The 56,254-nt window shown below is 47.1% G+C and carries 67 protein-coding genes (1 of these 67 cut by a window edge); 51 read left to right on the top strand and 16 right to left on the bottom strand.

Going from position 1 to position 56,254, the window contains the following annotated elements; all coding sequences use genetic code 11:
* From DW896_RS20025 to DW896_RS19925, 21 genes are all read left to right on the top strand, one after another.
* On the top strand, positions 1–1,381 hold the 3' portion of the coding sequence (locus tag DW896_RS20025) for a tetratricopeptide repeat protein (RefSeq protein WP_005826860.1). The gene continues 50 nt to the left of window position 1, outside the view; the window shows 1,381 of its 1,431 coding nt (coding positions 51–1,431); its start codon lies off the left edge, out of view; it ends in the stop codon at positions 1,379–1,381.
* A gap of 8 nt (positions 1,382–1,389) precedes the next feature.
* A complete protein-coding gene (locus DW896_RS20020) occupies positions 1,390–1,860 on the top strand; it encodes an NfeD family protein (protein WP_005826862.1) in 471 nt (156 codons plus the stop codon).
* A 51-nt stretch (positions 1,861–1,911) separates the two neighbouring features.
* The gene (floA, locus tag DW896_RS20015) at positions 1,912–2,913 is read left to right on the top strand and encodes a flotillin-like protein FloA (protein ID WP_005826863.1); all 1,002 of its coding nucleotides are present in this window, start codon (positions 1,912–1,914) and stop codon (positions 2,911–2,913) included.
* A gap of 93 nt (positions 2,914–3,006) precedes the next feature.
* A complete protein-coding gene (locus tag DW896_RS20010; protein WP_009036776.1) occupies positions 3,007–3,885 on the top strand; it encodes a nucleoside phosphorylase in 879 nt (292 codons plus the stop codon).
* Positions 3,886–4,166: 281 nt separating this feature from the next.
* Positions 4,167–5,561 (top strand): tRNA uridine-5-carboxymethylaminomethyl(34) synthesis GTPase MnmE, encoded by a 1,395-nt coding sequence (mnmE, locus tag DW896_RS20005; protein ID WP_009036775.1) that lies wholly within the window; start codon positions 4,167–4,169, stop codon positions 5,559–5,561.
* Between the two features lie 261 nt (positions 5,562–5,822).
* Positions 5,823–6,701, top strand: a complete 879-nt coding sequence (locus tag DW896_RS20000) for a helix-turn-helix domain-containing protein (protein ID WP_119993733.1) — start codon at positions 5,823–5,825, stop codon at positions 6,699–6,701.
* 115 nt (positions 6,702–6,816) lie between these two features.
* The gene (locus DW896_RS19995) at positions 6,817–7,932 is read left to right on the top strand and encodes a site-specific integrase (protein ID WP_119993731.1); all 1,116 of its coding nucleotides are present in this window, start codon (positions 6,817–6,819) and stop codon (positions 7,930–7,932) included.
* Positions 7,933–8,101: 169 nt separating this feature from the next.
* On the top strand, positions 8,102–8,947 hold the full coding sequence (locus DW896_RS19990; RefSeq protein WP_119993729.1) for a hypothetical protein: 846 nt from the start codon (positions 8,102–8,104) through the stop codon (positions 8,945–8,947).
* Positions 8,948–9,046: 99 nt separating this feature from the next.
* Positions 9,047–9,421 carry a helix-turn-helix domain-containing protein gene (locus tag DW896_RS19985; protein WP_119993727.1) on the top strand — a complete coding sequence of 125 codons (375 nt, stop codon included), beginning with the start codon at positions 9,047–9,049 and terminating at the stop codon, positions 9,419–9,421.
* Between the two features lie 2 nt (positions 9,422–9,423).
* Positions 9,424–10,494: an AAA family ATPase gene (locus DW896_RS19980; protein WP_087375736.1), complete on the top strand. Its 1,071-nt coding sequence runs from the start codon at positions 9,424–9,426 to the stop codon at positions 10,492–10,494.
* 313 nt (positions 10,495–10,807) lie between these two features.
* Positions 10,808–11,227, top strand: a complete 420-nt coding sequence (locus tag DW896_RS19975) for a hypothetical protein (RefSeq protein WP_060385806.1) — start codon at positions 10,808–10,810, stop codon at positions 11,225–11,227.
* The gene (locus DW896_RS19970; protein ID WP_119993725.1) at positions 11,224–12,435 is read left to right on the top strand and encodes a relaxase/mobilization nuclease domain-containing protein; all 1,212 of its coding nucleotides are present in this window, start codon (positions 11,224–11,226) and stop codon (positions 12,433–12,435) included. The genes DW896_RS19975 and DW896_RS19970 overlap by 4 nt, the downstream gene beginning before the upstream one ends.
* Before the next feature lie 4 nt (positions 12,436–12,439).
* Entirely contained in the window at positions 12,440–12,652 is a 213-nt protein-coding gene (locus DW896_RS19965; RefSeq protein WP_119993723.1) for a hypothetical protein, read from the top strand.
* A gap of 700 nt (positions 12,653–13,352) precedes the next feature.
* Positions 13,353–13,646: a hypothetical protein gene (locus DW896_RS19960; RefSeq protein ID WP_005807229.1), complete on the top strand. Its 294-nt coding sequence runs from the start codon at positions 13,353–13,355 to the stop codon at positions 13,644–13,646.
* A gap of 5 nt (positions 13,647–13,651) precedes the next feature.
* Positions 13,652–13,834, top strand: coding sequence for a hypothetical protein (locus tag DW896_RS19955; protein WP_005807227.1), 183 nt, complete (start codon positions 13,652–13,654; stop codon positions 13,832–13,834).
* Between the two features lie 5 nt (positions 13,835–13,839).
* Positions 13,840–14,172 carry a hypothetical protein gene (locus DW896_RS19950; protein WP_005807225.1) on the top strand — a complete coding sequence of 111 codons (333 nt, stop codon included), beginning with the start codon at positions 13,840–13,842 and terminating at the stop codon, positions 14,170–14,172.
* A gap of 12 nt (positions 14,173–14,184) precedes the next feature.
* Positions 14,185–14,487 carry a hypothetical protein gene (locus DW896_RS19945; protein ID WP_005807223.1) on the top strand — a complete coding sequence of 101 codons (303 nt, stop codon included), beginning with the start codon at positions 14,185–14,187 and terminating at the stop codon, positions 14,485–14,487.
* Positions 14,471–14,728, top strand: coding sequence for a hypothetical protein (locus tag DW896_RS19940; protein ID WP_005807221.1), 258 nt, complete (start codon positions 14,471–14,473; stop codon positions 14,726–14,728). Before DW896_RS19945 ends, DW896_RS19940 begins: the two co-directional genes overlap by 17 nt.
* 788 nt (positions 14,729–15,516) lie before the next feature.
* Positions 15,517–15,900: a single-stranded DNA-binding protein gene (locus tag DW896_RS19935; protein ID WP_005807219.1), complete on the top strand. Its 384-nt coding sequence runs from the start codon at positions 15,517–15,519 to the stop codon at positions 15,898–15,900.
* Between the two features lie 355 nt (positions 15,901–16,255).
* The gene (locus DW896_RS19930; RefSeq protein ID WP_005807217.1) at positions 16,256–16,570 is read left to right on the top strand and encodes a hypothetical protein; all 315 of its coding nucleotides are present in this window, start codon (positions 16,256–16,258) and stop codon (positions 16,568–16,570) included.
* Positions 16,571–16,598: 28 nt separating this feature from the next.
* Complete coding sequence (locus tag DW896_RS19925; RefSeq protein WP_005807216.1) at positions 16,599–16,880, top strand: LPD11 domain-containing protein; 282 nt, start codon at positions 16,599–16,601, stop codon at positions 16,878–16,880.
* A 357-nt stretch (positions 16,881–17,237) separates the two neighbouring features.
* On the opposite strand, the gene DW896_RS19920 is transcribed toward DW896_RS19925, so the two are convergent.
* Complete coding sequence (locus DW896_RS19920; protein ID WP_008781633.1) at positions 17,238–17,852, bottom strand: recombinase family protein; 615 nt, start codon at positions 17,850–17,852, stop codon at positions 17,238–17,240.
* A gap of 238 nt (positions 17,853–18,090) precedes the next feature.
* Here DW896_RS19920 and DW896_RS19910 point away from each other — a divergent pair, with 238 nt between their 5' ends.
* The 13 genes from DW896_RS19910 to DW896_RS19840 all read left to right on the top strand — a co-directional run bounded on the left by DW896_RS19910 (position 18,091) and on the right by DW896_RS19840 (position 26,432).
* On the top strand, positions 18,091–19,131 hold the full coding sequence (locus DW896_RS19910; RefSeq protein ID WP_005807214.1) for a hypothetical protein: 1,041 nt from the start codon (positions 18,091–18,093) through the stop codon (positions 19,129–19,131).
* Positions 19,132–19,149: 18 nt separating this feature from the next.
* Positions 19,150–19,596 carry a hypothetical protein gene (locus DW896_RS19905; protein WP_005815981.1) on the top strand — a complete coding sequence of 149 codons (447 nt, stop codon included), beginning with the start codon at positions 19,150–19,152 and terminating at the stop codon, positions 19,594–19,596.
* A 13-nt stretch (positions 19,597–19,609) separates the two neighbouring features.
* Positions 19,610–20,011, top strand: a complete 402-nt coding sequence (locus DW896_RS19900) for a hypothetical protein (protein WP_005807212.1) — start codon at positions 19,610–19,612, stop codon at positions 20,009–20,011.
* A gap of 74 nt (positions 20,012–20,085) precedes the next feature.
* Positions 20,086–20,580, top strand: coding sequence for a hypothetical protein (locus tag DW896_RS19895; RefSeq protein ID WP_225678910.1), 495 nt, complete (start codon positions 20,086–20,088; stop codon positions 20,578–20,580).
* A 1-nt stretch (position 20,581) separates the two neighbouring features.
* Positions 20,582–21,427 carry a hypothetical protein gene (locus tag DW896_RS19890; RefSeq protein ID WP_005815985.1) on the top strand — a complete coding sequence of 282 codons (846 nt, stop codon included), beginning with the start codon at positions 20,582–20,584 and terminating at the stop codon, positions 21,425–21,427.
* Positions 21,428–21,772: 345 nt separating this feature from the next.
* The gene (locus DW896_RS19885; RefSeq protein ID WP_057256614.1) at positions 21,773–23,170 is read left to right on the top strand and encodes an ATP-binding protein; all 1,398 of its coding nucleotides are present in this window, start codon (positions 21,773–21,775) and stop codon (positions 23,168–23,170) included.
* A gap of 840 nt (positions 23,171–24,010) precedes the next feature.
* Positions 24,011–24,307: a hypothetical protein gene (locus DW896_RS19875; RefSeq protein WP_007571905.1), complete on the top strand. Its 297-nt coding sequence runs from the start codon at positions 24,011–24,013 to the stop codon at positions 24,305–24,307.
* 18 nt (positions 24,308–24,325) lie between these two features.
* The gene (locus DW896_RS19870; protein ID WP_007571908.1) at positions 24,326–24,502 is read left to right on the top strand and encodes a hypothetical protein; all 177 of its coding nucleotides are present in this window, start codon (positions 24,326–24,328) and stop codon (positions 24,500–24,502) included.
* Between the two features lie 14 nt (positions 24,503–24,516).
* Positions 24,517–24,849 carry a hypothetical protein gene (locus DW896_RS19865; protein ID WP_007571909.1) on the top strand — a complete coding sequence of 111 codons (333 nt, stop codon included), beginning with the start codon at positions 24,517–24,519 and terminating at the stop codon, positions 24,847–24,849.
* A gap of 12 nt (positions 24,850–24,861) precedes the next feature.
* Complete coding sequence (locus DW896_RS19860; RefSeq protein WP_007571910.1) at positions 24,862–25,158, top strand: hypothetical protein; 297 nt, start codon at positions 24,862–24,864, stop codon at positions 25,156–25,158.
* A gap of 4 nt (positions 25,159–25,162) precedes the next feature.
* Complete coding sequence (locus DW896_RS19855; RefSeq protein WP_007571911.1) at positions 25,163–25,420, top strand: hypothetical protein; 258 nt, start codon at positions 25,163–25,165, stop codon at positions 25,418–25,420.
* Between the two features lie 472 nt (positions 25,421–25,892).
* Entirely contained in the window at positions 25,893–26,180 is a 288-nt protein-coding gene (locus DW896_RS19845; RefSeq protein WP_007571918.1) for an LPD11 domain-containing protein, read from the top strand.
* A 36-nt stretch (positions 26,181–26,216) separates the two neighbouring features.
* Positions 26,217–26,432, top strand: a complete 216-nt coding sequence (locus tag DW896_RS19840) for a hypothetical protein (protein ID WP_007571920.1) — start codon at positions 26,217–26,219, stop codon at positions 26,430–26,432.
* A gap of 349 nt (positions 26,433–26,781) precedes the next feature.
* Here DW896_RS19840 and DW896_RS19835 read toward each other — a convergent pair whose 3' ends face one another.
* A complete protein-coding gene (locus DW896_RS19835) occupies positions 26,782–26,976 on the bottom strand; it encodes a hypothetical protein (RefSeq protein ID WP_080715528.1) in 195 nt (64 codons plus the stop codon).
* 213 nt (positions 26,977–27,189) lie between these two features.
* On the opposite strand from DW896_RS19835, the gene DW896_RS19830 reads away from it, so the two are divergent.
* The 4 genes from DW896_RS19830 (at position 27,190) to DW896_RS19810 (ending at position 30,381) form a co-directional block, all read left to right on the top strand.
* Positions 27,190–27,573 carry a single-stranded DNA-binding protein gene (locus DW896_RS19830; protein ID WP_007571923.1) on the top strand — a complete coding sequence of 128 codons (384 nt, stop codon included), beginning with the start codon at positions 27,190–27,192 and terminating at the stop codon, positions 27,571–27,573.
* A 380-nt stretch (positions 27,574–27,953) separates the two neighbouring features.
* On the top strand, positions 27,954–28,481 hold the full coding sequence (locus tag DW896_RS19825; RefSeq protein WP_007571928.1) for a hypothetical protein: 528 nt from the start codon (positions 27,954–27,956) through the stop codon (positions 28,479–28,481).
* A 426-nt stretch (positions 28,482–28,907) separates the two neighbouring features.
* On the top strand, positions 28,908–29,597 hold the full coding sequence (locus DW896_RS19820; RefSeq protein ID WP_007571930.1) for a hypothetical protein: 690 nt from the start codon (positions 28,908–28,910) through the stop codon (positions 29,595–29,597).
* A gap of 469 nt (positions 29,598–30,066) precedes the next feature.
* Positions 30,067–30,381 carry a hypothetical protein gene (locus tag DW896_RS19810; protein WP_007571936.1) on the top strand — a complete coding sequence of 105 codons (315 nt, stop codon included), beginning with the start codon at positions 30,067–30,069 and terminating at the stop codon, positions 30,379–30,381.
* 59 nt (positions 30,382–30,440) lie between these two features.
* On the opposite strand, the gene DW896_RS19805 is transcribed toward DW896_RS19810, so the two are convergent.
* Both DW896_RS19805 and DW896_RS19800 read right to left on the bottom strand, forming a co-directional pair.
* Positions 30,441–30,833 carry a hypothetical protein gene (locus DW896_RS19805; RefSeq protein ID WP_007571940.1) on the bottom strand — a complete coding sequence of 131 codons (393 nt, stop codon included), beginning with the start codon at positions 30,831–30,833 and terminating at the stop codon, positions 30,441–30,443.
* 97 nt (positions 30,834–30,930) lie between these two features.
* Positions 30,931–31,212 carry an HU family DNA-binding protein gene (locus DW896_RS19800; RefSeq protein ID WP_044301949.1) on the bottom strand — a complete coding sequence of 94 codons (282 nt, stop codon included), beginning with the start codon at positions 31,210–31,212 and terminating at the stop codon, positions 30,931–30,933.
* Between the two features lie 217 nt (positions 31,213–31,429).
* Here DW896_RS19800 and DW896_RS19795 point away from each other — a divergent pair, with 217 nt between their 5' ends.
* Together DW896_RS19795 and DW896_RS19790 are read left to right on the top strand one after the other, a co-directional pair.
* Positions 31,430–32,809 (top strand): MATE family efflux transporter, encoded by a 1,380-nt coding sequence (locus DW896_RS19795; RefSeq protein ID WP_044301948.1) that lies wholly within the window; start codon positions 31,430–31,432, stop codon positions 32,807–32,809.
* Positions 32,810–33,004: 195 nt separating this feature from the next.
* Positions 33,005–33,241 carry a winged helix-turn-helix domain-containing protein gene (locus tag DW896_RS19790; protein WP_007571944.1) on the top strand — a complete coding sequence of 79 codons (237 nt, stop codon included), beginning with the start codon at positions 33,005–33,007 and terminating at the stop codon, positions 33,239–33,241.
* A gap of 100 nt (positions 33,242–33,341) precedes the next feature.
* On the opposite strand, the gene DW896_RS19785 is transcribed toward DW896_RS19790, so the two are convergent.
* On the bottom strand, positions 33,342–33,674 hold the full coding sequence (locus tag DW896_RS19785; protein ID WP_008654963.1) for a multidrug efflux SMR transporter: 333 nt from the start codon (positions 33,672–33,674) through the stop codon (positions 33,342–33,344).
* A gap of 335 nt (positions 33,675–34,009) precedes the next feature.
* Positions 34,010–34,657, bottom strand: coding sequence for a recombinase family protein (locus tag DW896_RS19780; RefSeq protein WP_044301947.1), 648 nt, complete (start codon positions 34,655–34,657; stop codon positions 34,010–34,012).
* 235 nt (positions 34,658–34,892) lie between these two features.
* On the opposite strand from DW896_RS19780, the gene DW896_RS19775 reads away from it, so the two are divergent.
* The 8 genes from DW896_RS19775 to DW896_RS19740 all read left to right on the top strand — a co-directional run bounded on the left by DW896_RS19775 (position 34,893) and on the right by DW896_RS19740 (position 42,695).
* Entirely contained in the window at positions 34,893–35,942 is a 1,050-nt protein-coding gene (locus DW896_RS19775; protein WP_044301945.1) for a hypothetical protein, read from the top strand.
* A 26-nt stretch (positions 35,943–35,968) separates the two neighbouring features.
* Positions 35,969–36,421 carry a hypothetical protein gene (locus DW896_RS19770; protein WP_007571948.1) on the top strand — a complete coding sequence of 151 codons (453 nt, stop codon included), beginning with the start codon at positions 35,969–35,971 and terminating at the stop codon, positions 36,419–36,421.
* 10 nt (positions 36,422–36,431) lie between these two features.
* Positions 36,432–36,830, top strand: coding sequence for a hypothetical protein (locus DW896_RS19765; RefSeq protein ID WP_171059043.1), 399 nt, complete (start codon positions 36,432–36,434; stop codon positions 36,828–36,830).
* Complete coding sequence (locus tag DW896_RS19760) at positions 36,827–37,417, top strand: hypothetical protein (RefSeq protein ID WP_007571950.1); 591 nt, start codon at positions 36,827–36,829, stop codon at positions 37,415–37,417. Before DW896_RS19765 ends, DW896_RS19760 begins: the two co-directional genes overlap by 4 nt.
* Complete coding sequence (locus tag DW896_RS19755) at positions 37,407–38,249, top strand: hypothetical protein (RefSeq protein WP_008654966.1); 843 nt, start codon at positions 37,407–37,409, stop codon at positions 38,247–38,249. Before DW896_RS19760 ends, DW896_RS19755 begins: the two co-directional genes overlap by 11 nt.
* A 221-nt stretch (positions 38,250–38,470) precedes the next feature.
* On the top strand, positions 38,471–39,928 hold the full coding sequence (gene mobV, locus DW896_RS19750; RefSeq protein WP_007571955.1) for a MobV family relaxase: 1,458 nt from the start codon (positions 38,471–38,473) through the stop codon (positions 39,926–39,928).
* A 52-nt stretch (positions 39,929–39,980) separates the two neighbouring features.
* Positions 39,981–41,387 carry an OmpA family protein gene (locus tag DW896_RS19745; protein ID WP_044301942.1) on the top strand — a complete coding sequence of 469 codons (1,407 nt, stop codon included), beginning with the start codon at positions 39,981–39,983 and terminating at the stop codon, positions 41,385–41,387.
* Between the two features lie 177 nt (positions 41,388–41,564).
* Positions 41,565–42,695: an acyltransferase gene (locus tag DW896_RS19740; protein WP_044301941.1), complete on the top strand. Its 1,131-nt coding sequence runs from the start codon at positions 41,565–41,567 to the stop codon at positions 42,693–42,695.
* A gap of 389 nt (positions 42,696–43,084) precedes the next feature.
* Here DW896_RS19740 and DW896_RS19735 read toward each other — a convergent pair whose 3' ends face one another.
* The 7 genes from DW896_RS19735 to DW896_RS19705 form a co-directional block, all read right to left on the bottom strand.
* Positions 43,085–45,439, bottom strand: a complete 2,355-nt coding sequence (locus tag DW896_RS19735) for a DUF4906 domain-containing protein (protein WP_044301940.1) — start codon at positions 45,437–45,439, stop codon at positions 43,085–43,087.
* Positions 45,440–45,464: 25 nt separating this feature from the next.
* The gene (locus tag DW896_RS19730; RefSeq protein WP_229034936.1) at positions 45,465–46,607 is read right to left on the bottom strand and encodes a fimbrillin family protein; all 1,143 of its coding nucleotides are present in this window, start codon (positions 46,605–46,607) and stop codon (positions 45,465–45,467) included.
* Positions 46,608–46,653: 46 nt separating this feature from the next.
* Positions 46,654–47,622, bottom strand: coding sequence for a fimbrillin family protein (locus DW896_RS19725; RefSeq protein WP_226790282.1), 969 nt, complete (start codon positions 47,620–47,622; stop codon positions 46,654–46,656).
* Positions 47,623–47,767: 145 nt separating this feature from the next.
* Positions 47,768–48,796: a fimbrillin family protein gene (locus DW896_RS19720; protein ID WP_044301937.1), complete on the bottom strand. Its 1,029-nt coding sequence runs from the start codon at positions 48,794–48,796 to the stop codon at positions 47,768–47,770.
* 58 nt (positions 48,797–48,854) lie between these two features.
* Positions 48,855–49,883 (bottom strand): DUF5119 domain-containing protein, encoded by a 1,029-nt coding sequence (locus DW896_RS19715; protein ID WP_007571970.1) that lies wholly within the window; start codon positions 49,881–49,883, stop codon positions 48,855–48,857.
* Complete coding sequence (locus DW896_RS19710; protein ID WP_044301936.1) at positions 49,880–51,130, bottom strand: DUF3575 domain-containing protein; 1,251 nt, start codon at positions 51,128–51,130, stop codon at positions 49,880–49,882. The genes DW896_RS19715 and DW896_RS19710 overlap by 4 nt, the downstream gene beginning before the upstream one ends.
* A gap of 322 nt (positions 51,131–51,452) precedes the next feature.
* On the bottom strand, positions 51,453–52,112 hold the full coding sequence (locus DW896_RS19705; protein ID WP_007571976.1) for a recombinase family protein: 660 nt from the start codon (positions 52,110–52,112) through the stop codon (positions 51,453–51,455).
* Positions 52,113–52,301: 189 nt separating this feature from the next.
* On the opposite strand from DW896_RS19705, the gene DW896_RS19700 reads away from it, so the two are divergent.
* Complete coding sequence (locus tag DW896_RS19700; RefSeq protein ID WP_225719305.1) at positions 52,302–52,571, top strand: hypothetical protein; 270 nt, start codon at positions 52,302–52,304, stop codon at positions 52,569–52,571.
* Positions 52,572–52,582: 11 nt separating this feature from the next.
* Here the strand turns inward: DW896_RS19700 and DW896_RS19695 are convergent, their stop codons facing one another.
* From DW896_RS19695 to DW896_RS19685, 3 genes are all read right to left on the bottom strand, one after another.
* Positions 52,583–53,002 (bottom strand): DUF4405 domain-containing protein, encoded by a 420-nt coding sequence (locus DW896_RS19695; protein WP_007571980.1) that lies wholly within the window; start codon positions 53,000–53,002, stop codon positions 52,583–52,585.
* 79 nt (positions 53,003–53,081) lie between these two features.
* The gene (locus DW896_RS19690; protein WP_007571982.1) at positions 53,082–53,636 is read right to left on the bottom strand and encodes a Crp/Fnr family transcriptional regulator; all 555 of its coding nucleotides are present in this window, start codon (positions 53,634–53,636) and stop codon (positions 53,082–53,084) included.
* Positions 53,637–53,692: 56 nt separating this feature from the next.
* A complete protein-coding gene (locus DW896_RS19685) occupies positions 53,693–54,502 on the bottom strand; it encodes a KilA-N domain-containing protein (RefSeq protein ID WP_007571983.1) in 810 nt (269 codons plus the stop codon).
* Positions 54,503–54,752: 250 nt separating this feature from the next.
* Here DW896_RS19685 and DW896_RS19680 point away from each other — a divergent pair, with 250 nt between their 5' ends.
* Both DW896_RS19680 and DW896_RS19675 read left to right on the top strand, forming a co-directional pair.
* Positions 54,753–55,364: a TetR/AcrR family transcriptional regulator gene (locus DW896_RS19680; protein ID WP_007571984.1), complete on the top strand. Its 612-nt coding sequence runs from the start codon at positions 54,753–54,755 to the stop codon at positions 55,362–55,364.
* Positions 55,365–55,496: 132 nt separating this feature from the next.
* On the top strand, positions 55,497–56,254 hold a 758-nt coding region (locus tag DW896_RS19675; protein ID WP_133303687.1), incomplete at its 3' end, for a class I SAM-dependent methyltransferase.

Genomic DNA, 56,254 nt, shown 5'->3' with positions numbered 1-56,254 from the left:
AATTTCCGCACAAAGCCTGGCAGAAGCCAAAGCCTTGTACGAGAAGGGAGAATACGAAGAAGCCAAGCCCACTTTCAAGAAACTCGTCAAGACACAACCTGGCAATGGAAATTACAACCTATGGTACGGTGTATGTTGCCTGGAAACCGGCGAACCCGCAGAAGCCTTGAAACACCTGGAAAGCGCCGTCAAGAGACGCGTCCCCAGCGGGCAACTCTATTTGGCCCGGGCATACAATGATTTATATCGGTTCGAAGAAGCCATCGAGACTTATGAGACCTACATTTCCGACCTGAGAAAGAGAAAACGCTCCACCGAAGAGGCCGAACAATTATTGGAAAAAAGCAAATCCAACTTGCGCATGCTGAAAGGCGTGGAAGAGGTCTGCTTCATCGACAGCTTTGTGGTAGACAAGGAAAAATTCCTGGATGCATACAAAATCAGCCCCGAATCGGGCAAGCTGTTCATGTACGACACCTACTTCAATGATTCCGGTAAGGAAGGCGGAACGGTATACGAAACGGAGCTGGGCAATAAGCTATATTATAGCGAAATGCAACCGGACAGCACCCTCAGTATCCTTTCGCGCAACAAGTTGCTGGACAAATGGAGTGATGGCAGCTTGTTGCCCGGAAGCATCAACGAGGCCATGAATGCAGACTATCCCTATGTACTTACGGACGGTATCACTATCTACTATGCTTCGGATGGCCCTGGCTCGATGGGAGGATATGATATTTTCGTCACCCGTTACAATACGAATACCGACTCCTATCTGATGCCGGAAAATGTGGGCATGCCGTTCAATTCGCCCTACAACGACTATATGTACGTCATCGACGAATTCAACGACTTGGGATGGTTTGCCTCCGACCGCTACCAGCCGGAAGGCAAAGTGTGCATCTATGTATTCATTCCCAACTCATCCAAGCAAGTGTACAACTACGAAGGGATGGACCCGGACAAGATGATATCATTGGCGCAACTTCACTCTATCAAGGACACATGGACGGACACCGATGCGGTAGAGGCCGCCCAAGAAAGACTTCGGACTGCTGCCAACGCAAAGCCGCAGACCACCAAGAAGCATGATTTCCAATTCATCATTGACGACCACTCCACCTACTACCAGCTGGACGATTTCCGCTCCCCGCAGGCCAAAGCCTCGTATGGCAAATACAATCAGCTGGAGCAGAGCTACAAACAACTGCAGGAGAAACTGGAAGATATGCGTTCGGAATACTCCCGAGCCAACAAGCAGGAAAAGGACAAGATGTCCGCCGCCATCCTCGACCTGGAGCAACGTGTACGGCAATTGTCCACTGAGATGGAGCAAACTGCCATTCAAGTGCGCAACCTGGAAAAACAAGCCACCAAATAAAGACAACTATGGATATACTCATTATCGCCTCATTGATTATAGGAGCAGTAATCTTGTTCTTAGTGGAATTATTCGTAATTCCGGGCATCAGCGTTGCCGGTTTTCTGGCAGGAGGTTGCATCATCTTTGCCAACTACTATGCCTTTGCCTATATGGGCACCACGGCAGGTGTCATTACGCTTATCATATCTGCCCTGGCTTGTATCGGCTCGTTGGTATGGTTCATGCGCTCCAAGACACTCGACAAAATTGCATTGAAAAAAAACATCACCTCCAAAGTAGACCGTAGTGCCGAGGAAAAAGTCAAGGTAGGCGATATAGGCGTAACCACTACCCGCCTGGCTCTTATCGGCTATGCCGAAATCAACGGAGACATCGTGGAAGTAAAGTCATCAGACGGCTTCCTGAACGAAAAGACTCCGATTATCGTAGACCGTATTGCCGACGGAGTCCTCTTAGTGGAACGGCTCAAGCAGTGAAATTTCTGAAATCAACCTATTATTTATAACTAACAATTAATATTTAATCTCATGGATCCAAGCACAATGTATTTAACCGCCTTCCTCATTATAGGAGGCATTATTTTCCTGGTACTTTTCTTCCATTATGTACCGTTCTTCTTGTGGCTGTCTGCCAAAGTATCGGGAGTAAACATCTCGCTGGTACAACTTTTCCTGATGCGCATCCGTAATGTCCCTCCTTATATCATTGTGCCCGGCATGATTGAAGCTCATAAAGCAGGATTGCAAAACATCACGCGCGACGAACTGGAAGCGCACTACCTTGCCGGAGGTCACGTAGAGCGGGTGGTACACGCACTGGTATCCGCCTCTAAAGCCAATATCGAGCTGCCGTTCCAGATGGCAACCGCCATCGACCTTGCCGGCCGTGACGTATTCGAAGCCGTACAGATGTCCGTTAACCCCAAAGTAATTGACACCCCTCCCGTGACAGCTGTTGCCAAAGACGGTATCCAGCTGATTGCCAAGGCCCGTGTAACGGTGCGCGCCAATATCCGCCAATTGGTGGGCGGTGCCGGAGAAGACACGATTCTGGCCCGTGTAGGCGAGGGTATTGTGTCTTCCATCGGTTCGTCAGAGAATCATAAGTCTGTATTGGAGAATCCGGATTCTATCTCCAAACTGGTATTGCGCAAGGGGTTGGATGCCGGAACAGCATTCGAAATTCTGTCCATTGACATTGCTGATATTGACATAGGTAAGAATATCGGTGCCGCCCTGCAGATAGACCAAGCCAATGCCGACAAGAACATTGCTCAAGCCAAGGCAGAGGAACGCCGCGCCATGGCCGTAGCCACAGAGCAGGAAATGAAGGCAAAGGCCCAGGAAGCCCGTGCCAAAGTTATCGAGGCAGAAGCGGAAGTACCCAAGGCCATGGCCGAAGCATTCCGCAACGGCAATCTGGGTATCATGGACTATTACCGGATGAAGAATATAGAAGCCGACACTTCCATGCGCGAAAACATTGCCAAACCGACGACGGGCAATACCAGCCAGCCGTTGAGTAAATAACCCGGAAAGTAACTGACGAAACGCCGGAACCGGTGAACAAGAATCGGTTCCCGGCGTTTCTATTTATAAACAAAAGATTAAAGCCTCAAGCATATGAAGAAATATTTCGCCTCTTCCGAACTGATCATCAATGAAGACGGTTCTGTATTTCATCTTCACGTAAAGCCCGAATGGCTGGCAGACAAAGTCATCTTGGTAGGCGACCCCGGACGGGTGGCACTGGTTGCCTCCCATTTCGAGAACAAGGAATGTGAAGTGGAAAGCCGCGAGTTCAAGACTATCACCGGTACTTACCAGGGGAAACGTATTACGGTGGTTTCCACCGGTATCGGATGTGACAACATCGATATCGTGATGAACGAACTGGATGCCCTGGCAAACATCGACTTCGAGACGCGCGAAGAAAAGCCCCGCCTACGTAGCCTTGAGCTGGTACGTATCGGCACCTGCGGCGGCTTGCAACCCTACACTCCGGTGGGTACATTTGTATGTTCTGAAAAGTCCATTGGTTTCGATGGGCTGCTCAACTTCTATGCCGGACGCAACTCCGTGTGCGACCTGCCCATGGAGCGTGCCTTCCTCAACCATATGGGATGGTCCGGCAACATGTGTGCCCCTGCCCCCTACGTCATTGATGCAAGCACTGAACTGATAGACCGCATCGCACAAAACGACATGGTACGTGGCGTAACGATTGCCGCCGGGGGCTTCTTCGGACCTCAAGGACGCGAGTTACGCGTGCCGCTTGCCGACCCACATCAGAATGAGAAGATTGAAAAATTTGAATACAACGGCTACCGTATTACCAACTTCGAGATGGAAAGTTCTGCCCTGGCAGGCTTGAGCCGTCTGATGGGGCACAAGGCCATGACGGTATGCATGGTCATTGCCAACCGCCTGATAAAAGAAGCTAACACGGGATACAAGAATACGATAGATACTCTTATCAAAACAGTACTCGACCGTATCTAAGTATCCTTCAAGAAATGCTCCTCCCTTTCCTTCAGCCAATCCTAGGAGTAGGGTTTAGTAATGACTTCATCACATCCTGCCTGACGTGCCCGTTGCTGGTCTGTATAGTGTAGCAATGTCCTGCTATACCCACAATGGGCACAGAGGCGGATTAGGCTTTATAAGCATCTATCCATTATCGATTTGCACAAAGTTACGATAAAAGCCCATAAGTTGAATCACCATCTCTCTTTTTTGTAAAGAAACCATTATCTTTGCTGAATAAAAATAAGCCGGATAAAATGAACCAAGATACCATTTGTGCCATAGCCACCGCCCAAGGGGGAGCCATAGGATGCATCCGTGTCTCCGGACCGGATGCCATAGAGATAACATCCCGCATATTTACCCCTGCCCGGAAGGGGAAGAAGCTGAAGGATGCCAAGCCATACACACTTACCTTCGGTCATATCCATGAAGAAGAAAACATCATAGACGAAGTACTTGTAAGCTTATTCCGTGCCCCCCACTCGTACACGGGCGAGGATAGCACGGAAATCATGTGCCACGGTTCGAGCTATATTCTTCAGAAGGTGTTGCAATTGCTCATCGGCAATGGTTGCCGCCTGGCCGCTCCCGGTGAGTACACGCAACGGGCCTTCTTGGGCGGCAAAATGGACCTAAGCCAGGCCGAAGCCGTGGCCGACCTCATCGCCTCCACCTCTGCCGCCACTCACCGCCTCGCCATGAGCCAAATGCGCGGTGGGTTCAGTAAAGAGCTGGCCTCACTACGCGACCAATTGCTGCACTTCACATCACTCATAGAACTGGAGCTGGACTTCAGCGACCACGAAGAACTGGAATTTGCCGACCGCTCCGAGCTATGTCTCCTAGCAGACGGCATAGAGCAGGTAATTTCCCGTTTAGTACAATCCTTCAGTGTAGGCAATGCCATCAAGAACGGCGTGCCCGTAGCCATCATCGGCGAAACGAACGCTGGTAAATCCACCCTGTTGAATGCACTACTAAACGAGGAACGAGCCATTGTAAGCGACATACACGGGACAACCCGCGATGTGATAGAAGACACAGTCAATCTTGGTGGGATAACTTTCCGATTTATTGATACGGCAGGCATACGCGAAACGAACGACACCATCGAGAACCTAGGAATTGAGCGAACCTTCCAGAAATTGGAGCAGGCGGAAATCGTGCTCTGGATAGTTGATGCCACGAATGCCGTCTCACAGATACCACAACTAACTACCCAGATACTTCCCCGTTGCGAAGGGAAACGGCTCATTCTCGTATTCAACAAGACCGATTTGGTGCAAGATGCCTCAACCATCCCCAACTCCAGTTTCACCGTGGCCGCTACTAATGTGCAATGCATCTCCATCTCTGCCAAAGGACGTACCAACCTCGACAAGCTTCAGCAAATGCTAATCTCTGCCGCTAACCTGCCCACGGTTACCCAAAACGATGTCATTGTCACGAATATACGCCACTACGAGGCTTTGACCCATGCCTTGGAAGCCATCCACCGGGTCCAACAAGGATTAGCAGAAAATCTATCCGGAGATTTTGTTTCACAAGATATCCGCGAATGCATTTTCCATCTAAGCGATATTGCAGGGGAAGTTACGAACGATATGGTACTTGGGAATATTTTCGAACATTTTTGTATCGGCAAGTGATAGCTTGTAAACAGCCGTAACCAACTATAATCATTTAGAATAAAGTCGCTGTGCATCAGCGACTTTTCCGTTTTAACACTTTCCTGTCCGTATTTGGAGATAACGGTTTTTATCCATATTTTTCTATCATATTTCTATCGCGACAGAAATTCACGGTTAGCCCGAATGTCACAATGACGCATTAGTTGACGTGTGTTGACAATGGTTTACATGTGTAGACAAAAAGGGAAATTAAAAAACAGAGAAAATGATATAGAAAATATGGAAGTAAAGAGAATTTGTCAATGGTGCGGCAAACCGTTCATTGCACAGAAAACAACGACCTGTTATTGTAGCCCTCAATGCTCGAAGCGAGGTTACAAACATCGTATCAAGGAGCGCAAAATGGAACTGCGCCACATTCAGGAAATGCAGGAGCTGCGCTCCAGTTTGGAGAAGCAAGAATATTTCACTTTCTCGCAGGCTGCTCGATTGATGGGCGTGAGCCGTCAGTACATTTATAAATTAGTCAAAGAGGATAAACTTAGAGCATCCCGAATTAGCGGAAGAATGGCTTTGGTAAGGCGTGCAGACATAGAGTTAATGCTCAAAAGCAAACCTTACGAACGACTGGTTGCAAAAAACGACTTCGACATCACCGAGTATTACACTGCTGAAGAAATTGCAGAGAAATATAAGGTCAACGCCAAATGGGTGTGGACTTATACACGACAGCACAAAGTCCCGAAAGTGCGCATCCGCCAATTCAACTATTACAGTAAGAAACATATCGATGCTGCTTTTGCCAAATACGAGGTGGATTCCGACCTGACCGAATGGTACACGCCCGAAGAAATTCAGGAAAAGTACGGCATGACACGTGTCGCCATCCGTTCGCAGGTGTATCGGAACAACATTCCATCCAAGAAGGAGCATGGGCAGATATTCTACTCAAAGCTCCACTTCGACCTCTCGAAGAGTTCCGAGCAGGAGAGCAAGGCGGAATACTACACCGTCAAGGAGGCGATGGAGAAATTCAAACTCTCTCGTGATTCGGTGTACGGTATTCTTCAATTCCATCAGATCAATCGAGAGAAGAACGGACGGTTCGTCAGGTTCCTGAAAGTGGAGTTTGACAAGGTAATGGGTGTCCGTAAGTAACCAATTATAGGCTTCCGTAAATTATTCCAAAATTAATCTCTACTGAAGGCTTTCTGCATGGTTACATTACAGAGTTTTGCCAGCGAATTAACAATAACCATAAAAATATATCAGTATGCATGAATGTAAAACCGTAACATTAAGGACACGTCCTTTAAAGAACAGGATGCTGTCTTTCTACTTGGATTATTATCCGGGGTATCGAGACAAAGAGACAATGAAAGTTATCCGCCATGAGTCGCTTGGTATTTACGTATATGCCAATCCGAGAAACAAGCGTGAACAGAACTTCAACGAAGTAATGACCGAGAAAGCCGAAGCCATACGTTGCCGTAGGTTTGAATCTGTGGTGAATGAACGGTATGATTTCTTCGACAGGTACAAACTCAAAGCCGATTTCTTGGAGTATTATCGCAAACAGCTCCGTAAGCATGACCAGAAATGGGAGTTCGTCTATCTCCATTTCAGAAACTTCGTACATGGCAAATGTACCTTTGAGGAAATTGACATCGACCTATGCAACAAATTTCGGGAATACTTACTGAGTGCCAAGAAGCTAAGACGTAACGGACCTATCACACGAAATTCCGCATCGGGATATTGGTCTACTTTCAGGGGATTCCTGAAAATTCTTTACCGTAATGGAATGATAAAGACCAATGTCAATGATTTCTTGGATAAGATTGAAACGGAAGATGTGGTCAAAGAGTATCTGTCTGTAGAAGAACTGTATAAACTGGCTGAAACACCGTGCAAGAAACCCATTCTGAAAATAGCATCGCTGTTTTCATGTATGACCAGTTTACGTATCAGTGATATTCTTGCCTTATGTTGGGAAGATATTGTAGACTATTCAGCCGGAGGGAAATGCGTACACATCATTACACAAAAGAACAAAGCGGAAGACATCATTCCCATCAGCGAAGAAGCATTAGGATTGATAGATTACAGTTCCGAGAAGAAAGGTTTGGTATTCAAAGGGCTTATGCGCAGTTGGACACAAGCCCCCATGAAAGAGTGGATTCGTTCTGCCGGAATTACCAAGAACATAACTTTCCACTCGTATCGGAGAACATTCGCCACGCTGCAAGCTGCGGCAGGAACGGACATCCGCACCATACAGAGCATCATGGCGCACAAGAGTATCACCACCACGCAAAGGTATATCAAGGTGGTCGATGCCAACAAACGGGAAGCCAGCAAGAAAATTACCCTGACACGGCAAGACTGACAGCTGCTTTGTCCTCGATTTCTGCGGTCAGAGTATGATTTTAGGTGAAAAATCATACTCTGACCGTGATATTTAGCATGATACGTGGTAACTATCAGTCTCTTTATTGCAACTATCTGGAATATCGATTATATCTTTAGCGCGAAACGATTCCAAATACTTGCAGACTATGACGAATAAAAAACAAATTCAGACTAAAAAGATAAGTTTTATCCTCGCACTGTCCGTTATCATTTATGCGGCCATAGATACTTATCTTTGCCTTTGCCATGACATCAATATCATGCGTATAACGACTCCAGTCATCCTTGGACTGGTAATAGCTATCATATTGTGCGGACTCCTGCACAAATTTTTCTATAACTGGCTGACAAAAAATCCTATCAACTTCTCTTTGGGCGAACCATATACCCCTATTGTAAAATCAGAGAACGCCATAGAATCTACGGATGCTACTGAAACACTGCCCATCGAGCAACCGATGGATTTGCTTGAACAGAAATGTCCTCCGTCCCAACAGTCGAATCAAGATACTGTAAACTCTGATTGTCCGCAAGATTCTCATTTGAATAAATATGATTCCATATTGGTGGAACTCAAAAAGAAAGAGATTGAAAGGCAAGCGGAAATTATGGATGCGATTCGGGAATATGTAACCGTCAAGACTGCCCCCTATCTCTCAAAAGAGGATATTGCCACCCTCATTTCCAATATAGAGTATATGGCTTACAATCAACCTGAGTCATATAAACCGATTCGTTCCAATATAGACAATCCGCTGAGGTCGCCGGGACTTCGCCATTTAGCATGGAATGTCGGTGAACGCTTGGGAGTGCCCTTAGCGAAAAGAGCCGTTTTTATCAAGAAATCATTTCCATACGAACTTGCAAACGCAACCCTTGAATATCTTAAGCTTAATTTACGGGATAATGTCTCAAGCCAGATTCCCATTGATGTACCAGATAAAGGCGACTATCGCTTCCATTTAGATGTAGATAATGATGACCCGCAATAAAAAAAGTATGCAGACGAAATAATTAATCCGGTCTGTATTGTTCTGCAAGGTTTCATTGAGTTGGTTCGCAGCATGTTAAACGATTAAAATAGTCATAATATGGAAAAAGACCAACTGACATTCAACGACCTGCCGACTGTGGTAGGCAAACTATGCGACAGAATCGCAAGTATGGAAAACCTGCTTACGGAGAAACTTTCCAAGCAGTACGAAACCAAAGAGAACACGCACGTCCCCATGACCGTACAGGAGGCTTGCAACTATCTTAAAATGCCGTTGTCGACCTTTTATTACAAGGTCAAGAATGACGATATTCCGGTTATAAAACAAGGAAAGCATCTCTACATCTACCGAGACGAACTGGATAGATGGCTGGAATCTTCCCGGAAAAATCCGGCTCCGCAAAGTTTCGAGGACGAGAATGAGTCCATGCTCTCCTCTCATCGCCGTAAACCGAACCCTAAAAGCTGGTAGTGATGGAAAAGACAGACACTATTATTCTTTCTCCGGAAGAATTGGCCGCTTACATGGCGGAGTCTACAATAAGCGTAACAAGTACATACGAACACTCCCCGGTGGTTCTGATGGTGGACGATACTGTTATCGGAACATTGGGAAACTTCAGTGCTTCCATCGGGAAAGCCAAAAGCAAGAAAACGTTCAACGTTTCAGCCATTGTCGCATCGGCATTGAGTGGCAGCACCGTTCTTCATTATCGGTCTACATTTCCCGAAAATAAGCGGAAGATTCTATACATAGACACAGAGCAGGGGCGGTATCATTGCCAACAGGTATTGAAGCGCATCTTACGTTTGGCCGACTTGCCAGAATACAAGAATCCGGATAATCTGATTATGCTGGCTCTGCGCAAGTTTTCCCCTAAACTACGTCTGGCGATAGTCGAACAGGCCATTGGCATAATACCGGATTTGGGATTGGTCATCATAGATGGCATTCGTGATTTCCTTTACGACATCAATTCCTCCAGCGAATCCACCGACATCATCTCCAAATTTATGCAGTGGACGGATGACAGGCAAATCCATATCCATACCGTCTTGCATCAGAACAAGAATGATGAACATGCCCGTGGTCACATCGGCACGGAACTCAACAACAAAGCAGAAACCATCATGCAGGTCGAAGTGGACAAAGAGGACAAGACTGTAAGCGTGGTCGAAGCCGTCCATATCCGTGACCGTGAGTTTGAGCCTTTCGCCTTCCGCATAAACGAGGAAGCCATGCCCGAACCGGTAGAGTCCTATCTGCCCAAAGAGAAGAAGACCGGACGACCAACCAAAGGACCGTTCGATCCGGACAAGGAGATTCCAAAGAATGTACATCGTCCAGCATTGGATGCCGTTTTTGCCAATGGCAACATCAACAATTACGATGATTATATAGAACGCTTGAAAGAGGGTTATGGATTACAGGGTATAAAACTCGGTTATAACAAGGCGGTAAAGGTCGCAACATTGCTCAGCGACAAACAAATGGTTATAAAAGAAGGGAAAGATTATGCCTTCAATCCAGAATACCATTATTGAGTTCAACTTTACTTTATTGTTGGGGCGTATATATAAGAATAAAGCAAAGTCGGAGGAAGACATCATGTGAGATATTCATATTCTCCCCTCTTTTAGAGGCTAGTATCATCCTATGTTTCCTATCCGAGTGCCAGTTCACTATACGCATCCGATATGGCTTGCCGTGAAGCATCAACAGGTAACTGTTGCGAGATATGCCAAGGTATAACCTCACTGCGTTACGGTTGTACATTGGCGCTCTCGCCTGCTCAGTTCCCTTGCCGGTGCGGTACTCGCAAGCTCGCACCTATTCAACCATTATAAAATGATTCAGATGAAAGAAGATATTGAAAATACATCGGACTCCTCGAAAGAAACCAGAAGTGTCTTCATCGGAGCAAAAGTCACTCCTACTCAGAAGGAGCATATAAAATCACTGGCCGGACAATGCGGCATGACTGTAAGTGACTACATATTATCACGTGCGTATAACTTCAAGCCAAAAGCAAGGCTCACGAAAGAAGAAGCGGTACTGTTACAGAATCTGGATGATTGTCGGTCAGACCTCGTAAAATACACCTCCGCCCTACACGGAATGTCCACAAAGCAGCGCATGGCAATGTTCAATCAGGTTCCGTTTATGGTGGGCTGGCTGAAAGAATTAGGTAATGTGGCTGAAAATATCTGCCAGTTCCTGAATGCTGTAAAAGAGAAGAACAAAATTCCGTCCACCCCTAAATCCGAAGAAGAATGATTGCGAAAACCAAAGCCATATCGCACGGCATAAACGACCTCCGTTACATTACCGGCGAATCACAGCATAAGAAGCATCCGGAGAAAATCTATCGGGTATTGGACAATCTGTTGTCCTCAGAACCGGATGCTATGGGGATATGGAACTCCATGCAGTTGACCCTATCCCAGCATCGACCGATAAAGAACTCCGTTATCAGAATCGAGCTGAGTCCATCACCCGAACATACCCGATTCTATGACATCGAGGACTGGCAAAAACTCTGGCACGACTTCGCAGAGGAGTTCGACAAACAAGTGATTACCGGTAAGAACGGAAAAGTCCGTTCTTGCCAAACCAATTTGGCTAATAGCAAATACTCGGTTTGGTTGCATACGGAATCCAAAGGTGAAGTCCCCCACCTCCATGCTGCGGTTTGCCGTTTGGATGAAGATGGAAATATCAACAATGACCACAATATTCATCTCCGGGCGCAACGTGCAGCAGAGCGAGTGGCAAAGAAACGTGGCTGGACGACTGCGGCACAAATCCGAAATAGCAACATCCCACAGGTGAACAAGGACTGTATGGAGGTGTTGAGAGCGATGCCGTCATGGTCATGGGATGAGTATAAGAATGCCCTTGCACAGAAAGGCTATACCGTGCATGAACGAGAGGACAAGCAAGGTATTCTCCGTGGTTATGCACTCGTGCATGGGAATACCAAATACAAGGCTTCAGAATTGGGAGTCGGCAGAAATCTTATGATCTCGAAACTTCCTACAACATGGAAGAAACTGCACCACCAGCCGACCACAACCATTAAGAACAATACTCCCCAAGTCGTCCAACAACCAGCAGAACATAAGGCTGTCCCTATTGACTACACCCAATATCGCGCAGACCGTTCAGACATGATTCCCTATACCCTTAACCATGAAGGCAAGGAATACCGATTCTATATTCCGGGAAAAGTGCTTGACTGTTTCAATGACGAGTTCGATTACAGGTTTGTTGCCAACTGTCAAGAGCTTACTGATATAGCGGTAGCTATTTTTGTTGGGCTACTTGATACGCAGAATGTTGTAACTGGAGGTGGTGGCGGAGGTTCGCAAAGCGACCTTCCGTGGAGAGACAAGGACGAAGACGATTTGCAATGGGCTCGCAGATGCGCTCGTGCCGCCAGTCGTTCGTTAGGAAAGAAACCAAAAACAGGATTAAAACGATAAGCCTATGAAGTCAAGCATGAAAAAGAAATTCGATTTTTCCGCAGAAATGAATGAAGCGGAATCCATAAAAGCCACTCCCAAGAATGAATATCTGGAAGAAGAGAAGCAACTACTTGATGTGAACGCTAAAGAACTTGCCAGCCTGAATGACAATGTGCATGAGATGAGTATAAATCTGGAAAATTTAATATACAACTATTTAACCATTTGTAAATGAGTAGTTTATGAATTTTGTTTCTGAAACAAGAAACAAATCAGGAACAAAAATGGTTTTTTAGGTAAATCCTCGTTTTTTTGTTTGCATTACTTTTCATTCCTTTCACTTGCTTGCAATCAAAGCACCAATCCAAGCTATTACTATGCTTTCTCATCCTGATTCAATATATGTTTTTTCATATATCCAGGAATTCGCAGCGAAAAGAGAAAAGTATTGTTTTCAATGATCGGTATCAATATGTGCAAAGTTAAAAATAATCATCCAAGCAATCAAATATTTGTCTATTTTTAGTTTACTTTAGTTTAGCATATATATAGGCTAATGGACTAAACTAAACTGTTTTTGCTCACTCTGCCACTCCCTTTTTAGACCGCAGAAAGTGGACTCCCTTTGACTCCATCCTTTCTCTTTTCGCTGCAATATATTCCTTTATAAGTTTACGAGTAAATATTTGTCCCTATAAGCATTCGACTTCGGGCTATTTGATGAATTGTGCCGCAAAGGTATTTGTCATGTCTTTCTTGTATGCAAGGTATCCTTGAGGTTCACAACAAAATCTCCACCTTGCTTTGCAGCGGTAGTATTTGGTCGTGAAACCTTGCATAAAGAGCCATGACACCTTATGAAGCGACATAATTAATCAAGCCTGAAGTAGTAAATGCTACATGAGGGAAAAAAAGAAAACTTAAAATAGAATTATATGGCAAATTATGCGACAAACATTTTCTACGCAAGTACGGAAAACCAAAATGACCTCAATAAGATAGAGGCTTTCTTGGATGACAATTTCAGTTGTTATGCAAACAAGTATGGTAATTCTGTTGATGCAGAATTTCCTTCCCGGTGGGAATATCCAGAAAAAGAAATGGACCAATTGGTTGCCTCACTGGAAGCAAAAGATAAAGTCTATATTAAAATTCTAACTTATGAATTTGAAAATGAATATGTGAGTTTTAGAATCTTCTCTCAAGGCAAGTGGGAAATAAAAATATAATAGTGATGAGCAACAGAACATTTGATAACGAAAGCGATATTATAGGTTTATCCTGTACTTTATCCACGGCTTATAAAGGCTACACGGAAGGTGTAATTGTGGACGACTATGGCACTACCATAGTTGTCCGCCTTGAAAGCGGCAAAGAGATTTCAGTATTCCGAGATGAAATTATTATTCATGATTAAGCAATATGGCACAGATAGCAACAAAATTCGTTCAATGGGATGTTCCGGAGCTGGCAACATTACAAGGCAGCCGAGTGTATAAGTTGCGGGAACATCTGAATAATGGCGGCAAACTCAATAGAGAAGACAAGAATTGGATTACTCGCAACGTGAGCGAAAGCACCTATTTCAAACGGGGGATTGCCTTGAGCGGTTATCATTTTGATTTTTCCGATGTTCTCAAGCGGTATTTCGTCAAACAATACGGGCATATCCAAGAATATTATGCCATAGACAAAACCGCATTACGCTCAATACTGTATGGCAGGATTGAGGATATAGTTGAAGTAGTACGTTAGAATACATGGCTTATGGGAAAATTTGAATTTTATCAAGACTGTAAAGTCAAAAGTTGGGAAAGAGACTATTTCACTGTGGAAGCCAACAGTTATGAGGAAGCAGAGGCAATCGTCCGGTCCTGGCGTTGCAAAGATGTTTCGAATATCATTGACAGCCGTCTTTCTCATGGAAGAAGTGAGGCTTTGCGTGATACTTCCGAGCTTTTGTTTCCCGAAGAAAACGATGGTTACTCGACTATTGAGATTTTCAACCAGGAAGAAGAATCTATCATGACTAATGCACTAAACGAAGACAATTATGAACGTAACGATTGAACACCCTTTTTGCCCTTACTGCAGCGAAGTGACAAATCTATATTTCAGAATTATTAACACGCTTCTTTTTTCAAAAGACGAAAACGAACTTCGCACAAGCATGGAGAGTCTAAAGAAAGAGACCCGGCTTGACGAGTATTTCACGTTCGGCTATGGGGCACACCATCTTTGGATATGCAAACGAAAACCGAGCGACAAAAACAAAATCTTTCCACACCGCATCATGATGATCCAATTCTGACATGGAGCCTCTGTACTATACGGACTGGAGTTGAATATTCAGTTCCAGCCCGTAACTTCATTTACCGCAATAACCTTTTATATCCAAAACTTCATTGAGACGCAGATGGCCATTGGCCGGACAATGATTTTTGCCGGATTATCCATTTATATTCTCTTTTGGCTGCGCCATATCCCTTTATAAAATAGAAGCTGAAACTCGCATAACGCGCCCGTTCCGCTTTGTCTCCCAATCGGGCTTCAGCCCTTTTTTCATTTTGCCTTCTTTTCCCTCATTTCTCTTGCCGGATAAAGGCTGCAACACCGATACGCCAGCACCCCTTTGCCAATTCTTCGTCTTACGGCCTTTCCCACGCCGCAGCTTATACGCTTACTGCCAGTACGGCATATCATCCTTGCCGCTTCAAATCATGAGACATGGTGCTGTTTCTCGCCAGAAGCTCTTCTTCCTATGCCAGCCGAGAGTTGAAACCAATTCGTGCCCATTGACAGCACCGTCCGTCTTTATTATTCCTTTAACCAGTTGCCAATTGTTTTTCCTCTTCTTTTTCGTGACTGCTTTCTATTGAAGTCGCCATATCGTTTTTCGTTGCAAAGTTAGTATGCAGCCGGGCGCGACCCATGGTCTTGACCAATGGCGTAACAGTACAAATCTTCCTTTATCAAGCCTCCGGTTTGGGAGAACCCCAAAATAAAGAGTATTTATACGTTATCCTTGGTGCATCCCTTTACTGCACCTACTTTTTATGCACCGTAAAACTGATTTATTAACTTCAAAAAGCAATCGAAATGAAAAAGTACGAGAACAATTTCGCAGTAACCGGTTATGTCGCAAAAGACGCCGAGGTTTATCAATTCACTAACACAAGTGTTGCACGTTTCCCTCTGGCTGTTGCCCGCCAGGAGAAGATCGGCGAAGAAACCAAGCGCATATCCGCTTTCATGAACATTGAAGCGTGGCGCAAGAATGAAAATTCCGGGTCGTTTGACCAGCTTACCAAAGGTACGCTGCTGACCGTAGAAGGCTACTTCAAGCCTGAAGAATGGACTGACAAAGATGGAGTGCAGCACAACCGCATCGTGACGGTTGCAGTCAAATTCTATCCGGCTGTCGAGAAGGAGGAAGAAGTTCCTTCGAAACCGGCAAAAGAAGCGAAAAAGGGCAAGAAGTAATCCCTGTTTTCCTGACAAAGCGGCTTTCGGGCCGCTTTTGTTTTGCTCGAAGCCTTCCGTAATATAGCCTTTTGTATTTCACGTTTTCCCCTTTTATTGCAATGCCTGAAATTCCCTACACGCCTATTTCGAAAGCCCGGTTATTTCTTCTGCAAAGTTTGATTGCCGGTTGTTTGTCCTGTCAAGGAACGCTTATGCTTGCTGCTGAAAAATCTTCCTTTCCGACATGTCGGAAAGAGTATTTTTCGCATCCTCCTTGCCTGACAGACCGCCAATCTTGTGGGCAGAAAAATAATCAACCTTCCGATACAGGATGTATCAGAGGGAAATAAAAACAACTAAAAATTTTAATGATATGACATTCAGAGCATTTATGGCAGAGAACGGGTATAACGTACAGACTACTTTTTGGGAAGATTTTTCAGCGGCCGACATTTTCGGGTTATCGGCTATTCAGGACACTTTCAACCGTGCCTTTGAAGAGTGGAAAGGCAACTGCAAGTACCTTACGGAATTGGTGTTGGTATTGAATCACAAGATATGGCAGCACTATAAAACGAAACCGAATGTGGCGGCGTTGTATGATGCACTCTGGAGACAGGCAGACCAGTATGCGGTTGAGAATCTGAAGGACGAAGAGTTAAGCTATTATTATGACGTAACGGACTGATTGTATAACAAGTTAATGTAAATTGAGTATGAACACGAATAACAAGCCAAGCACAGCAGGAAGGACAACGGCTGATGATATATTGCAACGAGACGCACGGTTCAGATATATGCTGTTAGCCAGGATGCAGTCAGATTGTGAGTATTATTTGGATTACGGAGGCAGAGACCCCAAACGCCTGTGGGCAGGTGATGAAGAACGGCAAATCGATTTAATGATAAAGTTGCACGACAGCTTCAAGGAAGGAGAAAAGCCGCAGTGGCTGACAATGGACAAGATTTTGGAATACAAAAAGGAAATGAATAAATGACACCAAGCCCCCTAAAAGTCAAGCAAAACCTTTGGGGGGGCTTATATTGATATAACGAGGATGCTATTCATGACGCAGTTTTCCTCTTTTAGTTTTCCTTTTTTACTGTTCCCTTGCGTGAACAGTTGGCAGCAATGATTATTTATCATGACGGAAGCAGCTTTTGCTGAATCCGCCAAATATGCCCTTCACGATTTTGCAAAAGACATAAAGTACCAATACTACGACTATAATTTCTCCCATATCCTTTTTTATATTTAGCGTTACAAATTTCCAATAAGGGTCAGAGGCTTCCCTAAATATACTTAAACTGACAGGCAAATCCGTCACTAATATGGCATCGGTTGCCTTGACTTCCTATTTCCTATTTCCAGGTACGCGGCCAGGTTTCCTGCTGAGTGCCACATTGTACTTGCCTAAAATTTGGTACACAGTACTTTTGCTCTTGACATTGCAATGCGCCATGATTTCATTGACTGAATACCCGTTGTTGTACATGTCCACAGCTATTTTATCCCGCTCGGTCTTGCTCAACATTTTGCTCGTCTTCACCGGTACACTGATACTCTGTTGCAGGCGTATCACCCGGTCAGATGACTTGCGTAATACAGCCACTTCTTCCGGAAGAGATCCGAACATGGTCAGCACCTCCGCCGCCGTCGTGTCCGGAAACAATTCACCACGGGAGTCAATCTTGTCATGGATGGAAATAATGCGGACCACTTTGATCCGGCATAACTCTATCAATGCGGCCAACTCCCTCAAACCGCGCACGGCGTTACTGAATTTCGAGACAACCAGTTCGTCCCCTCTCTCAAGATTTGTCATGAGCTGTTTCCAGCGAGGTCTGAGCGTCTCGTGCTGGACTGATTCCTCTATCACTTGTACACAACCGTACTGGCACATCCATTCCTTGTCCGCATCATATTCATCATACGAATTTGCCTTAAATATATAACCAACTTTTGCCATGTCAATATCCAATACAAATGATAACAAGTGCAAATATACAAGTTTTATTTGAGTGGCCAAATCAAACCATTATAAAAATCGAACTATTTATTTTTTCGTCCTTTTTCCTTTCACTTGTTTTCATTGATAATCATACTATTAAGTACGATATTGAAAAATACACAAAATACAGTTCCAATGGTATTAAGTATAGAAAATTATATATAGTTTTGCGTGAAATAGTACGAAAACATATAGTATGAAAATTCAAAAAACGAACCTTAAAGCATCAAGTTTTTTACACATGATAGCTGCCGCTTCAATCACGGTATGCATGTTCACATCATGTAATGGCGGATTGACTGAACAGTCCGAAAGCGATCCTGCCGGTACATACAGAAATTATCTGCTCGAAGTAAGGAAGATGAAATCTATTTCATTTGAAGAGCTGTCAGAAAACCTTTGCCAATGGCAAGCCATAAGAGATTCCGTTTTTAACCATGTCCGGCAGGACACGGTTGGGATCCATGGTCAAGACCTTCGTAAGACATGCGAAGGCATACATGATTCCCTACGCCTGGAGTTCTCGCGTCTGGCTTTGTCAAGGCCACGTTCCTATCAGGAGTTATTCCTATTGAAAAGAAAACTTTCATCTAATGACAAAGACAATGGATTAATCCGGACCGTGGAAAAGATCCGTCCATTCTTTGAGTCATTAGATAAACGCCCAATCCATAAGGGAGACAGGAAGCAAATCATTTCGGATTATCGTACTTTGCTGGCCAACACTCTCCGAAATGGCATACACGGGACAGATGACATGACAGAGTTCATCGGAAAAGAGGATGCTATTTTTCGGGCGTTCTTGCCATATCTGTGCAGCATTGGTGATGAAGACATTTCCGATATAACGCGTGATACGGAAAAATGCTGTTTGCAGATTTTGTTTGCCGCCGAACGTAAAGAGATACCTCACCAGGATGCCCTCGTTTACCTGGCCATGCGAACCAATCGCAGACTGATACTTAATACCGGAACCTGCATCAATGACATTCATAATCAAAAGGTCCAAACAAAAGCACAAGCCTACGCATATATCTGGATGCTTATGCGCCCATACGTTTCTATGGACAGTTTCCACCTGTCGATGCTTTCTTCCAAAGACCAGGAACAGCTTGAACGGTTTGCCGTACAGACTCCGGCCATATTTGAGACTTTGTGCCGAATCTTGAACTCGGGAGACAACCGCCTGGATGAATTACCCGGAATGCTTATGGAGATTTACATTCACACGCTATAAACATAAAATCAAATGAATATGCTACGACACTTTCTGAAAGACTTTATGACGTTTGTCCCCCTTCAGTTGCCACAGCTGCTCGATGTAACCACTATGGAGGAGCCGCAGTTTTACGGGGACTATGTCCTGCTGACTTTTCCATTGCATGATCCTTATGACCTGGAAGAAGTGATGGATATGCTGGAGGATGATATGGAACTGATTGTGCTTTATCATCACATTCCTATGCAAGACGAACCGTTCGGCCATAGTACATGCGCTTACTCCAATCCATCTTTCGGCCAAATGTTCAAGGTGAACGCTAAGACTGATTCCGATGGCAAGGTCCATACCGTCCTTGTAACCATATATGATTCACTTGAACAAATGTACGGGGATCTCTGCCTTGACTTGCAACTCCATTCTAAAAGCGGAAAGCTGAAATACCAGAAGAACAAGGAGGACATACTTATTGACTTTTTATAAAAACAACATCATCATGAGAAATACATTATACAGGCAGATGGTCTATTGGATCAATGCCCACCGAACATGGATAGAGGTCGCAGACGACAACCTCTATAAAGAACATATCATCTCAAGAAGTGACAGGACGGACTACCTTGTCTCCCGAACTTTGGTCCTGCGGGCGTTCAAGACAAACGGAACATACCTCGAAGGTACCACATGGGCCATCCCTGAACATGAACTGAACAAAGCTTTGGCTATCTATCGCAAACAGGACCGGTCATTCAAGCAGCGAATCAAAAAAGCTGCAATGAACCTCACGGCCGTGGATGCCGAAACCATTATCCGCTTGGCAACTTATGATATTGTCCACTTGGAACTCAGAGCAACACCTATACACGTACCCGAAAAACCATATTACTTATGTTACTGAAAATATTGCAACTCATCTTTTGCGTGACCCCTCTTGTACTGTCATTGATATTGTACAAAAAGCCATACCGGTTTATGGCAAAGTTTCACGCTTCCATGAAACAAAACATCAGAGCCCGCAAACTTTATACACGGGTGATTCTGTTCCTGCTACTGCTTTTCCACTATGTCTATGCAAGTGGACATGCTGGTGAATTCGGCATCCTGGTATCAACCGTTATCTGTGCCGCTATGTTCTCGTTCAAGCTGGCGGACAGGTGTCTGAGCCGTTTGCATGATTCCATGGGTCTGTTTGCCGGCATCAGTGCTATAACATTGGTCAGCTGCTTTGAACCGTATCTGTACACTACTACCGTAACTGCGTACTATATTCTTTTGGCAGCCCTGTTCTATCCCTCTGCTCCGGTCACAGCCGAATGCGATGATGAAGAAAAGGCTGAAGGAACGACAACGCATCCTGAAACGATATCCGAAAAGAAACACGATAATCATCACGCGATGGTGTCTTTGAAGCGGACAAAGGCAGCATTTCAGAAACTCCGCACTGTAATAATCATTAAAACAAAGTAAAATGGAAAATAGTCAAGAGAATACGACCTTTATATTGGCAGATGTCAAGGTGTTCGATTTCCTGAAGGAGAAAGCCGGAGACCGTAAAACGAAGACGGAAGCGTATTGGGACTTGCTGGACAGATCAATGGCAGGTTTTGTTTCTCCATTTGTAAGAAAATTGGAGCGAAAACTTCTTCCCAACCAATGTCATGTGACAATCTCCGATCTTGCAGAATTCTGGCATTGGCATCGTGCCACTGTCCGAACCTTTCTGGATGCTCTGGAATCTTTCGGGCTACTTGAACGCACAAAACTTAATAAAAGCGTCATTATCACCATGACCGTGCAGTCTGGAAAAAATGCAACAGCCGGAACTGAGCAGGATGAGCCGGACTTTGCCACACGAATCGGCAGTATATTGTCCGAATGGGTCATCGGCAAGAAGACATCGGAGGATGCCGGTCATTCATGTGGTCAGGCTCTTTGCCAGGCATTAGCCGCCATTGCCGGTAAAGATAATTCTCAGGCTTCCGGCAACGGCACCGATACGGTATCGGCAGAAGTCGTCAGACAGGAAGAAAAACTAAGGGAAACAATATTAGAGTGTATTGCCAATGCCGCTCTCCAGCGTGTGTTGCGTAAGTCAAGATTCGATAACAGTTCACAACTGTCGCAGTTCTTCACCCTTGACCTCGGCGGTGAATGGGGCGCGTTTATCGAGACCGCCAAAGAGCTTGCGGAGCTTGTATTTAATCCCGAAACATCCGGCGCAGGTGTTGATATGGACAGGAACAAAGAACTCCTTAAATCGTTCCGTATTCCCTTTTTATCGCTTGCGGCAAAAGCCCAGACATTGTCGGACTGAACCGGGAAACGAAAATGAATTGTATAACCAGGAACAATCCATCCCTATCTCAGTCCTGACATCCTTCCAGTTTTATGAGGCAAGTGGGCTTGCCCACATGCCACGAAACAGAGGGAGTGGGTAGCCTAATACCCCGATTTGGCAAAAAAAACGACAGCGGTTTTACAAAATCGAGCCACAGCAAGCTGTTTTTTAGCACAGGAACAACCTCCAGAAACAGCACACAGAACAATTTACTAAAATTAGTAGATTAGTATATACTACTTTTAGTATTAAATAAATCCTGCAATCTTTTGAAATATCTTTCAGAAAGATTATCTTTGTGAAAGATATATTTTAAGAGATATGGAATTTAAAGACTTTATAGATAGAAAAGACTATCTGGAAAGGGTAAACAACGCCCTGCAAAGAGAAAAGCCGCAGTTCATCGTCATTTACGGACGCAGAAGAATAGGCAAGTCGAAACTTATCAGGGAAATCATGGACTGGAAGCGAAAAGACATTTATTTTTTAAGCGACCAGACCAATGAGGCAAACCAGCGTATGCTGTTTGCCAAAACAGCCACAATGGTCGGTATGGAAGACTTCGACAAGGTTACATATCCAGATTGGGAAACACTTTTGCGTGCCTTGAACCGTCAGGTTGCGGAAAACAGCACTGTCTGCCTTGACGAGTTTCCGTATCTGGTAAAAAGCTGCCCTTCTCTGCCATCCGTCATACAAAAGCTGCTCAACGAGAAATGCCTGAAGTTCAATCTTATCCTCTGCGGTTCTTCACAACAACTGATGCAGGGCTACATATTGGATAGGAAAGAACCTCTATACGGACTGGCAGATGAAATCATACGCCTCACACCTATACCCGTACAATATATAGGACAGGCACTTGGTTGTGATGCCCAAAAAGCAATAGAGGAATATGCGGTATGGGGTGGAATACCACGATATTGGGAATTGAGAGCCGACTACAAGGACAATGAAACGGCAATCGAAAAACTGCTGTTGGATAACAAGGGATTTTTAGCGGACGAACCAATACGCCTGTTAAGGGACGATATGCGTGATACCGTGCAAGCGTCCACCCTGCTTTCAATTATCGGCAACGGAGCAAACCGCCTCTCTGAAATAGCCGGACGGGTAGGTAAGGAAGCCACCCAGATAACAGAACCTTTAGGCAAACTGAGAGAGCTGGGATATATACGCCGGGAAGTGCCATTCGGCGAGGACGAGAAAAAAAGCAAAAAAGGGATATACCGTATCAACGACAGCCTGCTGGAGTTCAATTACAGGTTTGTCGCACCCTACAAATCCATTTTGGAACTGGAACGGACAGAAACCGTGCTATCCATCATAAAAACACAATTCTCCGGGTATGTAGGGGAGTGTTGGGAGCACCTTTGCCGCCAATATGTAAGCGGTAACATCATTGACGGCATAGTATATAATATGGCTTCACGGTGGTGGGGTAAGATCTTCACGGAAGAAAACAAGGAGGGTGCAATGGTGGAACTTGATGTGGTGGCTGAATCAATAGACAGAAAACATATCCTCATAGGTGAATGTAAATGGACTAACAAGGAAGATGCACAAAGGCTTGTAAATTCACTTGAAGCAAAGATAAAATATCTGCCATTTATCAAAAAAGGGCAAAGCGTTCACATTATGCTTTTCTTGAAAAACGAGCCACATAACAAGGACGCTGCACGGATTATATATCCGTCTGACATCGTAAAAACAGAATGAAGAACAACACTTTAAATTAAATACTAAAATTAGTAGATTAGTATATACTACTTTTAGTATTATTCATTATATTTGTAATAAATTCAATCTCTCAAAAATAGTTTATATAATGATTTGAAAATCAGATTGTTGAAAATTTCACGATTTTAATTAAGGAACAAACAAGAAACAAAATCGTTAATTAAAGGTATTTCCCAATTTTTTGTTTTCACTCTGTTTCTTTCTTTGCACTTGCTTATAATCGGGACTTCTTGAACAGCTTCCCACCAGATTTTTTTCGTCCGATGGTTGCATGTGAGCTTCCAAGAACCACTGCAGCCAAAAGAAAAAAGCAAGTATTCTTTAGTTCATACAAAGATAAGGAAAAACTTATAGGCAGGCAAATTTGGCTGCCTAAATATAGTTTACTTTGATTTAGCATATATATAGGCTAATGGACTAAACTAAACCTTTTCCCGAACTTCGTAAAACACTCCGGTCCCATTGTACAGCCAAAAGAAAAAAACATTCCACGTCATATTTTTCTTTTCGCTGCAACCCCCTTTTTATAAACCATCAACCTTTTACACGAGATCTTCTCTTCCCTGTGTTCGCACATCCGCTTTCGGGCTGCCTGATATGAATTGTGTCGCAAAGGTACTTGTCATGTCTTTCTTGTATGCAAGGTCAAAGCCTAACGGTTCACGACAAAATCTCCACCCTCCGTTCCGCACGGGTAGTATTTAATCGTGAAACCTTGCATAAAGAGCCATGACACCTTTTGAAGCGACATAATTAAATCAAGCCCGAAAGTAGCTGGATGCTACAAGAGGGAAAAAAGAAAACTTAAAATTCAAAGTTATGGCAAACTACGCAACAAACATTTTCCACGCAAGTACGGAAAACAAACAAGACCTCAATAAGATAGAGGCATTTCTGGACGATAATTTCAACGGCTTTGTCAACCGGTATGGCGACACGGTAGATGCCGAATTTGATTCCCGCTGGGAATACCCGGAAAAAGCAATCAACGAATTAATAGCCTTATTGGCAGCCAAAGACAAAATCTATATCCGCATACTGACATACGAGTTAGAGGACGAATACGTGAGCTTTCGGATATTCTCGCAAGGTAAATGGAACATTAAGTTATCCTAAACCTAAACACAATTCACTATGTACGAATACGAAGAAGATAGCGATATTATCGGTTTGTCCTGCACGTTGCTCAATCCATATAAAGGTTACATGGAAGGCACAATCGTGGGCGACTATGGCAATACCATAGTTGTCCGCCTTGAAAGCGGCAAGGAAATTTCAGAATACCGTGATGAAGTGATTATCCATGATTAAACGATAGCAAACGTATGACACAGATAGCAACAAAATTCGTCAAATGGGACATTCCCGAACTGGCGACATTGCAGGACAGCAAGGTTTACAAATTGCGGGTACACCTGAACAACGGAGGCAAGTTAAACCGGGAAGAAAAGAACTGGATTACCCGTAACGTATGGGAAAGTATCTATTTCAAACGTGGAATTGCCTTGAGCGGTTATCACTTTGACTTTTCCGACATCCTCAAACGGTATTTCGTCAAACAGCACGGAAGTATTCACGAGTATTATGCGATTGACAAAACAGCGTTACGCTCGATACTGTACGGCAGAATAGAGGATATTGTAGAAGTAAGCGGTTAAAACAACAAGGATATGGGAGAATACAAATTTTATCAAGACCGTAAGGTTACAAGTTGGGAACGGGATTATTTCAGTGTGAAAGCGGACAGTTATGAAGAAGCCGAGGCAATCGTCCGCTCATGGAACTGTGAGGACGTGTCGAACATCATTGACAACCGTCTTTGCTATGAAGAGTGGCAAGCATTGACCGATACATCGGAATCTATGCTCCCCGAAGAAAACGACGGCAACCCGACAATAGAAATTTTCAATCAAGACGGAGAATCAATAATGACTAATGTACCCGAAACACCTCAATCAAACCAATAGAACCATGAACGTAACAATCGAACACGTCTTTTGCCGCTATAGCGATGAAGCGGAAGAAATCTATTTCCGAATCATGAACACGATTCTTTTTGCAACTGACGAAACCGAACTTCGGGCAAGTATGGAACGCTTGAAGAACGAAACCACGCTCGACGACTATTTCATATTCGGATACGGAGCACACCATATCTGGATAAAGCAACGGCGACCGAGCGATAAAAACAGGATTTTCAAACATCGGATTATGGTAGCCCATTTCTGACAGGAACAGGCAAAAGACCTCCAATGCGCTTTGCGGGCTGAACCGGAACTACCAGCTTCAGCCCGTTCCTCTTTCTCGCAATAGACATGCTGGCACAATCCCCCTTTTATCCTCACGATCAATTTTTATACTGCCCCGGAATACCCGTTTATATTTCTCTTTTCGCTGCAAACCCTTTTTATCGCCCATCAACCTTTTACACGAGACCTTCTCTTCCCTGTGTTCGCACATCGCTTTCGGGCTGCCTGATATAAATTGTGTCGCAAAGGTACTTGTCATGCCGTTCTTGTATGCAAGGTCAAAGCCTGACGGTTCACGACAAAATCTCCACCCTCCGCTTCGCACGGGTAGTATTTAATCGTGAAACCTTGCATAAAGAGCTATGACACCTTTCGAGGCGACATAATTAAATCAGGCCCGAAAGTAGCAGGTGCTACAAGAGGGAAAAAGAAAACTCAAAATTTTATAGGTTATGACAAACGATGTAACAAATTCAAATGGAAGAGTAACGGTAGACGAAGTAATACACAGGGATTCGGTTTTCAGATACCAACTGTTAGACCGCTTACGGTCAGACTGCGAGTATTACCTCAATTACGGTAACAGACACCCCAAAACCTTATGGGCTGGCGACGAAAAATTGCAAATTGAGTTTATGATAAAACTGCATGATAGCTTCAAGGAGGGAGAAAAACCGGAGTGGCTTACGATGGATAAAATTTTGGAATACAGTAAGAGAATGATAGCTCAAGAAGAATAAAATTACTACTAAGGAACAGACTAAAAATGTGATATTATGGCATGGTTGGCAGTAAATAAAGACGGAACAGAATGGATTATGCCCGAAAAGCCCGTTCGGGGCCGGTGTGGGCATTGGGAGTATTTGGAAGAAGTGTACAATGTACCAATCGAGATAGAACTCCCCAAAGGGACTGTTTACAAACTTCTCGGCAAAGAACTGACATGGGATGACGAGCCGGTAGAATTACAGACCAAAACAGAAAAAAGGTAAATGTAGTACGGGCTGGAGTACCAGTTTCAGCCCGGTTACACCGGCTAAAATCTAAAACAGATACGCGGGTGCGATACCCTCTTTTATTTCCGAACAGACACTCATACCGTTTCCTTCGGAAATACCCCTTTATACATTTCGGCTGCGCCATATCCTTTTATATCGAACGGCCACTCATGCAAAGGCGGCTTCTCCGCTTTGTTTCAAGGCAGACTTCGGCCATTTTTCCTTTACCTCTTCTTTCCCTCATTTCTCTTGCCGGATAGAGACAGCGATATCGATACGTCGCACACGCCTTTTGCCGGATCTTCGTCCGATAGTATTTTCCACGATGCAGCGTATATGGTTGTTAAACGGTATATCGTTCTTGCCGCTTCAACCCCAAACAGCCGATACACTTTCTCGCCTGATGTTCTTCCCGCCCACCTGCCGGAACGGGAGCGGTCTTGTGTCGGTGGACGGACAGGTCTTTCATGTTTCCGAGTCCGCTGCGGATTGTTTCGCCTCGACTTTTTCGCGACCGCTTTCTATTTGAAGTCGCCATATCGTTTTTCGTTGCAAAGTTAGTATGCAGACGGGCGCGACCCGATGGTCTTGACCAATGGCGTATCGCACAAATCTTCCTTTATCGGGCCTGCGGTTTGGGGCTTCGCCTCCAAAATAAAGAGTATTTATGCGCTATCCTTGGTGCAGCCCTTTACTGCACCTACTTTTATGCACCGTAAAACTGATTTATTAACTTCAAAAAGCAATCGCAATGAAAAAGATCGAGAACAATTTCGCAGTAACCGGATTCGTGGCAAAAGATGCCGAAGTCCGTCAGTTCACCACCACAAGTGTCGCACGTTTCCCGCTGGCAGTGGCCCGTCAGGAGAAGAACGGCGAAGATACCAAGCGTATATCCGCTTTCATGAACATTGAAGCGTGGCGCAAGAACGAGAATACCGGGTCGTTCGACCAGCTCACCAAGGGCACGCTGCTTACCGTGGAGGGCTATTTTAAACCCGAAGAATGGACCGACAAAGACGGCGTGCTGCACAACCGCATCGTGACGGTTGCAGTCAAATTTTATCCGGCTGTCGATAAAGAGGAGGAAGTTCCTGCGGAACCGGCAAAGAAACCGAAGAAGGGCAAGAAGTAATTCCTGCCTTTTTGAGACAAAGCGGCCCGAAGGCCGCTTTTGTTTTGCTCGTTACCGTTCCGGAACGTCTATACTTTTATACTCCTTCATACTCCACACGAAGAGTCCGCCGTCGTCCATTGATTTTCCCGTGCAAAGTTAAGGCGGTCGGGAACCGGCAAGGCGCGGCTTCATTTGAGGTTAACAACCATCAACTCGCAAGCTCGTCAATACTTGTTCAACACAAATGAAATCGTCCATAGGACTATCCGCTTCCTCCTTGCCTTGTTTCCCTTCTGTCCGCCTTGTGGTCCGCACGTAAAATCAAATCCCGCCGGACGAGGGAAACCCTCCGAAGGCAGGGATAAAAAAACAAAAGTCAAACTTAAAATTCAAGACGTATGAAACAGATGATTTGGTCAAGCTATGACCTGTTGGACGAAACGGCAAAAGAATACTATCAAAATTCACAACGGGAAATATTGGACGATGACTGTTACGAGGTCAGCGATGAAGAATGGGCAGAAGAAGTATATCGCTGGCTGGACGACGAACGGAGCAATCTGAATAAAGAAGTGGACGGCATTATTGTCGTGTTCGGCAACTTGGGATTATGGAACGGCCGGAGACAAGGCTATCAAATATTGGGCAGCACCATTGCCGATATTTTGAAATCCCAGTGCGACGATGCAGAATGGTACGGCGACGGCTATAACATTCGCGGACGGATGGGCCATCATGACGGTACGAACTACACCTTGTATCGTATCGCCAAAGACCGTGATGAAGCGGAGCGTATCGCCGATAAGATTTACAACCGTGAAATCGACGAAGAAGGTTTCCGCCGGAGAACACGTTCCCTCTATCCGTATGTAGCCGCCGTGTACGGCTGGAAAACAAGGCAGCGCAAGCCGGACAAGGCCGCATAAAATGCTGTCCACAAAATACCGCAACGCATCCGCCAGAGATGGTTGCGGTATCCTTTATCGAATGGGCGAAACACAGAACCGTCTCCTTTTATAATCAGCTCCATTCCTTTTTATCACTACTCACGGAGCAATATCCGCCTTTTATACCGACCCCGGTCTTTCGTATATCTCCCGTCTTTTCTTCTTTCCATCACCGGTTTGGTTTTACCAGATGCAAAGGTAGGCCGTCGCACTTGATCCGGTGGCTTGAAGTGCATTTCTTGCAAAATTCTTCCTTACCGGGGTAAGAGTAATTTTCCAAGGAAAGCCACCGTATGAAGTTTTCCCGACAGCCGTGTACCGCATCCGTAAAACCCCAAAGCGGTTCAGGAAGAAAGAACCGACAAAAGGGAAAATAAGTATTAACAATTTCAAAAAACTAAGATTATGCCTAATCATGTGACAAACCGTTTAGAAATAAACGCAGACCGGGAAACAGTACAAAAAGTAATGAATTTCTTAAAAGGTAAAACCGATGATGACAATACGCCTTGTTACATCGACTTCAACAACATCATTCCTATGCCTGAAGAACTGTTGATAGAAAAAAGCAGCAGTGGAGATTTGGGTATGAAATACCTTGAAGCAATGCAGTTGAAGCCATTCTATTTTTTATTGGACGATGATGCTTTGAGAACCATTCAATGGATAGAAGGATTGGCGGAAAAGGACAGAAAAGAAGCGCTGCAACTTGGAGCATCGTATTTGGAAAATCGGAAAAAGTACGGTTATCCCACTTGGTACGAGTGGTCTACCGCCACATGGGGTACAAAATGGAATGCCTATCACCAAGACTTTGAAGAGCCGAACATACTTTGGTTCGATACGGCATGGAATGGAGTGCCACTGCTTATCCAAAAACTTTCCGAGATATTTCCGGATGTGGAATTCCATTACGCCTATGCGGACGAAGACTTAGGTTTCAATACGGGAAGAGGAACAGCCCGCAATGGAGAAATCAACATGACGATACCCGAAGGTAGAAGCAACGAAGCCTTTGAAATCATGTTTTTTGTGAAACCGGGAATGGACGAATATTTTGAACTGACGGACGAAGGTTACAAATGGGTTTCCTAAACATTCGGTACAGATAATGACCGGTGCAGGTTCGGGATACATTGACAATGGATGTGTCCTGAATCCTTTTGCCGGAATTCCCCCTTTATATCTTCATGGCTCTTTCCCTTTTATCGAAACGCGGTCCGTTCCCCTTTGTACCGTGACTATCCAGCCGGAAAGTAATCCTTTTATAACATTTTAGCTTCCCCCGTTTTATCCTCCTTACAGCCGTTTCCCAACACTCCATGCCGAAAGCCCGCTTATTTTTTCTGCAAAGTTCGATTGCCGCTTGTCTGTCCTGTCAAGAACCGCTTACGCTTGCTGTCGAAAAATCTTCCTCCCCGACTTTGTTGGAGAGTGTATTTTTCGCAGCCTTCTTGCCTGGACCGACCGTCAATCCTATAGGCAGAAAAATAATCAACCTTTCGGTACAGGATTGTACCAAAGGGAAAAACAAAAAATAGTTCAAACTTAAAATTTAGAGCGTATGACATTTAAAGAATTTATGCAAGAGAACGGTTATGAGTTACAAACAACCTTTTGGGAAGACTTCTCAATAGCGGACAGATTTGGGTTGGCGGCTGTTTTGGACACTTTCAACCGGGCTTTCAGGGAGTGGAAAGGGGACTATAAGTTCTTGACGGAACTGACATTGGTACTTAACCATAAGATATGGCAATACTATGAAAACAGACCGGATATGGCGGTACTTTACAATACTCTTTGGGAACAAGCCGACCAATACGCCAAAGAGAATCTGAAAGGGAACGAGTTAAGCTATTACTGGGAGGTGACGGATTAAATATATAATACCCTCGCATGATATAAAGAAAAAGAGGCAGTTCTAAAAGCCTCTTTTCTTTATAGGTTAACTTCTAATTCTTTTCCACCAGATAAACAAAAATACGCATTCTGGAGCTGGTGTAAGTATTCTATGCGGTGTCCGCTTACCGTATATTCATTAGCATGAGTGGTAATGTAATATACAGTTTGATCATCCCAGTCTTGTGTAATCTCCATTTCATCATTGTCAAATGTATAATCGTCAAGCTGATTAAAACCGCATTGCAAAACCAATTTTTCAGTAAGTAATATTGGCTGAATGTCTCCATTTGTTTTATACGGAGGTTCTCCCCATTTATAAACAACGGATATATTCTCTTTTCTCAACTTAGGATCATAATCCAATGCACAAACCAAAGATGGTTTACCTTTATAAGCAACGTAATTGCCAACTCTCAATTCTTTAATCATAACAATTCTGTATTATCTTTTAGACTAAAAACTTAATCCCTCTTAAATCGCTAATAGATACAAATCTACAAAATAAAATGAAACTTTTACACGTCCTTTATTTTCCCTCTTTTACGGCACTCAGGAATACTTTTGCCGGTTTGAAGGCGGGGATGGAATGAGCTGGAATCACAATAGTTGTGTTCTTTGATATGTTACGGGCCACCTTCTCTGCCCTTTGCTTGATAATGAAGCTACCGAAACCCCGCAGGAACACTTCGTTCCCGGCAATCATCGCATCTTTTACATTCTCCATGAATGCCTCGACCACGGTCATTACGACCTCTTTCTCTATTCCGGTCTGCTGTGCAATCCGGCTAACAATTTCTGCTTTTGTCATATATAAGAATTAAATAGCAATGTACAAAAATGCAACTTTTTTTGGATAAGTCAAATCTTTGGCCCACCTTTGCGGCGAAATAACGCAAAGGACATTTTATAATCCTCATCGGAGGGCTATGGAAGCCGGATAAGATGACTGGGTAAAACCATCGTCTTATCCGGCTTCCGTCGTTTTCTGCCGGAAGTAAACCATATAATATAAAATACAAAGACGTATGAAAGAAAAAGTGATTGATTTTGGGAATGAGAGAGTTTCCGTTCTGTTTAAGAAACTGTTTTTCCCCACTCTGTTGGGAATGTTGAGTATGTCGGCGGTAACGACTATCGACGGGATTTTCGTGGGACACGGCGTGGGCAGCGACGGGATTGCAGCTGTAAATATCTGCGTCCCTCTACTGATGTCACTCATGGGTGTTGGACTGATGATGGGGGCAGGTTGTTCCGTAATCGCTTCCATTTACTTGTCGAAAGGAAAAACCGTTTTGGCACGTGCGACCATCACCCAAGCCATGCTTTTCGTGACGCTCATATCCGTAACCGTCGGAGGATTCATTCTGGCGTTTCCCGAAGAAACCGCCCGTATGCTTGGCTCGTCGGAGCATTTGCTGCCGCTGGTTGTCGATTATCTGGTCTGGTTTTCCCCGTCTCTGCTGTTCGAGTTGTGGATTGCCGTCGCCTTGTTTGCCATGCGCCTGGACGGCGCTCCGAAACTCGCCATGTGGTGCAGCATCATAGCCGCAGCGGTGAATGTCGTTCTCGACTGGCTGTTCATCTTCCCGCTGGGCTGGGGAGTGATGGGGGCGGCATTTGCTACCTCCCTGAGTTGTTTGGCCGGGGCAACGGTGACGATGGGTTACTTGTTGTTCTATGCCCGTGACACTCGTTTGCATTCTCTCCGTCCGGGTAGAAAAAGGATTTTATTCTTCTTCCATGATATAGGAATGCAGTGCAAGATAGGCTCATCCGCCTTGTTAGGCGAATTGACAATGGCGATATTGCTGTTCATCGGCAACCAGGTATTCATGCGCCATTTGGGAGATGACGGAGTAGGTGCTTTCGGAGTAAGCTGTTATTATCTCCCGTTCGTCTTCATGATAGGTAACGCCATTGCCCAATCTGCCCAGCCTATTATCAGTTACAATTTCGGCACAGGAAGCACGGAAAGAGTTCGTTCCGCCTTACGCGTTTCCGTGTTTGCGGCATTAGTTTGCGGAGTCATTTCTACTGCCGCCTTTATCCTGTTTCCTGAATTGCTTGTCGGACTATTCTTGCGCATTGACAATACTGCCGCACGCATAGCGATAGAAGGATTCCCTTATTATGGCACGGGATTCATCTTCTTTATTTTGAATCTCTCCATTATTGGATATTATCAGAGCATGGAACGGATAAAGCCGGCCATAACATTTGCAGTCTTACGTGGATTTGTTTTTCTGGTTCCGTGCTTCATGGTATTACCTGCCATAATGGGAGTAAAAGGAATTTGGCTCGCCTTACCGTTGTCTGAAATTCTGACGACTTTAGTGATTGTCGTTACATTTTGGATATATTCCCGGCAACGTGCCATAATTTGCAGGCAATTTTTTCGGATTTAGGTTCCATGTAAAATGCCGCTGTTAAAAAAGTTTAAAGATTGGTAGCGGCATTCTGAGCAGTTATCTGGAATAAAAATTCCGCCAAATGCATGATGTATTAATAAACATTAATGGAACATAAACGATAATTCGTTATCAAAACTGTACATTTGTATAACATATTATATACATATAACAATAAATATATTATAATTTATGGATAAATACATCATTGGCGAGAACGCTGGTAAAGTTTGGCGTTTATTGAATAGTGACCATCTCCGTAAATGGGAATTTTCAGAGATAAAGAAAATTACAGGGATGGATGATGCCGAGTTGGGTAGTGCTATTGGCTGGTTGGCCCGTGAAGATAAGGTACAATTCGAACTTGAACATCATAACAGTAAGGACGAAAAGGCATACTTGTATCTTATGTTGAATGTATATATTTGACTCCTTCCTATAATGCTGAAAAAAGAAAGAAACCATGCTGATGAAAAACATGATTTCTTTCTTTTCGTTTGGTATAGAACACAATGACGGGACACTTCCATCAATGAGAGACCGAGTTGGAGAAGACATTGATGACGACCACTCCGGCAATAATCAGGACCAGCCCGATGATGGCAGCCAGGTCGAGGTGCTGTTTGAAAACGAAAAAGCCGATAAGCGCGATAAGAATGATACCCACTCCCGACCAAATGGCGTAAGCTATGCCTACCGGAATGCTCTTCAGTACGACACTCAAGCAATAGAAAGCCGCCGCGTACCCCAGAACGGTCAATACGGACGGAACGAGTTTGGTAAACTGTTCGCTCTGTTTCAAGAAAGAAGTGGCTACAGTTTCAAAAACGATAGCCAAAAACAAGATAAGGTAAGTTTTCATTTATCTACATTCATCTTTTGATTTATACGAATCATATTCCGACTCCTGGCACGAAAGAACCGGCGAGACAATGCCGTCGTTGTCTCATACGTGTTACTGGTCGCGCCGGTAGTCGCTCTTGCTAAAACCGCCGAACACCGCTTTCAGAAGTTTACCCACTACCCAGAACACAACGATTATCAATATTACTTCCATACTACGTTTTTATTTAATCTGTATTAATAAATTAAACATCTGCTGTTTGTTACCAAGAGTGCGAATCCGTTTCAACCTCGTTTTCCGACAGTTAAACCGTTTATAAGCGGTAGTTGCCGCCACCCTTTTCGTTTTACGGGTTATTCTTCCGCCGGACTGTCGTCCTTTTTCTTTTTCCGGGTTCCCAAGGGGCCGCTGAATTTCCCCCTGTTGAGTTTTACCCCATGCCTGTGGAGCACGCTGAACACCGAACTTCGGCTGCTGTACCCGCTTACCGCCATGATGTCCTCAAACGAATGGCCGTTGACATACATGTCAACGATAGTATTTTCCTTGTCGGCCTTGTCCATAGCCTTCATCGTTTTCTTCGGAATCTTCGCTTTCTGTTGCAGGTTCAAGACACGTGCGGACGAATATCGCAGTATCGCCACCTCTTCGGGAAGCGCCCCGAACATCTCCAGCACATCGGCAACCGTCGTTTCGGGAAACAGTTTACCCCGTGAGTCGATCCGGTCATGGATGGATATGATGCGTACCACCTTGATACGGCACAACTCAATGAAGGCCGACAGTTCGCGCGACCCTCGGAGGGCATTGCTGAATTTGGCCACCACTACCTCGTCGCCCCTTTCGAGGCCCGCCACAAGCTGTTTCCATTTAGGCCGTAGCGCCTCGCTTTCGACCGGTTCCTCTATCACTTGTACACAGCCGTACTCCTGCATCCATTCTTTGTCAGCCTCGAACCCGTCGTAACGATCCGCCTTAAATATGTAACCTACTTTTGCCATCTAATTGTACACTTCTATGATAACAAGTACAAATATAACAGTTTTATTTTAAACTAAACCATACTTTGAGTGGAAAATCGAAGAAAGCACTTGGATTTTCCCGTTTTCTTCACTTGTTTTCATTGAAAATCAAACTATTAAGTACAATGTTAAAAATAGCTTATAAAACAAATTTCAACACTTGCCATCTTGAAAATAATACTTAGATTTGCGCTGTAAAATTCAAAATTGAACAATGAATAATAGAAAATCATACTTAAAAATCATACTTTCCATTGCTGGACTTTCTGCCGCTTCAATTGCCGTTTTCACATTCCCGTCATGCGACGGTCCGAACGGCAAATCACTGGCGGAACCCCAAGACACGCCTGCCGGTCTGTACAGAGAGTACCTCTCCGAGATACGCAAGTCCCAAGAACTTTCCTTTGAAGAGCTGACCGTATGTATCGGGGAATGGCAAACCTTGAAAGATTCCGTGGCTGCAGCCATTCGGCGGGACACGGCCCGTCAGACCCATTCCGGCACACGGGAAGAATGTCGTCTGTTACACGATTCCATTTGCTCGGAACTTTCCCGGTTGACCCTGTCGAAACCGCGCACCTACAAGGAAGTGTTGAGCCTGAAAGAGCGGTTCTCTCCCTATGCCGGAGACGTGGAACTGCACCGTTCCGCCGAGGAGATCCGTCCGTTTTTCGCAGCACTGGATAAACGGCCTGCCTACCGTGGCAACAAGGAGCAAACGCTGTCGGCATATCGTAAGTTGCTTGCCGGAACCCTGAACGACGGCATACACGACAGTCGTGACCTCAAGAGATTCATCGAGAAAGAAGACGCCGTTTTTCGCGCTTTTCTGTCCGGTCTGCACGATTCCGGCAGTGCAAACATGGCCGACATTACCTGCGACACGGAGAAGTGCTGTTCCGAGGTGTTTCTCGCCGCCGGACGCAAAGAGATTACCTACAAGGAGGCCCTGATATACATGGCCCTGCGTGCCGACCGCCGACTGATACAGAACGTGCGTACCTGTCTCGACGACATACATCGGGGCGAAGTCGCAACACCCGAACAGGCACACGCCTACATTTGGATGATACTCCAGCCCTACGCTTCCTTGGACGGCCTCTGTATGACGCTTCTCTCTCCGGAGGATAAGAAAGCCCTCGACCGGATTGCGACCGAGACACCCGGCGCTTTCGAGACACTGCGTAAAATCCTGCCGTCGGAAAGAAACCGGTTGGACGAGCTGCCCGGTATGCTCATGGAGATATTCATCGCCTCTTTGTAAAAGCCTGTTCACAAAATAAACGATATATGATTATGTTACGACACTTTTTGGATGACTTTATGTCGTTCGTACCCCTGCAAATGCCGCAGCTTCTCAATGTGGCGACAATGGAGGAACCGCAGTTTTACGGCGACTACGTTCTGCTCACGTTCCCGTTGCGGGACCCCTATGATTTGGAGGAGGTCATGGACATATTCGAGGACGACATGGAGCTGATCACGCTCTACCACCATGTGCCGGTCGGATTGGAAAAATCCGGTCATAGCACCTGTGCCTACTCCAATCCCGCTTTCGGACAAATGTTCAAGATGAACGCCCGGACAGACGCAGACGGTAAGGTAAACCGCGTCATCGCGACCGTTTACGATTCGTTGGAACTGATGTACGGCGACCTGTCTCTCGACTTGAAACTCCACACCGGAAACGGCAGCTTCAAGTACAAGAAGGAGCTGGAAGACGTGCTGTTGGATTTCATGTAAAACAGTTCCTATGCGAAACACGATATATCGCCAGATGATTTTCTGCATCGACACATACCGCACATGGATAGAGGTGGCCGATGACAACCTCTACAAGGAGCACGTCATTCCGAGGAACAACCGGACCGATTTCCTGGTTTCCCGCACGCTGGTACTGCGTGCTTGCAAACCGCATGGCACATACGACCGGGGCATGACGTGGACGATTCCGGAGCATGATCTGGACGCGGCACTGGCTACATACCGCAAGCAGAACGGCATATTCAAGTCCCGGATGAAGAAAGGCGCATCGTCCCTGACAGCTGAAGACACCGAGAACATTATCCGCTTGGCCACCCACGGGATTGTCCGCTTGGAACTCGTGGTACGGCCCGTTCACATACCTTCAAAACCCTATTACCTGTTATGACTTGGATTATATTACAGTTTGTGTTTCTTGCAATGCCTGTCGTCCTTCCGGCACTGTTGTACAGGAGCAGACGTTACTTCATGGCAAAATTCTACGATAAAATGATATGGAGCGAAAAGGCCCGCAGGTTGTACACCCATGTGCTGCTTATCGTATTGCTCCTCTTCCATTATGTCTATACGAGCGGACACCCCGGCGAGTTCGGTGTTGTGCCATCCACCATTGTGTGTGCCGCATGGGCCTCTTTCCGGCGGGCGGACCGATGGATGCGCTGTTTGCTCGACCGGCCGAAACGTTTCGTCTGGTTTGCGCTCTTGGCATTGGTCATCGGCTTCGTGCCGCATCTGTACACGATGTCCGTAACCATCGCCTTTATTCTTTTGGCTGCCCTGTTCTACCCGTCGGCAAGGGTCATGTCCGAAAGGACAGACATGCGCAAATTCCTCGAATGGCTGGAATATCCCGGAGCATTAGCCGACAGTTATCATAGTATCATCACGCAAGACTGCCATGATAATGCGGATAATGGCAGTCCATACAATCCGCACGATATGAATCATCAAAAACAGAACGAAAATGAGAAATAGAAATGAAGCACCCGCCACCATACTGGCCAACACGGAAGTGTTCGACTATCTGAAAGAAAAAGTCGGCGAGCGGAAAACAAGAACAGAAGCCTACTGCGACCTGTTGGATAAATCGCTGGCAGGTTTCGTCTCCCCGTTTTTAAGGAAACAAGACTACGACCTCGGTCCCTGCCAGTGCCATGTGACCGTTTCCGACCTTGCATCCGAGTGGCATTGGCACCGCGCCACCGTCCGCTCGTTTCTGGACACGCTCGAAGCATTCGGGCAGTTGGAACGTATCCGGCTGGCGAAAAGCGTCATCATTACCATGCACCTGCGAATCGGCACGCCTGACATGCCGGACAGTGGGCAGAAAGAAACGGACTTTGCCACAAGAATACAAGGAATATTGTACGATTGGGTGATTGGCAAAGCAACTTCTTTCGATGTCGGCAAATCATGCGGACAAATCATGCGTCAGACCTTGGCGGAGATAACCGGACAGGACAGCCGGGCCTATCCGGACAACCATTCCGGCACGACATCCGTGCATACCCTCCGATCAGAAGAACAATTGCGTGAGACCGTTTTGGAGTGTATCGCCCATGCCGCCCTATGGCGGGTTCTGCGCAAGTCGAGATTCGACGACGGCTCACCGCTCGTGCAGTTCTTCCGGTCCGATCTCGGTGGGGAATGGGCGGCGTTCATCGAAGCCTCGAAAGAGCTTGCAGAGCTTGTTATCGACGGAAAGCCGGATGGAACGGATTTCGGTATGGACGAAGAGACGGAACGCCTCGAATCGCTTCGTAAACCCTTTCTATCGCTTTTAGCGAAGGCGCAGGAAGAAAGTTGAACAGGGATTCGCAGACAAAGATTGTATAACCACGGGTAATTTGCCCCGGTTCCGGTCCAAATATCCTTCCAGTTATAGCAGGCATCCGGGCTTGCCCGTCTGCCACTGAACAAAGGGAAGGGGGAGCCTAATACCCCGACCGACATTCGTCGGTGGGAAGGGTGTCCGTACAAGCAGCAAGCTGGGACACGGGGGATTGTCCGAAATAACACGGAAGCAGTATGGCAAATGCAAAACAGGTTCTTGACGTTCAAGTGTCGAAAGGAATCACCGCCGCCCAAGGCAACGAACATCTGCGCAATCGCAGCAAAGAGGCAGAGAAGTACGCCATGAGTAAGGGCAACTACGATCCCACTCGCAAACATCTGAACTTCGAGATTGCGTCCGGAGGCAAGATACGCCCTATTGACACGAGCCGTAATATCCCGGAACGGATGGCGGACATATTGGGCCGTCGCGGAATAAAGGACCCCAACGAGGGACTGATCGAACCGAAATACCGCACGGTGGTAAACATCATCTTTGGAGGTTCGCGGGAGCGGATGCACGAACTCGCATTCGGTACGCAGAAGGTGGATTTTGAAAAAGGTGCGGACAATACCAGCATCAAAAGGAAGAGCGACATCGAACGTTGGGCAAAGGATGTCTATTCATTCGTTTGTGGCAGATACGGAGAGCAGAATGTTGCCGCCTTCATTGTACACCTCGACGAGTTGAATCCGCACGTGCATTGCACGCTTCTGCCAATCAAAGACGGGAAGTTTGCGTACAAGGAGATATTCGCCGGAAAGGACAAGTTCGAATATAGTGCGAGAATGAAACAGCTCCATACGGACTTTTTCGCCGAGGTCAACACGAAATGGGGAATGGCGAGAGGCCGGAGCGTCGCCGAGACCGGCGCACGGCACAGGACGACGGAAGAATACCGCCGTATGCTCTCGGAAGAGTGTACAACTATCGAGGAGAATATTGACCGCCACCAAAAAGTGCTTTCCGATCTTCATTCGGATATACGGCTGGCAGAGCGCAGGGTAAAGGGTCTCACTTCAATGGTGGAAAACCTGCGACGAGAGAAATCCGAAAAGGAGGCCCAACTGGCAGCACTCGAAAATGACATGAACTCCCGAAAAGACGATGCCTTGGCCATATCCGCCGAGAAAGAGAAACTCGAAAAAGAACTGGTCGCTATCCAAGGGAAACTGGCAGACAAACAGGAGAAGTTACAGACTGCCGACCGACAGCTTTCCGACCTCAAAGAGAATATGGATGCCATTCAGGAACGCACGGAACAGCTTAAGGAAGAAGCCTACGAATACACCCGTGATGTACATTCCAAAGTGGACAGCCTGCTCAAGGATGCCATGCTGGAAAACATGGTCGATGAGTGGCGGGAACTGTCGGCACGTATGAAGCCCTCCGAACGGCAACTGTTCGATGGCACCCTCGTGCGCTCCGTGGCAGAACAAGGCACGGAAGTCATGCACTGCGCCACACTGTTGTTCCTCGGCATGGTCGATGATGCCACTACATTTGCCGAAACACGTGGCGGAGGTGGTGGCGGCAGTGACCTCAAATGGGGACGCGATGACGACGAGGACAACCGGGCATGGGCGCTCCGCTGCATGAGAATGGCGAGCCGCATGATGCGTCCGGCCATCGGCAAAAAGCCCAAACGATAAATGGCAAAGATTGCCTGAAAACTGAATAGATTACAATTAAAAAATTGGAATTATGACAAAGAATATCATCTTTATCTTTGCGGCGTTCTGTACGCTGCAAGCCCGTGCGGATGTACAACCCACGGAGAAGGATACTGTACGCTGCATGTTCCGTTACGATGACACTGAACTGCTGCAGCCGTTACAGCCCTCATATCTTGACGGAGTGGTCGTCCCGGCACGGGGAAACGGCAACTGGTTCGTCAGTATCGCCGGAGGCACGACGGCCTTTCTCGGCACCCCGCTTGGCTGCGAAGACCTGTTCGGGAGGTTGAAACCCTCGTATAGCCTTGCCATTGGCAAGTGGTTCACCCCGTGGGTAGGCGCACGCATAAATTATAGCGGCTTGCAGTTCAAGGACGGTACGCTGGCCGTGCAGGAATACCACCACCTCCATGCGGATCTGCTATGGAATGTGCTCGGCGGCAGTTATTCCCGTCAGGAACAGGTACGCTGGCATCTGGCTCCCTTTGCCGGTATCGGGCTGCTGCATCATGCGACCAACGGGCATAACCCGTTTGCAGTCTCTTATGGTATACAGGGGCAGTACCGGATTTCCAAAAGGGTAAGCGCCCTCGTGGAACTCTCCGGCGCAACCACTTTCCAAGATTTCGACGGGTATGGTAAGGAGAACCGTTTTGGTGACCACATGTTATCGCTTACCGCCGGATTTTCTTTTCATATCGGCAGGGTCGGTTGGAAACGCGCCATAGACCCAAGTCCTTATATCCGCCGCGATCAGTGGCTTGTCGAGCGCGTAAATGCTTTGTCGGAAGAGAACCGTCTTTATGCAGGGCAGCATGACAGAGACCGACGGGCACTCGCTGAGCTGAAAAAGATTCTGGAAATCGAAGGATTGCTCGACAAGTACAGCCATCTTTTTGATGACGACGATGCATTCGACGGCAACCGTTATCCCAAAAACAATTACAGCGGTCTGAACTCGCTTCAAGCGAGACTTAAGAACCGGAAGTGGGACGGGAAATCTCCCTTGGATGGGAAGGGTACACAATCTGCCGACACAATTCCCCTTTGTGCGGGTCAAGACACACTCTGTATGCAATATTTGGCTCGTATGCAGAACGGAAAAGAGTGTATCGGCTCACCCGTGTATTTCTTCTTCCAACTCAATACGGCGCGTCTCACGGATACCTCCCAGACGCTTAATCTCGACGAGTTGGCAAGAGTAGCGAAGAAGTACGGGTTATCGGTAAGCGTCATTGGTGCAGCTGACAGTATGACCGGAACAGCATCCGTAAACAATGTCTTGAGTGCATCAAGAGCCGATTATATCGCTGAAGAATTAATCAAACGTGGGGTGTCGGGCGACAAGATAACCAAAACTCACCAAGGCGGCATTTCCGATTATGCGCCCAATGAGGCCAACCGCCATACAAAGGTTGTGCTGCATCTCAAATAATACTTTTTGTTCATACGATATAAAAACATTTTTTTTCGTTTATGGAGAGCCTGTCTGTGAAGATCGGCTCTCTTTTTAAACGGAAATCTGACTGTTTGATATTTTCTAATCGGTAACGAACATCGTAATTATTTATTATATACTATCTTTGCATTCAGTCTTTTACCGGTATAATTCATGAACATGCAAAACTCTTATTTGACCTCGAAGCCGCACTACGAGATTCTGGACGGACTGCGCGGCGTGGCGGCTGCTATGGTAGTGGCCTTTCATCTGCTGGAAGCGCACTCCGGCGGCAACCATCTGAACCAGATTATCAATCATGGCTATCTGGCAGTAGATTTCTTCTTCATGCTTTCGGGCTTCGTCATCGGCTACGCATACGATGACCGTTGGAACCGGATGAGCACGGGAACCTTCTTCAAGCGTCGTCTTATCCGGCTACAGCCTATGGTGGTCATGGGGAGTATCGTGGGAGCCGCGCTCTTTTGGTTTCAGGATGCCCCCTGTTATCCGGCAATGGAGGGCGTGTCCGCCGGTGCGGTGCTGCTGGTCATGCTGCTGGGTTGTACGTTGCTGCCTCTGCCGCTGAAGTGGGACGTCCGGGGATGGATGGAAATGCACCCGCTGAACGGGCCGGCATGGTCGCTTTACTACGAATACATCGGCAACATATTGTACGCCTTGTTCATCCGCAAGTTCAGCAAGACGGCATTGACTGTCCTCGTGGCGATAGCGGCGTGCTTCACGGTACACCGCTGCCTTACCGCACCTGCCGGCGACATCGTGGGCGGATGGGCTTTGAACTGGGAACAGCAGTACGTGGGACTGGTCCGGCTGATGTACCCCTTCTTCGGCGGACTGCTCCTGTCCCGGCTTGGCTGGCTGATACGCACCCGCAAGAATGCTTTTGGGTGGTGCAGCCTGATGATAATCGCCGTGCTTTCCGCGCCCCGTATCGGTGGGGAGGACGGGTATTGGATGAACGGGCTTTACGAGGCTTTCTGCATCATCTGCATTTTCCCGGTTATCGTCTCGATGGGAGCGGGAGGCAGGATAACGGGCAAACGCTCCGCTGCCGTATGCAAGTTTCTGGGCGACATATCCTATCCCGTCTATATCACCCACTATCCGCTGGTCTATATTTATACGGCATGGGCGTTCAACCGTCAGGCGACACTTGCCGAAGGCCTTCCTTACATGCTGCTCACGTTCGTCGGGGCGTTCGCGCTTGCCTATGCCTGCCTGAAGTGCTATGATCTCCCGGTGCGCAAATGGCTCACGGAACGTTTCTTGAAGAAGAAATAAAAAGCGGTAAAGAAATCCTATATTTATTATCGTATTTCTGTCGGATGACAGATAAAGTTCCGACGCCGAAGGTGTTTTGCGGACGACACAATCAGATAACGCGAACCCAAATGTCTATTACTGTTTCGCTGATAGAAGAAAAGCCCCTTGATGCCTTTGCCATAGGTTTGAGGGGCTTTTGGGGAGGCTACAAACCTCTTTTTGTTGAATAGGTTCTTTTGATATTGTCACACCTTTTTCTATCCCGACCGACGTATAAAACGTGCGTGTGCATGTCGGTTGTACAGGCCAAAGACATACCGGGAGAATAAAAACAGCACTGCCCGCCTGTAGAGGGGTTTCCTACAGACGGGCAGTGAGTAAGACACGGAATTAAAGTTTGGCGGTTGTCACTGGATAGTTACGCCACTGGGCGGTACGTAGGCTGCACGGATGCGGAGAGGTCTATTGATGCGGGGTGCTTTACCGGTAGTGCCGTTATCATTCGTGTATATATCGTCCCAATCACTTTCTGCATAACCACCGTCTGGCAGGGCCTTGGTGGCACGGGCATAGCTGGTGCTCTCTGGATAGATATACGCAGGCCATATTCCTGTTCTATCTTTTGCTGCCGCCGATGACCAGTAGAAATTGTTCTGGAACTCCGTGTATGTATTGTAATAAGAGGTAAGAATACTTTCCAGTTGGGAGATACCGGGCAGGAACCAACCGGAAGAATTGCTCATGCCCTGTACGGCTCCATTGGCATTGCGCTTGTTCTTGTTATAGCAATATTCCGCCGCTGAGCGGGGTTTTTCGTTCAGGTTCATTTCTGATTGTCCAGCTTGGGTAATAATGCGCCGGGTAGCTGCCGCCCCATGTTTGTTTCCTTCCGTCCATTCGTTATTTAGCGGACCTCCGATGTATTCACCATTACAACCCCATTCCAAACCGTCATAGATATAATCCCCTTCAAACTCGTTCAGGGGGTCGTAATGGGATATATATTCCTCATAGGCTTCCACGTAGATAGTGCCTTGAAGTCTGCCTTCATAATACCACTGTACCGGCAACAGACCGTGCTGTACGATTTCAATGGTACGGGTACGTGGCGTCTGCGTGTTGTTGTCGGTGTACGAGATGTTGACGGTGGCGGTGCGGTCTTTCGTGCTTAGGTTTTCGTCCAAGTAGAAATAGATGCGGTCACGGCTCCTGCTGATGGTGTATTCGGTGTTTTGGGCAAGGGTGTTGGTCACCAAGTCCGTGGTGAAGTATTTGCGTTTGCCGTTTCCCGCAGTCCATTTCTGTCCGGTCGCCAAATGGGTATCTGTACTCATGTCGGCAGAGAGTGTTCCATTCTCCATATTTTCGGCTGGCACACGTTCCATGCGTATCCAAGTGTGACTTTCCGGGTCGGCTATGCTGACTTTCATCTTTGGATTCTCATCTTCCTCGAAGAGGTACACGTCCAAAGGTGTGATACAGAAGTGGGCGTCGTGGTCACGCTCGCGCAGCATGGACAGGTAGAACGGGTTGTTCTGCTCGGTGATGTTGACGCGGGCATCGAAGGTGATGTGGTCCGGGTTGTTGCCCACATGGGTCAGTCCGCTGATGACGATGTTGTTGGCGTAGTGCCTGTTGCGTATCACCTTGAAGTCATTCACCGGGTTGCCTCCGAGATAGAAGGTATATTCGGCCTCGATGGTGGTGTTATCCTGATTTGCGGGCAGGGAGGGGTCGCCGTTATAGGTAGTGTAGTAGGCTCTCATCTTGAAATAGGTAGCCTTGCTGTTTTCGCCTACAAGTCTCGGCTTCCACCGCTGCTTGTCAACATCGTCCTCTACTCCAGCCGGATACTGATAGTTTTCCGGATCTTCGTCCGGTTCAATCATGTTCTCGAACATGTAGAAGGTCAGGGAGGCGGCCCCGCCGTGGTTGTAAACGACGGCATCGCTCTGTATGTTTTCTACATTGCGGTATGGCTCATCGGTAGTCAGGCTGGTCTGGCCATCGGCAGGCTCGGTCAGGGGTACGGCGGTAGGCATGTTGTACACGCCCCATTCCGCAATGGAAAGGCGGGGCAGTTGTCCGCTCTCGTCCGAGTGGTCGGAATCGATACTGATGTTGATGTCGATGCGGGCCATCAGTGCCTTGAGCTGCATCGTGAGGCTTCCCTTCTCGGTGAGGTTCACGGTCGCGCTCTTGCCCGCCATCGGCATTCCCGTGCTGGGCAGGGTCGTGATGTCATCGCGGGTGTTAGGAGTATAATTGGCAGGATCGTACACGAACGCTTCGAGCAGCTCCTTGGGCTTTTTCCCGTCTTTGCTATATTGGGGGAAATTATCGGGATAACCGTCGCCGTTGGCATCAGTTACCACCTCCGGAGTCACGTTGGCCAAAGCGTAGATGGTAGTTTTTTTTGCGAATGCCGGATCTTTAAACACGTCCGTAGGAATGCTGACATTGGTCGTATTCGCCGACGGAGCCATATACGGCGAGAATACTTTCGTGTTGCTCGATTCCAGATAGTCGCCGTTTTCGTCGAAGAAGAACAGGTAGAGCTGGTTGATGCGCTTCTCCTTGTCGTCCTTGGCGATGGCCGAGCGGGTGACGACTTGCTGCGGCAGCATGTTCTGGCAGACGGCCTCGATGGTGAATCCGTCGCCGGGCGGAACGGTACCGCCGCCAAAGTCCTCCTCCGTGGTGCAGGCTGCCGGCAAGAGCATGGAGGCCACCGGCAGGAAATAATAAAGTATCTTTTTCATCTTTATGCTGTTTTCGGTTGTTGTTTTATTGGATAGAGACGTCGCTGTCGCCCCCGTCTTCCCAGAACTCGTTATCGGCGGCAATAAAGTTCAGCGCGAAGGTTTCGCCCACGAAGTTGAGCTGCGCCGTATAGCGGACACCCGCACGGGGCTGGAACTGTGTCGGACGTTCGGCTGTAGCGGTCTTATCCGCCCCTTTGTAGGTATATTCGACGGAAACCTCCACGTCCTTGCCGAAATAAGTGCCGTCCGTGGCGTTGCTCAACAGAAGCAGGTGCTTGTCGCCTATCGGGCTGACGGAACTGTTGGGAGCTACTGCAAGCCCTGTCTCGTTGTTATATATCTCGTATGTGCCGGGATAGGTGCCGCTGTAGGTGTAGAATCCCTCTTCGTTGGTATTCTTGCTGAAATCGATGGTAATCGAGCGGGTGAAGTGGCCCGACAAGGTAACACGCTTGACGGTAACAGTTTCCTTCTTTTCATCTCCGTAATTGTAGTTGTTCACGGCGAAGCCCAAGCCCGTCATGATGTGGCTGAAATTGAAGCCCACGTTCCCCGTGGTACGCAGGTGGTTATAGACGACGGAAACCATCGCGTCGGGTGTCTGCATGTCGTTCAACGTGGTAGTCGCTACATCGCCCGTCTCGCCGAACGGCATGGTGAACGTCAGTTTCGGCACGCCCCGTGTGGTGGCGCTGGCGGGACTTTCCACTGTAAAACCGTCCTTCGGGTAATAGGCGAAAAAGGTGTACCGATAGCTGTCGGGGGAGGTCGCCGCCGGATTTTCCGTCGTGTTGTACCATTTTCGCGGGCCGCCACTGTTATTATAGTCATAAGTGCAGGCCGAGCCGTTGTAGGTGACGGCTTGATTGAAGAACACGTCGGGGAAGGCGTTGCCGCTCTTGTTACCCCAGTTCGCGCTGCCCGATGCCCAGTCCTTTTCGGTGTTACTGCCACGCTGATAAGGCACGCAGTAGCCCAGTACGCCGAACGTGCCGCCGGTGGGGAATGCGTCGTGGAACGTGCTCCGGGTGAGTTTCTCCACGGTAATGGCCGGGGCGGCAAAGTGGATGGCGTCGGGACTGTCGGCTTCGGGCTGCGCCCATTCCTCCTGCTGGCAGGCGGAGCAGAGAAGCAGGAGAGCCGGAAGTATGTATCGTTGCTTCATTTGGATGTTCATTTTATCGTCAAGTTACAGATAGCTTATAATTGGGTTATTGGGTCACGTCGATGGTTACGTTCCCGCCTATGGCGTCGCTCCATGCGTTGACCGTGGGCGAGTCGAACACGATATAGCCTCCGCCGGTGAGGGTGAACGAGTAACGGTAATGGTTCGCCGCCTCCCACATGCTCACGGTGGTGGCAGGCAAGGTGTAGGAAGCGGTCTTTCCCCTCTCGGCATCGGTATCGTAGGTGACAGTCAGTTTCACCCCGTCCGTGAGCGATTGCGGAATGAGTAGCAGGTCGCCCGACACGTCCGCATTTCCGGCTGGGGTTACGGAAGTCTCTTTCTCCACGCTGACGGTTCCCTCTGCCGTGTTGCTCCACAGGGGTTCCTTGCCGCTGTCGTAATCTCCCTTGACATCCAGCCCCTCAAGGGAGATGGAATGTACCGTGGCGTTGCCACCCTCACTGCGTGCCGCAAAGGTGATGCGTGCCAGCAAATGTTGGAATTTGAGGGCTACCGGACCGGGAGGCTCTGTCTGGCCTGCCATGACGGAGATACCCGTCTTTTTCGCCGTCATCAGGTCGTGTCCTTTCGTGGCGTCGAAGCCCTTGACGGTAAATGTGCCGTCCGTGCAGGTGGCGGAGGACACGGCATCGCCCAGCGTTTCCACAGACGGATAAAGGGCGTAGAAGTCGTAGGTATTACCGGGGAGCCAGTATCTCGTGCCCTCGTAACCCCACATGCCGGAAACGTATGTCACTTTTTCGGCGTTAAACACGCTCGTGGCCGTACCGCCCGTTCCGTCGGTGTAGTTCCCCCATACGCTGAACGAGTTTCCATCGGTCAACATTCCGTCCGCGTCGTCGATGGCGGCCCGTGTCACGGCGGGACCGGCAAAACGGATCGCCCCGCTGTTGCCGCTTGTTTCCATGTCCGGGCCCGTGCTTTCCGTACAGGCTCCCAGCAGGCAGGCGACAGCCGGTATGAACAAGGTTTTGAATAGGTTGTTATTCATAATCATACATTGTTTCTTTATATCCGGTTATTTCTGACGCTACCGGTAGCGTAAATAAGGAGCAACACTCCCGTTAGTGGCTATGAGGGGACATTCAACCCCTCATAGCCTGATGTGATGTCTTTTCGGCTATTGATGCAAGCGATTACTCTCCGGCGTTTTCCGGGGTTACATCACTATTTGATGCGTCAGCCCATTCATCTACATCAATAACTTTGAACTCAATTACCTGCTCCTTCAACTCCGGATCAATCGTGCTACCGTTGATTTCTACTGTATAGTTATATTTGAAACCTTCAGTCCATTGGTTCTGTACTGTGCCGCTAACATCGCCTTTATATGCCAATTTTCCTTTGAACTGATTTTCACTTAATTGTTTATTTGCTGCATCATAGAAAGTTGCGGTAAAGGTTACTTCCAGATTTTCGTTGCTTTGTGGAATGACAAAGCAGGTCGTAGTGTGGGTAGCGTCCTTAAAGTCTTCGGCAATATCCCCTAATGTTCCGAAATCATAGTCCTCTGTTGAAACACTTTGAGTAGTCCAATTGATATCTGGTTTCCCGCTTTCGGCATAAGTCGCTGTAACATTAGTTGTTTTTACTGCATTCACCTTGATGTCGGAGATTTTCATGGTGTAGTCATAAGCGTCCGTGTTCTTGAACGTGAACTTCACCTGCGACAACATATGGTAGAAAGATAAGTTTACTGGACCATTATTAGCTTCTTTTGCAGTCACCTCTTGGGGTATAGCCACAATCAAATCTTTCGTATTGTCTACCGAGTAATTTGGGAATGTCAACACTCGAGAGGTTGCATTAAACTCTGCATTCTCAATTTTATTACCACCATTGGAGTAAGCGCCAAAACGGTACTTCTTGCCATTTATCCAATAAGCAGTCTGTGTGGGATTCCAAACCGTCCCCTCCGCTCCTACAGTGCCTCCGTCTACCTGAACATTGGTATATACGGAAGTCCATGAATCATCATAGTTTCCGAATACGAAGAACTTCTGAAGATTCTGCTCCGTTGTTTCAGTCACACTACTTCTCGTTGAATGGTTCACGAAAGTTCCGAACTGGATCGCCCGGCTCTGCGGCATATCCACAACTTCTTCGTTCGTACAGCTTGCCAGTGCTGCTACAGCCACTCCAAGCACAAAAAAACTTTTCTTCATAAGATGTAAAAAATTAAATTAAAAATTTGGTTATTTAGTACCTGTTGTTTTATTCGTTTCAGTCAATGGGCAGCGGTATGTCCACCCATTCTCCCCAGCCGTCCACATCTACGTCAAAGCTGCCTCCGCCTTCCAGCCCCTCGTCGTTGGAAATCGACAGCCCGCTCACGACGATAACGCCACCCCGTGGTTGTCCTTTCACTTGGTCTGTGACATCGAACTCGAAGGTCTTGAACTTGCCGTTCACCATTCTCACCTCCAAGTTCAGGCTGTACCTTCGCCCGTCCGTACCGTTTCGTCCGTAATGTTCACCCGGATAGTCGGGTACGCCGAACGACTGTACCAGCGCTTCCGCTCCGTAATCTTCCAGCGTACAGTCGAACATTACCGTGGCTGCGGTTTCTCCGGTATGCCCATCGTTCAGATAGACCGTTTCGGCCATGCCTGCCAAGGCTCCGCGTGCCAAGGCCACGTATTGTTGTCCGCTTTCGAACTCGTAACGTATCATATAGGTGTAAACCAATGGACGCAAGGTAACCGGCAGCTCCGTCGGGGCAAGTGTTTTTTCTGCCGTGTATTCTTCCATGTATGCCCCGTAAAGCATGTCGGGCTGGTTCACGGTACGTTCCCCCGCGTGCAATTCATGGAAAGAACTCCGGGTCACGCCGCGTGTGGTGGCTGTGGCGGATTCCGAAGCGGCCACGCCATCGAACACGATATATTCCGTATCATTGTTGTAGAACAACAGTTCGTGCGTGCCTTCCGGCATGGCGATCCGTCCTCCTTCATCGGGCAGATTGCTCTCTATACGCTGTCCGTCGCTGGTATAGACTTGGACACGTATTCCGTCGGCCGGAGCAGGACACAAATCTTCATAGTCGTACTTCCAGTCCTCTTCCCACAATTTTTCCCAGTCATAGGCGTAAGTACGTTCCCATTCCTGTTCCCAGTCGGAAGAGAGATTCACCTTCACGGAAAGACCATGCTCGTCGTGGTCGTAACACAGGTCTTTCCGGCAGCTCGTGGAAAGGAATGTCAATCCTGCAAACGTAAGCCCCATGAGGGTATATCGTAGCGTTGCTTTCATCGTGCGCCTCCTTTCTTTTTATCGGTATCCCACAACCGCCACACAAGGGCAAACTTCAGTTTCAACGGACCGAAGTAATTCATTCGGTTTGTCTGCTGGTACACGTAGTGCCCGTCGATGGGAAGATATTCTTCGTACTTGCTGTGCATGTACCCCAGACCGATACCGGCTTCCAGCGAGAGCCGCCGTCCGATGGGGAACATGTAGCCGTAGCTGACACCCACCATTTCGGCCTCGCCCTGATAGCCCTCTTTGCCGTTTTCAAGGTCGTACCACGTGAAGCCGCCGAACACGCCGAGGTAGTGGCCGTGCCACGGGCTGCCTTGCTTCTGTCCGAACCACCAGCGTCCCTCCGGGCTGATTGTAGCTACTTGGTAACATTTGTGCTTGCCGTCATTATTCCACCATGCCATGTCGCCTTCGAGGTTCACCGTCCAACGGTCGGCGATACGGTACTCCACTTCGAGCGAAGGCATCAGTATCGCATCGTAGAGCAGGTTGGTCTTAACGGCCAACCGCTGTACTGTCGGTCTATGCGGTTGCACGGTCGCTTCCTTCCGCACCGTTGCCGGCTCGGAGGCCGGTTCCGCCACGCTATCGGGTTGCAGGGCCGGTTCCGGCTCTTTCACTTTCGTCTCTTTTTGGGAAATGACTTTTACGGGCGGTTCGGGTTTCCGGTAGCAGGCCACCGAGAGGCTGGAGCGCAGTTCGGGAAAGAAATTCTCCAGCATGTAGGTGTACGGCATACCGCCCCGCAGGTCCATGAGCTGTTTCTTGCGTCCGTCCACTACGCGACCTGCCTTGTCGAACACCCATACGGGCGTATGGTCAAGGATATGCAGCACCTCTTCCTTGTATAATATGTCCGAGGCGGCGACCATCTGGCGCAGCATGTCCCACGCAATACCTTCTCCATGTATGCAGATCAAACTGTCGGGGATTCCGGCGTGGCGCACGAGATAGGATTTCAGGGAGTCGGCCCTGCGCTCTGACAGCACCCCGTTGAGACGGTTCACACCTTCGGGCGATGCCCACGAGCGTATCACGACGCTTTCAAGGCGGTCCGCACCGTGTTCTTCACGCAGGGTGCGGATAAAACGCTCCAGTTCCGCGCGGTTGTCCCGGAAGAGCACGTCCACTTCCCTGTGGCCCTGCCGGTAATGGATACGGGCCGAGTCCAACTCTTGCGCATGAACATACCCGCCGCAGAATAAAAGAAATAATAACAGTATTCGTTTCATTGTCATAATTCTGTCTATGCCAATTTATTTATATCAGCTATTTATTCAATCTCTGTACGTTTGTCCGTGCCGTGCTTCTTTCTTTAGAGGTAAAAAAGCACCGAACCAACAAATAATCAGCCGGATAACTGTCAGTTATGCCGATTTATTTGTTGGTTTAATCGTTCGTTAAAAAGACTATCGGAAAAAAGGTCGTATTATTCGGACACTCCGGGAAAATTTGTCCTACTCAAAGAACTGAAACGCAATTTTTTGCAGATTTTTTTTGTGGATAATTCGTGTTTTTGTAATTTTGTGGCTGAAAACGAACGATTTAACCAACGTAAAATCATACCCTCCGTTTTTGCAACTCCCCTTTCCGTCTTATCTCTTTCTCTTTCATGGCCTTATCTATTTCCTTATAGCGGCTACGGAATTTCATGAATGTATCCCGCGAAATGTCGAAACGCCTGCATATATCGGCAATCGTACAGTTCCGCTTCAACATGCCAACGATGACCTTTCGGTTTTCGATCAGCACGTTCATTTTCGTGTAGCTGCCTTTTTTCCGACCAAGGACGACACCCTCGGCTTTCCGGAGGGCGAGAGCCTCCTTCGTGCGCATCGAAATCAGGTTGCGTTCAATTTCCGCTACCAGACCGAACGCGAAACAAAGTACCTTGCTGTTGATGGAGTTGTCGAACGAATACCCCTCCTTGGTTGTGTAAAGGTTGATTCCCTTCTCCAGACACTTGCCCATGATGGCCATGAGGTCCGTCAGCGTGCGGCTTAGCCGCGAAACTTCCGTGACAATCAGCGTGTCGCCCCGTTTCATGCGCCGTATCAGTCCCCCTAATTTGCGGTCGCACCCCTTCTTCTTGCCGCTGGCGACCTCCGTCACCCACTGGCTGACGGAAAGATTTCTACTGTCGGCGAAACGCCGGATCTCGTCTTGTTGGTTAGCCGGGTTCTGTTTGCCCGTGCTGACCCTTAAATAACCTATTATCATAATCCTTAATTATTTTACGGGAGCGACATTGCCCCCGTCCGGTATAAATAAGGCATGATGGTTCGAAATGAAAGGATTCTGTACATAATTGTATGCGTAACATTTTATTCTTCAACTATTTTAATGTCTTTTCGGAATCTCGTCGGGAAAAACTGGCACGTATGTTTTCTCCGGACAGGCCGTAAGCTCGTGAAAAACATAAACCGTTACGGAGGAAATGCCTCATTCGTGGAACTGCATGAAGTCGGTGCCTATGACAACAGCCATTCTCTGATGCCGGATTTGAAGGGGCAACGAATGGACCGGATGCCCCAAATGGTTGGACGAGCAATGCTGAAATCGAATGATATGCCGAAAAATAAAGAAAAATGCGGTCTTCTCGACAGTAAGCAAGAAGCCGCATTTGTAATAAGTACCCCGATTTCTGTAAGAACGCTTTGTCCGGAAGTTGTCCGTTGAATAGGTTGTGCTTATTTCAATGATTTGCGTAGCAACGGAAGGCGTTTCAGTATATGGCCGATAGAAAGGACAGTTGTAACGATTCCTGCCCAAAAATGACATTGCCCGACCGGGGAACCTGCTCCTTCTATGCCTAACAGGGCAAATCCGGTCAGAACCACGGACAGGAACAGGACCGACAGTACCGCCGTGACCTTGCTTTTCCGGCCTATTCCGTTCTTGGCAGTTCCCTTGTACCAGCCCCAATGCGTCGCTATATGAAATATGGAGGCCATGAGGAACAGCAGGCTCGTCAGGACATGGAAAACTGCCCAATTATGCCATACCTCGTGATTGCCTTCATAGTCGGCCACATGCAATTCGATTCCGGAGTATGCGGACAGGACAAACACGGGAATCAGGCTCCAGTCTATTATAAAAATCTTTTTCATCTGTCTTTCGGTTTTAATAGATGCGGCAAAGTTCGCATCTTCGACTGGAACCGGACGATAACAAATGTAAAGAAATGAACTATCGCCTGTTTCTGATCCTCGACAGGGAAACAGAAGTAATCCCCAAATAGGAGGCAATATAATGCTGGGGAATCCGCTGTATGATAGAGGGGTGTTCTTTCAGCAGTTCTTCATACCGTTGTTGGGGGGTGTTCTTTATGCGGGAAAGGAAGAGCCGCTGATAAACATGGAAGCGTTCGATGATTTTTTCCTCGTATATCTGCCGTAGCGCGGGCTTCTGTCCGAGGTTTCTGAAAAAATCTTCCCGCTTCATAACCGACAGTTCTGCCGGCTCTATGCTTTCCAGGGAAAAAAGGCTCGGTGTCCGTTGATACAGGCTGTCGAATGACGCGACGAAATCCCCTTCGAAAAAGAACTGGAAAGTGATGTCCCGTCCTTCGTTGTTGAAAAACAGGCGCAGGCAACCTTTCCGGATCAGGTACATTCTGTCGGCTACCTTGCCTTCTTCCAACAATATCGTTTTAGGAGGAACGGATAATTCGGTTATCTCCGGAAGCGATAGAAAATAGGCGTTTTTATCAGAGTTCATTGTCATTTCATCTTTATTCGTCATGGTTTGATAGTGTATTGTTCATCACGTACTCGGCACAAATTCTGATAGAGACTCATCTACTTTAATAACTTGCGTTCGCTGCCGCCAGTTCCCAATATTCTCATCTGTTGAATGGCTATCTGATTGAGTTTAATCAACCGCTCACCCTGCGGAATACCTTGGTCTATAAATACTGCATTGAGGTTTTCCATATTTGAGAGGCAAATAAGCTCATTGATTGTGGCATAGTCCCGGATATTCCCTTTCAGTTCGGGGTGTTGCTCACGCCACATCTTGGCGGTCATACCGAACATCGCCACATTCAGCATATCGGCTTCATCGGCATAGATAATACTGGCTTGTTTGGCGGTTACCTCTGCCGGGATAAGGTTCTGTTTTATGGCATCGGTATGTATGCGGTAGTTGATTTTCGACAGTTCCCGTTTGGCTGACCAACCGAGTTGCTGTTGTTCCTCGGTCTTTAATCGTTGGAACTCCTTTATAATATACAGTTCAAATTCAACGGAAATCCAGCTTGCAAACTTAAATGCTATATCCTTGTGAGCGTAAGTGCCGCCGTAGCGTCCCGATTTGGAGAGTATGCCTATTGCGTTTGTCGTACTTATCCATTTTGTCGGTGATAAGGTAAAGGCGTTCAGCCCGGCTTCCTTTTTAAACCCCTCGAATTCGAGGGGTTTAAAACTCGGGTTGTACAAACTCTCCCAAATACCCAGATATTCTATTGTATTCCGGTTACGCAGCCAGTTCCCGATAACCGCAGTCGGGTCATCGCTTTTGTATCTTGCTATGTCTGTCAGGCTGATATAATCATTCTCGTTGACTGATATAATTGTGACACTTGTGTCTTTTACTGTAATCTTTGCCATTTTATATTTGATTCTTTGGGTTTTATGTACAAAAGTAATTATAATCTATGAGACTTTCTCCTTTTCAATGAACAATATGACTTTTCCTTTCGGATATAGACAAGGATATAGACAAGGTATTTCGCTACCTCCGGTAATACCTGCTTTTCCCTTATTTCAATCATGTAAAATCACCATAAATAGGTATTGTCCAGTAAATTCAAACCCCGTACTTTTGCAAAAATATAAACGGAAACATCGTTCATTATTTATGCAGGTACTCAAAGAAGACATACGCGGCCGCATATTGGCAGTCGCCGAACAGCGATTCGGGCAGCAGGGGTATTCCAAGACCTCCATGCGCGAGATTGCCGGAGCCGTCGGTGTCGGTGTGGGGAACATATATAATTATTTCCGGAACAAGGACGAATTGTTCTGTGAAGTGGTCCGTCCCGTCCTGCACGCTATGGAAGCCATGTTGCAGGAGCATCACGGCATACGCGGCGAGGACGTGATGACGATGCGTTCCGAAAAATACCTGAAAGCCTGTATCGACGAATACGTTTCGCTCATCGAAACGCATCGCAGCCTGCTGGAGATCCTGTTGTTCCGTGCCCAAGGCTCTTCGCTGGAACATTTTCGCGAAAGCTACACCGACCGTTCGACCGGGCTGGTCAAGGCATGGTTCGCCGCCATGAAGAAGAAGTACCCGAATATAAATACGGCTGTGTCCGATTTTATCATTCACCTGCATACGGTGTGGATGTTCACGCTGTTCGAGGAGCTGTTGATGCACGCGGTGCCCAAACAGGAAATGGAATCCATTCTGCATGACTATATTCTGTTTGAAATTCAAGGTTGGAGGGCCATTATCAAGGTATGACAGATAGAAAAGACACATACGGACAAGCTGCCGTAACGGGGCAGCGGGAAAAGAGGAAATCTTCACAAAGGTTTCCTCTTTTTTTATTCGTGAACAAATCTGAATATCGTTCATTAATAAATATCATAACAAATGAAACAGAGACATAAATTCGAGAGCATTGTCGCCGAGACATTGCTCATTCCGCTCTATTACAGGGCGAAAGAGAGCCGCCGAAAGAACCCGATTCTGAACGACAAGGTTGCGGAGGGGCTGGTGGACAGTCTGGAATACGACTACTCCCGTTTCGACGGGGCGAAGTTGAGCGAGGTCGGCTGCGTCGTGCGCGGGTGGTTTTTCGACCGTGCCGTGCGCCGCTTCATAGGGAAGCACGCCGATGCGGTGGTGGTGAATGTGGGCTGTGGTCTGGACACCCGTTTCCAGCGTATCGGCGACGGGAAGGCCGTATTCTACGACATGGACCTGCCGGAAGTCATCGCGCTGCGCCGCGAGCTGATTCCGGAGCAGCCGGGCAACCCCTACATTGCGGCCTCCCTGCTGGATGCCGGCTGGCTGGACGACCTGCGTCGCCGGCATCCCGATGCGCATTTCATCTTCGTGGTCGAAGGCGTGCTGATGTATTTCTATGAAAAGCAGGTAAAAACATTTCTGCACCATGTGGCCGAGCGTTTCGGGGGCGGCGAACTGTGGTTCGACGTCTGCGGTACGATGATGAGCCGTCACGGAGTGAAACCCGATTCGCTCCGTGAACACGAGGCGCAAATCCGCTCCGGTCTGAGCGACGGGCGTCTGGTAGAACAATGGGAACCCCGCCTACGCCTTTTGGAACAGGCCAATTACATGAACCTCAAATCCGCAACTAAGCTCTTCAGCGTCCTTCTTGCGTCTAA

It is taken from the genome of Bacteroides sp. AM41-16, from assembly GCF_003603495.1.
GTDB lineage: Bacteria > Bacteroidota > Bacteroidia > Bacteroidales > Bacteroidaceae > Bacteroides > Bacteroides uniformis.
Note: the sequence above shows the minus strand (reverse complement) of the source record. Positions and strands in the feature narration are given on the sequence as shown.

Bases quoted from the DNA above. Each gene is read 5' to 3' on its own strand.
- DW896_RS19720 (WP_044301937.1), bottom strand. From the start codon at position 48,796: ATGAAGAAAAGTTTTTTTGTGCTTGGAGTGGCTGTAGCAGCACTGGCA.
- DW896_RS19735 (WP_044301940.1), bottom strand. From the start codon at position 45,439: ATGAAAAAGATACTTTATTATTTCCTGCCGGTGGCCTCCATGCTCTTG.
- DW896_RS19755 (WP_008654966.1), top strand. From the start codon at position 37,407: ATGAGAAATAGAAATGAAGCACCCGCCACCATACTGGCCAACACGGAA.
- DW896_RS19985 (WP_119993727.1), top strand. From the start codon at position 9,047: ATGGAAAAAGACCAACTGACATTCAACGACCTGCCGACTGTGGTAGGC.
- DW896_RS19810 (WP_007571936.1), top strand. From the start codon at position 30,067: ATGACATTTAAAGAATTTATGCAAGAGAACGGTTATGAGTTACAAACA.
- DW896_RS19970 (WP_119993725.1), top strand. From the start codon at position 11,224: ATGATTGCGAAAACCAAAGCCATATCGCACGGCATAAACGACCTCCGT.
- DW896_RS19845 (WP_007571918.1), top strand. From the start codon at position 25,893: ATGACAAACGATGTAACAAATTCAAATGGAAGAGTAACGGTAGACGAA.
- DW896_RS19905 (WP_005815981.1), top strand. From the start codon at position 19,150: ATGCTACGACACTTTCTGAAAGACTTTATGACGTTTGTCCCCCTTCAG.
- floA (WP_005826863.1), top strand. From the start codon at position 1,912: ATGGATCCAAGCACAATGTATTTAACCGCCTTCCTCATTATAGGAGGC.
- DW896_RS19780 (WP_044301947.1), bottom strand. From the start codon at position 34,657: ATGGCAAAAGTAGGTTACATATTTAAGGCGGATCGTTACGACGGGTTC.
- DW896_RS19960 (WP_005807229.1), top strand. From the start codon at position 13,353: ATGGCAAATTATGCGACAAACATTTTCTACGCAAGTACGGAAAACCAA.
- DW896_RS19955 (WP_005807227.1), top strand. From the start codon at position 13,652: ATGAGCAACAGAACATTTGATAACGAAAGCGATATTATAGGTTTATCC.
- DW896_RS19840 (WP_007571920.1), top strand. From the start codon at position 26,217: ATGGCATGGTTGGCAGTAAATAAAGACGGAACAGAATGGATTATGCCC.
- DW896_RS19930 (WP_005807217.1), top strand. From the start codon at position 16,256: ATGACATTCAGAGCATTTATGGCAGAGAACGGGTATAACGTACAGACT.
- DW896_RS19690 (WP_007571982.1), bottom strand. From the start codon at position 53,636: ATGACGAATAAAGATGAAATGACAATGAACTCTGATAAAAACGCCTAT.
- DW896_RS19860 (WP_007571910.1), top strand. From the start codon at position 24,862: ATGGGAGAATACAAATTTTATCAAGACCGTAAGGTTACAAGTTGGGAA.
- DW896_RS19795 (WP_044301948.1), top strand. From the start codon at position 31,430: ATGAAAGAAAAAGTGATTGATTTTGGGAATGAGAGAGTTTCCGTTCTG.
- DW896_RS19775 (WP_044301945.1), top strand. From the start codon at position 34,893: ATGAATAATAGAAAATCATACTTAAAAATCATACTTTCCATTGCTGGA.
- DW896_RS19980 (WP_087375736.1), top strand. From the start codon at position 9,424: ATGGAAAAGACAGACACTATTATTCTTTCTCCGGAAGAATTGGCCGCT.
- DW896_RS19830 (WP_007571923.1), top strand. From the start codon at position 27,190: ATGAAAAAGATCGAGAACAATTTCGCAGTAACCGGATTCGTGGCAAAA.
- DW896_RS19785 (WP_008654963.1), bottom strand. From the start codon at position 33,674: ATGAAAACTTACCTTATCTTGTTTTTGGCTATCGTTTTTGAAACTGTA.
- DW896_RS19900 (WP_005807212.1), top strand. From the start codon at position 19,610: ATGAGAAATACATTATACAGGCAGATGGTCTATTGGATCAATGCCCAC.
- DW896_RS19885 (WP_057256614.1), top strand. From the start codon at position 21,773: ATGGAATTTAAAGACTTTATAGATAGAAAAGACTATCTGGAAAGGGTA.
- DW896_RS19685 (WP_007571983.1), bottom strand. From the start codon at position 54,502: ATGGCAAAGATTACAGTAAAAGACACAAGTGTCACAATTATATCAGTC.
- DW896_RS19995 (WP_119993731.1), top strand. From the start codon at position 6,817: ATGCATGAATGTAAAACCGTAACATTAAGGACACGTCCTTTAAAGAAC.
- DW896_RS19990 (WP_119993729.1), top strand. From the start codon at position 8,102: ATGACGAATAAAAAACAAATTCAGACTAAAAAGATAAGTTTTATCCTC.
- mobV (WP_007571955.1), top strand. From the start codon at position 38,471: ATGGCAAATGCAAAACAGGTTCTTGACGTTCAAGTGTCGAAAGGAATC.
- DW896_RS19910 (WP_005807214.1), top strand. From the start codon at position 18,091: ATGAAAATTCAAAAAACGAACCTTAAAGCATCAAGTTTTTTACACATG.
- DW896_RS19975 (WP_060385806.1), top strand. From the start codon at position 10,808: ATGAAAGAAGATATTGAAAATACATCGGACTCCTCGAAAGAAACCAGA.
- DW896_RS19765 (WP_171059043.1), top strand. From the start codon at position 36,432: ATGCGAAACACGATATATCGCCAGATGATTTTCTGCATCGACACATAC.
- DW896_RS19680 (WP_007571984.1), top strand. From the start codon at position 54,753: ATGCAGGTACTCAAAGAAGACATACGCGGCCGCATATTGGCAGTCGCC.
- DW896_RS19740 (WP_044301941.1), top strand. From the start codon at position 41,565: ATGAACATGCAAAACTCTTATTTGACCTCGAAGCCGCACTACGAGATT.
- DW896_RS19745 (WP_044301942.1), top strand. From the start codon at position 39,981: ATGACAAAGAATATCATCTTTATCTTTGCGGCGTTCTGTACGCTGCAA.
- DW896_RS20000 (WP_119993733.1), top strand. From the start codon at position 5,823: ATGGAAGTAAAGAGAATTTGTCAATGGTGCGGCAAACCGTTCATTGCA.
- DW896_RS19965 (WP_119993723.1), top strand. From the start codon at position 12,440: ATGAAGTCAAGCATGAAAAAGAAATTCGATTTTTCCGCAGAAATGAAT.
- DW896_RS19820 (WP_007571930.1), top strand. From the start codon at position 28,908: ATGCCTAATCATGTGACAAACCGTTTAGAAATAAACGCAGACCGGGAA.
- DW896_RS19855 (WP_007571911.1), top strand. From the start codon at position 25,163: ATGAACGTAACAATCGAACACGTCTTTTGCCGCTATAGCGATGAAGCG.
- DW896_RS19895 (WP_225678910.1), top strand. From the start codon at position 20,086: ATGGCAAAGTTTCACGCTTCCATGAAACAAAACATCAGAGCCCGCAAA.
- DW896_RS19695 (WP_007571980.1), bottom strand. From the start codon at position 53,002: ATGAAAAAGATTTTTATAATAGACTGGAGCCTGATTCCCGTGTTTGTC.
- DW896_RS19710 (WP_044301936.1), bottom strand. From the start codon at position 51,130: ATGACAATGAAACGAATACTGTTATTATTTCTTTTATTCTGCGGCGGG.
- DW896_RS19790 (WP_007571944.1), top strand. From the start codon at position 33,005: ATGGATAAATACATCATTGGCGAGAACGCTGGTAAAGTTTGGCGTTTA.
- mnmE (WP_009036775.1), top strand. From the start codon at position 4,167: ATGAACCAAGATACCATTTGTGCCATAGCCACCGCCCAAGGGGGAGCC.
- DW896_RS19835 (WP_080715528.1), bottom strand. From the start codon at position 26,976: ATGGCGACTTCAAATAGAAAGCGGTCGCGAAAAAGTCGAGGCGAAACA.
- DW896_RS20010 (WP_009036776.1), top strand. From the start codon at position 3,007: ATGAAGAAATATTTCGCCTCTTCCGAACTGATCATCAATGAAGACGGT.
- DW896_RS19945 (WP_005807223.1), top strand. From the start codon at position 14,185: ATGGGAAAATTTGAATTTTATCAAGACTGTAAAGTCAAAAGTTGGGAA.
- DW896_RS19705 (WP_007571976.1), bottom strand. From the start codon at position 52,112: ATGATAATAGGTTATTTAAGGGTCAGCACGGGCAAACAGAACCCGGCT.
- DW896_RS19865 (WP_007571909.1), top strand. From the start codon at position 24,517: ATGACACAGATAGCAACAAAATTCGTCAAATGGGACATTCCCGAACTG.
- DW896_RS19890 (WP_005815985.1), top strand. From the start codon at position 20,582: ATGGAAAATAGTCAAGAGAATACGACCTTTATATTGGCAGATGTCAAG.
- DW896_RS19950 (WP_005807225.1), top strand. From the start codon at position 13,840: ATGGCACAGATAGCAACAAAATTCGTTCAATGGGATGTTCCGGAGCTG.
- DW896_RS19940 (WP_005807221.1), top strand. From the start codon at position 14,471: ATGAACGTAACGATTGAACACCCTTTTTGCCCTTACTGCAGCGAAGTG.
- DW896_RS19725 (WP_226790282.1), bottom strand. From the start codon at position 47,622: ATGAATAACAACCTATTCAAAACCTTGTTCATACCGGCTGTCGCCTGC.
- DW896_RS19760 (WP_007571950.1), top strand. From the start codon at position 36,827: ATGACTTGGATTATATTACAGTTTGTGTTTCTTGCAATGCCTGTCGTC.
- DW896_RS19925 (WP_005807216.1), top strand. From the start codon at position 16,599: ATGAACACGAATAACAAGCCAAGCACAGCAGGAAGGACAACGGCTGAT.
- DW896_RS19935 (WP_005807219.1), top strand. From the start codon at position 15,517: ATGAAAAAGTACGAGAACAATTTCGCAGTAACCGGTTATGTCGCAAAA.
- DW896_RS19800 (WP_044301949.1), bottom strand. From the start codon at position 31,212: ATGACAAAAGCAGAAATTGTTAGCCGGATTGCACAGCAGACCGGAATA.
- DW896_RS19920 (WP_008781633.1), bottom strand. From the start codon at position 17,852: ATGGCAAAAGTTGGTTATATATTTAAGGCAAATTCGTATGATGAATAT.
- DW896_RS19870 (WP_007571908.1), top strand. From the start codon at position 24,326: ATGTACGAATACGAAGAAGATAGCGATATTATCGGTTTGTCCTGCACG.
- DW896_RS19715 (WP_007571970.1), bottom strand. From the start codon at position 49,883: ATGAAAGCAACGCTACGATATACCCTCATGGGGCTTACGTTTGCAGGA.
- DW896_RS19770 (WP_007571948.1), top strand. From the start codon at position 35,969: ATGATTATGTTACGACACTTTTTGGATGACTTTATGTCGTTCGTACCC.
- DW896_RS19730 (WP_229034936.1), bottom strand. From the start codon at position 46,607: ATGAAGCAACGATACATACTTCCGGCTCTCCTGCTTCTCTGCTCCGCC.
- DW896_RS20020 (WP_005826862.1), top strand. From the start codon at position 1,390: ATGGATATACTCATTATCGCCTCATTGATTATAGGAGCAGTAATCTTG.
- DW896_RS19825 (WP_007571928.1), top strand. From the start codon at position 27,954: ATGAAACAGATGATTTGGTCAAGCTATGACCTGTTGGACGAAACGGCA.
- DW896_RS19875 (WP_007571905.1), top strand. From the start codon at position 24,011: ATGGCAAACTACGCAACAAACATTTTCCACGCAAGTACGGAAAACAAA.
- DW896_RS19805 (WP_007571940.1), bottom strand. From the start codon at position 30,833: ATGATTAAAGAATTGAGAGTTGGCAATTACGTTGCTTATAAAGGTAAA.